This is a genomic window from Psychrobacter sp. NPDC078929, from assembly GCF_050267985.1.
Lineage (GTDB): Bacteria > Pseudomonadota > Gammaproteobacteria > Pseudomonadales > Moraxellaceae > Psychrobacter.
Genome location: NZ_JBNNFX010000016.1, coordinates 1 through 57,671, shown reverse-complemented (window position 1 = coordinate 57,671; position 57,671 = coordinate 1). Strand labels below are relative to the sequence as shown.

The 57,671-nt window shown below is 41.7% G+C and carries 46 protein-coding genes and 1 tRNA gene (1 of these 47 running past the window's edge); 20 read left to right on the top strand and 27 right to left on the bottom strand.

The features are described from left to right. A protein-coding gene (locus ACQKCG_RS09860) for a hypothetical protein (RefSeq protein ID WP_134292672.1) crosses the window boundary here: on the top strand, positions 1-355 show its 3' portion. The gene continues 68 nt to the left of window position 1, outside the view; 355 of the gene's 423 nt are visible here — the last part of the coding sequence; the start codon falls outside the window, past its left edge; its stop codon occupies positions 353-355. Positions 356-477: 122 nt separating this feature from the next. After that, positions 478-553, top strand: a tRNA-Phe gene (locus ACQKCG_RS09855). A gap of 124 nt (positions 554-677) precedes the next feature. Here ACQKCG_RS09855 and ACQKCG_RS09850 read toward each other — a convergent pair. Continuing rightward, positions 678-1,160, bottom strand: coding sequence for a hypothetical protein (locus tag ACQKCG_RS09850; protein WP_134292673.1), 483 nt, complete (start codon positions 1,158-1,160; stop codon positions 678-680). 79 nt (positions 1,161-1,239) lie between these two features. Here ACQKCG_RS09850 and ACQKCG_RS09845 point away from each other — a divergent pair, with 79 nt between their 5' ends. Further along, positions 1,240-1,740, top strand: a complete 501-nt coding sequence (locus ACQKCG_RS09845; protein WP_134292674.1) for a DUF4385 domain-containing protein — start codon at positions 1,240-1,242, stop codon at positions 1,738-1,740. A gap of 117 nt (positions 1,741-1,857) precedes the next feature. After that, entirely contained in the window at positions 1,858-2,541 is a 684-nt protein-coding gene (locus ACQKCG_RS09840; protein ID WP_134292675.1) for a phosphoglycolate phosphatase, read from the top strand. A 50-nt stretch (positions 2,542-2,591) separates the two neighbouring features. Here the strand turns inward: ACQKCG_RS09840 and ACQKCG_RS09835 are convergent, their stop codons facing one another. Beyond that, positions 2,592-4,172: a YifB family Mg chelatase-like AAA ATPase gene (locus ACQKCG_RS09835; protein WP_134292676.1), complete on the bottom strand. Its 1,581-nt coding sequence runs from the start codon at positions 4,170-4,172 to the stop codon at positions 2,592-2,594. Between the two features lie 431 nt (positions 4,173-4,603). On the opposite strand from ACQKCG_RS09835, the gene hemN reads away from it, so the two are divergent. Further along, positions 4,604-6,082 (top strand): oxygen-independent coproporphyrinogen III oxidase, encoded by a 1,479-nt coding sequence (hemN, locus tag ACQKCG_RS09830; protein WP_413775349.1) that lies wholly within the window; start codon positions 4,604-4,606, stop codon positions 6,080-6,082. Between the two features lie 78 nt (positions 6,083-6,160). Here hemN and ACQKCG_RS09825 read toward each other — a convergent pair whose 3' ends face one another. The 3 genes from ACQKCG_RS09825 to ACQKCG_RS09815 all read right to left on the bottom strand — a co-directional run bounded on the left by ACQKCG_RS09825 (position 6,161) and on the right by ACQKCG_RS09815 (position 8,284). Beyond that, on the bottom strand, positions 6,161-7,021 hold the full coding sequence (locus ACQKCG_RS09825; RefSeq protein WP_057762202.1) for an SPFH domain-containing protein: 861 nt from the start codon (positions 7,019-7,021) through the stop codon (positions 6,161-6,163). Between the two features lie 16 nt (positions 7,022-7,037). Next, positions 7,038-7,517: an NfeD family protein gene (locus ACQKCG_RS09820; RefSeq protein WP_102091084.1), complete on the bottom strand. Its 480-nt coding sequence runs from the start codon at positions 7,515-7,517 to the stop codon at positions 7,038-7,040. A gap of 230 nt (positions 7,518-7,747) precedes the next feature. Then, the gene (locus ACQKCG_RS09815; protein WP_057762208.1) at positions 7,748-8,284 is read right to left on the bottom strand and encodes a porin family protein; all 537 of its coding nucleotides are present in this window, start codon (positions 8,282-8,284) and stop codon (positions 7,748-7,750) included. A 304-nt stretch (positions 8,285-8,588) separates the two neighbouring features. On the opposite strand from ACQKCG_RS09815, the gene ACQKCG_RS09810 reads away from it, so the two are divergent. Together ACQKCG_RS09810 and ACQKCG_RS09805 are read left to right on the top strand one after the other, a co-directional pair. After that, complete coding sequence (locus ACQKCG_RS09810) at positions 8,589-9,821, top strand: 8-amino-7-oxononanoate synthase (protein ID WP_134292678.1); 1,233 nt, start codon at positions 8,589-8,591, stop codon at positions 9,819-9,821. A gap of 71 nt (positions 9,822-9,892) precedes the next feature. Then, on the top strand, positions 9,893-10,702 hold the full coding sequence (locus tag ACQKCG_RS09805) for a methyltransferase domain-containing protein (RefSeq protein WP_134292679.1): 810 nt from the start codon (positions 9,893-9,895) through the stop codon (positions 10,700-10,702). Positions 10,703-10,820: 118 nt separating this feature from the next. Here the strand turns inward: ACQKCG_RS09805 and dnaK are convergent, their stop codons facing one another. Both dnaK and grpE read right to left on the bottom strand, forming a co-directional pair. Further along, on the bottom strand, positions 10,821-12,761 hold the full coding sequence (dnaK, locus tag ACQKCG_RS09800; protein WP_057762214.1) for a molecular chaperone DnaK: 1,941 nt from the start codon (positions 12,759-12,761) through the stop codon (positions 10,821-10,823). Between the two features lie 183 nt (positions 12,762-12,944). Beyond that, positions 12,945-13,544 carry a nucleotide exchange factor GrpE gene (grpE, locus tag ACQKCG_RS09795; protein WP_134292680.1) on the bottom strand — a complete coding sequence of 200 codons (600 nt, stop codon included), beginning with the start codon at positions 13,542-13,544 and terminating at the stop codon, positions 12,945-12,947. A gap of 433 nt (positions 13,545-13,977) precedes the next feature. Between grpE and ACQKCG_RS09790 the strand changes: the two genes are divergently transcribed. Beyond that, a complete protein-coding gene (locus ACQKCG_RS09790; protein ID WP_134292681.1) occupies positions 13,978-15,390 on the top strand; it encodes an alpha/beta hydrolase in 1,413 nt (470 codons plus the stop codon). Between the two features lie 40 nt (positions 15,391-15,430). On the opposite strand, the gene ACQKCG_RS09785 is transcribed toward ACQKCG_RS09790, so the two are convergent. From ACQKCG_RS09785 to fmt, 9 genes are all read right to left on the bottom strand, one after another. Beyond that, positions 15,431-16,564 (bottom strand): metallophosphoesterase, encoded by a 1,134-nt coding sequence (locus ACQKCG_RS09785; protein ID WP_134292682.1) that lies wholly within the window; start codon positions 16,562-16,564, stop codon positions 15,431-15,433. An 86-nt stretch (positions 16,565-16,650) separates the two neighbouring features. Continuing rightward, positions 16,651-17,661: a TIGR01777 family oxidoreductase gene (locus tag ACQKCG_RS09780; protein WP_134292683.1), complete on the bottom strand. Its 1,011-nt coding sequence runs from the start codon at positions 17,659-17,661 to the stop codon at positions 16,651-16,653. A 941-nt stretch (positions 17,662-18,602) separates the two neighbouring features. Further along, a complete protein-coding gene (locus tag ACQKCG_RS09775; RefSeq protein ID WP_134292684.1) occupies positions 18,603-19,064 on the bottom strand; it encodes a hypothetical protein in 462 nt (153 codons plus the stop codon). 150 nt (positions 19,065-19,214) lie between these two features. Continuing rightward, a complete protein-coding gene (locus ACQKCG_RS09770) occupies positions 19,215-19,844 on the bottom strand; it encodes an L-threonylcarbamoyladenylate synthase (RefSeq protein WP_134292685.1) in 630 nt (209 codons plus the stop codon). Positions 19,845-19,961: 117 nt separating this feature from the next. Next, positions 19,962-21,212 carry a DNA-processing protein DprA gene (dprA, locus tag ACQKCG_RS09765; RefSeq protein WP_134292695.1) on the bottom strand — a complete coding sequence of 417 codons (1,251 nt, stop codon included), beginning with the start codon at positions 21,210-21,212 and terminating at the stop codon, positions 19,962-19,964. Positions 21,213-21,287: 75 nt separating this feature from the next. Then, positions 21,288-22,397, bottom strand: coding sequence for a LysM peptidoglycan-binding domain-containing protein (locus tag ACQKCG_RS09760; RefSeq protein ID WP_413775350.1), 1,110 nt, complete (start codon positions 22,395-22,397; stop codon positions 21,288-21,290). 325 nt (positions 22,398-22,722) lie between these two features. After that, on the bottom strand, positions 22,723-24,144 hold the full coding sequence (thrC, locus tag ACQKCG_RS09755; protein WP_134292687.1) for a threonine synthase: 1,422 nt from the start codon (positions 24,142-24,144) through the stop codon (positions 22,723-22,725). Between the two features lie 46 nt (positions 24,145-24,190). Further along, complete coding sequence (locus ACQKCG_RS09750) at positions 24,191-25,762, bottom strand: transcription antitermination factor NusB (RefSeq protein WP_134292688.1); 1,572 nt, start codon at positions 25,760-25,762, stop codon at positions 24,191-24,193. 65 nt (positions 25,763-25,827) lie between these two features. Beyond that, entirely contained in the window at positions 25,828-26,898 is a 1,071-nt protein-coding gene (gene fmt / locus ACQKCG_RS09745; protein WP_134292689.1) for a methionyl-tRNA formyltransferase, read from the bottom strand. Between the two features lie 327 nt (positions 26,899-27,225). On the opposite strand from fmt, the gene ACQKCG_RS09740 reads away from it, so the two are divergent. Next, complete coding sequence (locus ACQKCG_RS09740) at positions 27,226-29,976, top strand: response regulator (protein WP_134292690.1); 2,751 nt, start codon at positions 27,226-27,228, stop codon at positions 29,974-29,976. A gap of 105 nt (positions 29,977-30,081) precedes the next feature. Here the strand turns inward: ACQKCG_RS09740 and ACQKCG_RS09735 are convergent, their stop codons facing one another. The 8 genes from ACQKCG_RS09735 to rpmH form a co-directional block, all read right to left on the bottom strand. Beyond that, the gene (locus ACQKCG_RS09735; protein ID WP_134292691.1) at positions 30,082-30,756 is read right to left on the bottom strand and encodes a riboflavin synthase; all 675 of its coding nucleotides are present in this window, start codon (positions 30,754-30,756) and stop codon (positions 30,082-30,084) included. A gap of 431 nt (positions 30,757-31,187) precedes the next feature. Beyond that, positions 31,188-32,243, bottom strand: coding sequence for a bifunctional diaminohydroxyphosphoribosylaminopyrimidine deaminase/5-amino-6-(5-phosphoribosylamino)uracil reductase RibD (gene ribD, locus ACQKCG_RS09730; RefSeq protein WP_134292692.1), 1,056 nt, complete (start codon positions 32,241-32,243; stop codon positions 31,188-31,190). Between the two features lie 81 nt (positions 32,244-32,324). Then, a complete protein-coding gene (gene nrdR / locus ACQKCG_RS09725) occupies positions 32,325-32,786 on the bottom strand; it encodes a transcriptional regulator NrdR (RefSeq protein ID WP_134292693.1) in 462 nt (153 codons plus the stop codon). A gap of 86 nt (positions 32,787-32,872) precedes the next feature. Beyond that, entirely contained in the window at positions 32,873-34,261 is a 1,389-nt protein-coding gene (gene mnmE, locus ACQKCG_RS09720) for a tRNA uridine-5-carboxymethylaminomethyl(34) synthesis GTPase MnmE (RefSeq protein WP_134292696.1), read from the bottom strand. A 280-nt stretch (positions 34,262-34,541) separates the two neighbouring features. Further along, positions 34,542-36,224 (bottom strand): membrane protein insertase YidC, encoded by a 1,683-nt coding sequence (gene yidC, locus ACQKCG_RS09715; RefSeq protein WP_134292694.1) that lies wholly within the window; start codon positions 36,222-36,224, stop codon positions 34,542-34,544. A 215-nt stretch (positions 36,225-36,439) separates the two neighbouring features. Continuing rightward, a complete protein-coding gene (gene yidD, locus ACQKCG_RS09710) occupies positions 36,440-36,820 on the bottom strand; it encodes a membrane protein insertion efficiency factor YidD (RefSeq protein WP_201556108.1) in 381 nt (126 codons plus the stop codon). 1 nt (position 36,821) lies between these two features. Further along, a complete protein-coding gene (gene rnpA, locus ACQKCG_RS09705) occupies positions 36,822-37,193 on the bottom strand; it encodes a ribonuclease P protein component (RefSeq protein WP_201556106.1) in 372 nt (123 codons plus the stop codon). Between the two features lie 179 nt (positions 37,194-37,372). Continuing rightward, positions 37,373-37,507: a 50S ribosomal protein L34 gene (gene rpmH / locus ACQKCG_RS09700; protein ID WP_007394757.1), complete on the bottom strand. Its 135-nt coding sequence runs from the start codon at positions 37,505-37,507 to the stop codon at positions 37,373-37,375. 591 nt (positions 37,508-38,098) lie between these two features. On the opposite strand from rpmH, the gene dnaA reads away from it, so the two are divergent. From dnaA to ACQKCG_RS09675, 5 genes are all read left to right on the top strand, one after another. Then, positions 38,099-39,538: a chromosomal replication initiator protein DnaA gene (dnaA, locus tag ACQKCG_RS09695; protein WP_134292777.1), complete on the top strand. Its 1,440-nt coding sequence runs from the start codon at positions 38,099-38,101 to the stop codon at positions 39,536-39,538. Between the two features lie 160 nt (positions 39,539-39,698). Next, positions 39,699-40,874, top strand: coding sequence for a DNA polymerase III subunit beta (gene dnaN, locus ACQKCG_RS09690; RefSeq protein ID WP_134292778.1), 1,176 nt, complete (start codon positions 39,699-39,701; stop codon positions 40,872-40,874). Positions 40,875-41,011: 137 nt separating this feature from the next. Continuing rightward, positions 41,012-42,223, top strand: a complete 1,212-nt coding sequence (recF, locus tag ACQKCG_RS09685; protein WP_134292779.1) for a DNA replication/repair protein RecF — start codon at positions 41,012-41,014, stop codon at positions 42,221-42,223. 525 nt (positions 42,224-42,748) lie between these two features. Further along, positions 42,749-45,364 (top strand): DNA topoisomerase (ATP-hydrolyzing) subunit B, encoded by a 2,616-nt coding sequence (gene gyrB / locus ACQKCG_RS09680; RefSeq protein ID WP_134292780.1) that lies wholly within the window; start codon positions 42,749-42,751, stop codon positions 45,362-45,364. A gap of 126 nt (positions 45,365-45,490) precedes the next feature. Further along, positions 45,491-46,117 carry a manganese efflux pump MntP family protein gene (locus ACQKCG_RS09675; RefSeq protein ID WP_134292781.1) on the top strand — a complete coding sequence of 209 codons (627 nt, stop codon included), beginning with the start codon at positions 45,491-45,493 and terminating at the stop codon, positions 46,115-46,117. 106 nt (positions 46,118-46,223) lie between these two features. On the opposite strand, the gene rlmF is transcribed toward ACQKCG_RS09675, so the two are convergent. Together rlmF and ACQKCG_RS09665 are read right to left on the bottom strand one after the other, a co-directional pair. Continuing rightward, positions 46,224-47,261, bottom strand: coding sequence for a 23S rRNA (adenine(1618)-N(6))-methyltransferase RlmF (gene rlmF, locus ACQKCG_RS09670; protein WP_134292782.1), 1,038 nt, complete (start codon positions 47,259-47,261; stop codon positions 46,224-46,226). Between the two features lie 87 nt (positions 47,262-47,348). Beyond that, entirely contained in the window at positions 47,349-48,086 is a 738-nt protein-coding gene (locus ACQKCG_RS09665; RefSeq protein WP_134292783.1) for a LysE family translocator, read from the bottom strand. A 238-nt stretch (positions 48,087-48,324) separates the two neighbouring features. Here ACQKCG_RS09665 and ACQKCG_RS09660 point away from each other — a divergent pair, with 238 nt between their 5' ends. Genes ACQKCG_RS09660 through ACQKCG_RS09650 form a run of 3 tightly spaced genes read left to right on the top strand, consistent with a single transcriptional unit; the run spans position 48,325 to position 52,677 of the window. Then, on the top strand, positions 48,325-49,125 hold the full coding sequence (locus ACQKCG_RS09660) for a crotonase/enoyl-CoA hydratase family protein (protein WP_134292784.1): 801 nt from the start codon (positions 48,325-48,327) through the stop codon (positions 49,123-49,125). 44 nt (positions 49,126-49,169) lie between these two features. After that, positions 49,170-51,326 (top strand): McrB family protein, encoded by a 2,157-nt coding sequence (locus ACQKCG_RS09655; protein ID WP_134292785.1) that lies wholly within the window; start codon positions 49,170-49,172, stop codon positions 51,324-51,326. Then, a complete protein-coding gene (locus tag ACQKCG_RS09650; protein WP_134292786.1) occupies positions 51,304-52,677 on the top strand; it encodes an McrC family protein in 1,374 nt (457 codons plus the stop codon). The genes ACQKCG_RS09655 and ACQKCG_RS09650 overlap by 23 nt, the downstream gene beginning before the upstream one ends. A gap of 264 nt (positions 52,678-52,941) precedes the next feature. Here ACQKCG_RS09650 and ACQKCG_RS09645 read toward each other — a convergent pair whose 3' ends face one another. Further along, entirely contained in the window at positions 52,942-53,760 is an 819-nt protein-coding gene (locus ACQKCG_RS09645) for a hypothetical protein (protein WP_134292787.1), read from the bottom strand. 366 nt (positions 53,761-54,126) lie between these two features. Between ACQKCG_RS09645 and ACQKCG_RS09640 the strand changes: the two genes are divergently transcribed. From ACQKCG_RS09640 to ACQKCG_RS09630, 3 genes are all read left to right on the top strand, one after another. Beyond that, positions 54,127-55,284, top strand: a complete 1,158-nt coding sequence (locus ACQKCG_RS09640; RefSeq protein WP_134292788.1) for a MalY/PatB family protein — start codon at positions 54,127-54,129, stop codon at positions 55,282-55,284. A gap of 221 nt (positions 55,285-55,505) precedes the next feature. Continuing rightward, positions 55,506-57,104: a glutamine-hydrolyzing GMP synthase gene (gene guaA / locus ACQKCG_RS09635; RefSeq protein ID WP_134292789.1), complete on the top strand. Its 1,599-nt coding sequence runs from the start codon at positions 55,506-55,508 to the stop codon at positions 57,102-57,104. 226 nt (positions 57,105-57,330) lie between these two features. Continuing rightward, positions 57,331-57,477 (top strand): hypothetical protein, encoded by a 147-nt coding sequence (locus ACQKCG_RS09630; protein ID WP_166739253.1) that lies wholly within the window; start codon positions 57,331-57,333, stop codon positions 57,475-57,477. The last annotated feature ends 194 nt before the right edge of the window (positions 57,478-57,671 follow it).

Here is a 57,671-nt window from a genome sequence, read left to right as displayed (position 1 = left end):
TGAGCTAGCAGAGCGCTTGCAAGCGTTGTACGATAGTGATGATGCACAGCCTGACGGTCTCGAGGTATTAAATATCGTTGAGCAAGGGTTTAAACGTGGACAGTACCTCTATGTCGGGATGTTCAATGATAAGCCTATCGCTGCGGTCGCCTGCTTCGATGATGGGCAGACCAATGCTAAACGCCTACAATATCTCACGGTGCATCCAGAGAACCGTAAACGTGCTATCGATGCCAAGTTTATTAAACTGGTCTATGATTGCGAAGTTAGAAAAGGCGTACGTGAATTTGTCCCTGCTGACGCTGATATTCACCGTATCATGAGTGAGTACGAACTGTTACGTGTAAAAGACTAAACTGAGCGATAAAACGGTTAATTTTGCCAATATCTAATTATTTATCGCCTTTTATTCGATAAAATGCAAAAATTGCTTGACAGCTGAGCCTATATTTAGTTTAATAGCGCCTCAACGAAGACGGCTCGATAGCTCAGTAGGTAGAGCAACGGATTGAAAATCCGTGTGTCGGCAGTTCGATCCTGCCTCGAGCCACCATTCGTTAATAGAATTCTAAAAAGCCCTGAACAGCAATGTTCGGGGCTTTTTTTATGTTTGAATTTTACCGTATTCTTTAGCGTTTATTCTATTCATGCATTGTTCTTATTCGTAGAGCCGACCACTATTCGTACAACCGACCACGTAAGAGTAAATTACAGCGCTCACGCGAATCCAAGTCGTATATAGTTGCGCGGTAATCAATACCGTGACGCCCTTCAAAAAATATCACTCGGTCGCCTACTGCCAAAAAACAAGACGTGCGTGCATCATAGATAAAGCCATCTATCACAAATGCCAAATCGCGATCTATCTCGCGTACCGTATAAGTCTCCCCTTGCGGAATCAAACGTTCAAACCACGCGCTATGGGCAGTCGTATTGGCTAGCACACTTGTCGTTAGCAATAGCCATGCCACCAGTATATTTTTGGGTAATCGCAAACGGCTGAGCTCATTTACACTTATCTTATTTCTCAACATAACATCTCTCGTAGCATTGTATTTATCATACTCATAGTCTTCATACCTCTCACAGCTAACCTTACCATAACCATTTTCGCTCATCGCTTCTGATGCTAAATACCTACTGTCACGGTTGCATAACATTTTTGTGCTTTTTTCTAAACAGCTTGGCTAAGTATACTCAATAACCATCTACGCTAGATAAAAATAATAGGTCATACATATGAGAGAGTTTGATTACGACTTGGATTATAAGAGTTTGGATTTGCGCGCTCAGCCTGAGTTGTACCGTGTCGGTCGCGGTGAACAAGGCGTATTACTGATAGAGCCTTATAAGTCTGAGATTTTACCTCATTGGCGTTTTGCGACTCCCGATATCGCCCGCGAGAGTAGTGAAGCTATCTATCAGATGTTTTTAGATTACTTGGCTGACGATGACTTCGTCGGCGCAGATATGGCGCGCAAGTTTATCCAAATGGGCTATACCCGTGCTCGTCGCTATGCCAATCACAAAGGTGGCAAAAAATATAAAGGTGCAGTACCTGATGATAAAAAAGGTCAAAGCGGCGCTCATGGTCGCGAAGAATTGCCACGACAAGAGGAAGACCCAGTCAAGGCGGAGTCCGCACGGATCTTTAAAGTTAAATGGGATGAATGCCGTGAGAATGAAGAGTATTTAAGGATGAAGAAAGAGCATCGTGAACGCTATAAAGATGTCGAATAGTTGCTAATACTCAAGACATTAAGTACAACAGATAACTAAATTGACTGGCCTCAAAATGCTACTGTGCTAAGGTATGGCCAATATAATAAATATAACGATTTCCAATAGTGAGGAACAATGAATAAGCAGCTTTTAATTTTTGATTTTGATGGAACGCTCATTGATAGCGTACCCGATTTGGCCGACGCCACCAACGCCATGCTAACCACATTGGGCAAAGACACTTACCATATCGAGACGATACGTAACTGGATAGGAAATGGTTCACGACTGCTCGTAGAACGCGCTTTGGTTGGTAAAGTGGAAGTAGCAGAAGGTGAGCTAACGGTTGAAGAGGCCGATCACGCAGAGCAAATATTCTTTGAGGCTTATAAAAACCTCAGTGGTAGCAAAACGGTTGCCTATCCAGATGTCGATGACGGACTCAAAAAGTTGCACGCAGCTGGCTATACGCTTGCTTTGGTCACCAACAAGCCCATTCGATTTGTACCAAAAATATTGCAATCGTTTGGCTGGCAAGACTTATTTAGTGAAGTGATGGGCGGTGACAGTTTGCCGGTCAAAAAACCAGATCCAGCGCCCCTACTGCATGTCTGTGAAACTCTCAATATCAGTGTCGAGCAAGCAGTGATGATTGGAGACTCTAGAAACGATATGTTGGCTGGACAGAACGCCAATATGGACACGCTCGGTCTGTCTTATGGCTATAACTACGGGCAAGATATTCGAGAGCTAAACCCAACCGAAGCATTTGATCATTTCGCTGACTTGATTGCTTGGGTTATGAAAGATATATTTTAGTCTATAAAGAACCTATCGAATCATTATAGTGTAACTTGCTCAAACAGAGGTTACGCTTTGTTGCGATAACTGAGCGCCTCTGACACATGGGCGCTGTTAATATCTGTACTGTTGGCCAAGTCCGCGATAGTACGCGCGACTCGTAATACTCGATGGTAGCCGCGTGCGGATAAATTCAAGCGCTGCTGAGCAAGTTGCAATAGTTGCTTTTCGCTATCGCCTAATTTGATATATTCGTCGATTTCGCTCGGACTTAGCTCATTATTGACTTTTTGTTGTCGTTTTAATTGATGCTGATGCGCGGCTGCTACTCGCTCGCGTACTTGTTTGGATGTTTCCCCTGCCTGCGCGCTTTGCAAATCAGCAATCGGCAATGCTGGTACGGTAATATGCAAATCAATACGATCTAATAGTGGCCCTGAGAGTTTGTCTTGATAGCGTTTGATTTGCTCAGGTCGACAGCGGCAGCGACCTGAAGTATCACCATCATAACCACACGGGCACGGATTCATAGCAGCGACTAATTGAAAGTTGGCTGGAAAGGTCATTTGAGAGTTAGCACGGCTAATAGTAATTTGTTTGGCTTCTAACGGCTGGCGTAATACTTCAAGCACGCTCCGATCAAATTCTGGTAACTCATCAAGGAACAATACCCCTTTATTAGCAAGCGTAATCTCGCCTGGTTTTGGCCGTGAACCACCACCGACTAATGCCACAGCTGATATCGTATGATGCACTTGTCTGAACGGCCGCGTCCCATAGTCATAATCGCTGTCCGCCACCGAATAGGTACTGGCAACCTCTAGCGCATCCTCATCACTCAAATCTGGCAATATCGTTGGCAATCGTGATGCCATAAGCGTCTTGCCAGAACCTGGGGGCCCTGTAAATAACAATGAATGGCCACCAGCGGCGGCAATCTCTAACGCGCGCCGAGCATGATGCTGTCCTTTGACATCAGCTAAATCCACTTGATAGCCAACATGCTGCTGTGTGGGACTAGGCTGTACTACTGCTAAACTCTCATAGCTTGCACTTGGGTCAACGAGCGACTGCAGATGGTCGCAAACTGCTTTTAGACTCTGAGCAGCTAGTATCGTTACGCCATCAACGCGGCTGGCTTCACGACCATTATCAATCGGCACGATCAGTTGCGGTGTTGTCGGCGACGTGGTATCTGGATTATTTTGCCCTTGTTCATCCGCTGCTACTTGCGACAACGTTATTGCTAGTTTTTCAGCTTTAATCGCCCGTGCGACTGCCAAACTACCGGTTACTTGTCGCAATTGACCATTGAGCGCTAATTCGCCGATAAATTCAAATCCTGATAGCACCTCTGGCTCAAGCTGTCCGCTTGCTGCCAGTATGCCGATAGCAATTGGTAAGTCTAAACGCGCGCCATCTTTAGGTAAATCAGCAGGGGCTAAATTGATTGTGAGACGGCGGTTAGGAAACTGGAAACCTGAATTTAGAATAGCAGAGCGTACCCTGTCTTTACTCTCACGCACAGCGGCCTCAGGCAGCCCAACGATGGTCAATGCAGGCAGTCCTTGCGATAGATGCACCTCAATGATGACCTTGGGAGCATGCAGACCAACCACCGAACGGGTATAGACTTGGGCAAACGACATCAGCATCTTCCTAATACAGAGTATCATTGATAATAAAGTATTATTTATCAACGCGCAAATGTCGTGTTTTATTGCTGGTGTGGAGAGAATCACCACAACCTCAGCGTCGTTCTGAGGTTTTTTATGTGTAAATGATAGCTCTATTTTAATATTTAAGAATACTCACCGACCACCCCACTGCTAACAAGGATTTGCTATACTAACTACTATACATTTAGCGATACATACTGCTGCCGATGATATATTCAAGCCGTGTTATCAATCAATCTTAAAAGCAAAAAATAAACGCCAAATCCGAAATCATTGATAATATAAAAACCAGCAGTATCTAGAGTAAAAACGAGGAATATCGCATGACAGACTATTCAGAACAGAACACTCAGCAGCCCTACAACCGTGCGGACGAGCCGCCCACGACTGTGCGCCCTGTTATGCAGACTGACAACCCTTATGCTAGTACACGTGGCAGTATTACTAGCAAGCAGCTACCAGCATTTGATGAGGCAATCATCAATAAGTACAATCGCTCGGGACCGCGTTATACCTCTTATCCGACTGCTTTAGAATTTACTCCAATACCGGATAGCTTTGAGGCTATCGGTCTTGAGACAAAAATCCTGCAGAATCGTGAAGCGCGCGCTCCTTTATCGCTATATTTTCATATTCCGTTCTGTCGCCACCTTTGCTACTACTGCGCTTGTAATAAGATTATTACCAAAAAAAATAGCGACTCTGGCGATTACTTGCAGTATTTAATCGCTGAAATTACGCATAAGCGCCGCCTGTTATCTACGCCAGAAGGCAGCGACAAACCATTGGTCAAACAGCTACATTTAGGCGGTGGTACACCAACGTTTTTACGTGACGAAGAGATGGTGCAATTATGGGAGTTTTTACAGACTCAGTTTGAGTTTTTGCCAGAAGACGAAGGTGACTACTCTATCGAAATTGACCCTCGTGAGCTGAGTGAAAACACTCTAAAGATACTGCGTAATCTCGGTTTCAACCGTATTAGCTTAGGTGTGCAAGATTTAGATGAAACGGTGCAAATTGCCGTTAATCGTGTGCATTCCGCAGAGCTTATTGAAAGCGTGCTAACAGAAGCACGTGAGCTTGGTTTTCGCTCTATCAATATTGATTTGATTTATGGTTTACCGCATCAAACGCCTGATACTTTGGACAAAACCGTAAATCGTATCATCGAGATGTCGCCAGATCGCCTGTCGGTCTTTAACTATGCGCATTTGCCTGAGCGATTTAAAGCTCAGCGTCAGATAAAAGATGAAGACTTGCCAAGCCCAGCTACCAAACTGACGATGCTCGGCAGTACTGTCAATACATTGACCGAAGCCGGCTATCAATATATCGGTATCGATCATTTTGCCAAACCTGATGACGAGTTGGCTATCGCCCAGCGCGAAGGTAAATTACATCGTAACTTTCAGGGTTACACCATCATGGGTGATTGTGACTTATTAGGCTTTGGTGTCTCATCAATCAGTCAGATTTCTAATGCCAATACGCGCTATATTTTGCAAAACGATACTGATCTACAGAACTATCAAGCCAAGATTGATATGGCGAAAATCAATCCGACTGTCATGCCTGCGGTAAAGTATATAAAAACCTCTATCAAAGACCGCTTGCGTGAATATGTCATCATGAACCTACTGTGTCATGATTACCTCGATTTTAAAGATGTGAATCAAAAGTTTGGTATCGATGCCATCACCTACTTTATTAATGAGATACAGCAGTTAGGCGCTATGCAAGACGACAGGCTGATAGATATGGATGCAGCAGGTATTCGCGTCTTACCCAGAGGTCGCTTGCTTGGCCGTAACGTCGCTATGGTATTTGATGAATACTTGGACAAGAAACATCAAAACCGCTTTTCAAAAGTTATCTAAGCTAGCGAAACTTTAGTCCAATTAATACACATAAAAAAGACCTCAAGCGAGGTCTTTTTTTAATATTGCTATGACTTTTTACACTTTTAATTTATCACCGACCATACCTTTTACAGTGCTTAAGATATCTGCTGGTAATACCACCATTTTAGAGTTGTCAGATTCAGCCAACTCTCGTATCGCTTTGATATACTGTTCACCCAGCAAGTATACGATCGGCATCTCTTCCTCGCCCATCGCACTAGTAATCAAACGAATCGACTCTTCAGAACCTCTGGCTAGTACCACCTGCGCTTCAGCATCACGGCGTGAAGCTTCCAAGCGACCATCCGCTTCTAAGATAGCAGCTTGCTTTTGACCATCAGCACGGGTCACGGTCGCACGGCGCAAACGTTCTGCCGCTGCCTGCTCTTCCATGGATGCTTGCATGGTCTGCGAAGGATTAATATCTTGAATCTCTACTGTCTTAAGGGTAATACCCCAATCCGCAATATCTTCTGAAATTGCATGTTTTAGCTTGGTTTTGATCTCGTCACGACTGGACAATGCACTATCAAGATCCATCTCACCAATGATCGAACGCAATGACGTCTGTACTAGATTACGGATACCGTACTCATAATCTTCGATACCATAGACCGCCTTGTCAGGACGCACGATATTAATATAAGCGACAGCATTTGCAATAATAACGACGTTGTCACGAGTAATGACTTCTTGTGACGGGATATCGAGTACGATGTCCTTGGTCGTTACTTTATAAGCCACATCATCTACATAAGGGATGATGAGGTTGAGTCCAGGCTCTAACGTTTGGCTATATTTGCCCAGTCTCTGCACTACCCATTTATAACCTTGCGGTACAATACGTACGCCTTTAAACACGGTGAATACCACCAGTGCAATCAATACCACCATGACAATACTAAAGCTTTCCATAACTCATCCCTTATTATTATACCTGCATACTTTTATGCATCGCTGCCTGCGCTTTTGTACTGCTCACAATCAGCTCGTTACCCACGATATCCGTCACGACCACTCTATCGCCGATTGCCACCTGCTCCCCTCTCGTACGGCACATCCATTCAGCCGCACCAACGATAGGAACGCTAAATCTAACTGTGCCAGCTTTATCTAGTTGCGGTGATACGATAATCATCCCCACCTCACCGACTATGATACTACCGCCTAGCCCAGCTTTGGTACGATCTACTGACAACGGTTTGATAAACTTGAACCAAGCCAACAAAAACACAGCAGAGAGCACTAACCAGACGATAATCTGAACAGAGACAGAAATAGGCAACAACCATGAGAGCGCTGCAACGATGATGGCAGCGGCACCAAACCACAAACTGGCAAACGTCGGTACAAACATCTCGACTATTAGTAATAAGAAGCCTAATACTAACCAATGCCAAGGTTCAATCATCCAAAGTATCTCCATCCTTGCCACCATTCCTATCTTTATCATTCCAGTTTTTAATGTAGCACATTTTTAAGGATAACAACGCTTTAACGGTAATGATATATTACTTGTTAAGTACTTATAGATTACTGTCCTAAAAACTTATACATAAATTTTAAGCAAAAAAAAACGACCACTTAAAGTGATCATTTCTTTATTATAGCTGTTTAGCTAAAAGCTTATTTTCTAAGTAATTAGAATTTTAGCTGTGCGCCAACAGTCATAAGGTCTGTATCATCGCCTAGCATATCGTATTCAGCTTCAACACTGAAGTCAGAGTTTACTGCATAACCAAGACCTACGCCGCCAGCAAGATTAGTATCGTCTTTTGAACCGTCGTATAAACCTAAAGTAGTATTAGATGCTTCTACTTCAGTTTTTGCAACACCTAGCTTACCTTTTGCGTATAAGCCGCTATTTGGGAATGCATAACGGTAAGTACCATAAGCGCCGTATGTTTTAGCATCGATGTCACCGCCTCTATAGTCGGCATCATCTGAACCTACATATTCTGCTTCTACACCGAAATTAGGATCAAAGTTATAACCAGCAGTTACACCATATGCAGTTGGGTCATCTGCACCATCAATATCTAAATCAAACTGACCAACTTTAGCAGCAACATATGGCTGACCTGTATAGCCGTTGCCATAGTTAACAGCAGCTTGTGCACCTACAGAAAGTAAAGAACCAGTTGCTAGTGCAAGTATTGTTTTTTGTAGAGTTTTCATTATTAGCTCCTTGAAAGAAATTTGGACAAACAAGTTATTTATTTATATTGGCCTTGTGGCCCTATCGCCTTGTCTGCTAACGATGAATACATAGTAACAAACTATTTCAGACACTCTGTCAGTGTTTAATGGTATGAGAGTTAAGAATTGAAAGCGTTTATCAGTGGTTGGGTTACAAAGGCCTAGATATGAAACTTTTTGTTACATCCACCCAGTTTATGCAATAATCCGTACTCATTTCACAGTTTTCTTGCTATACAAATCAGCTAACTATGGCTGATATAACAATAATTAGAGAGAGAAAATGCAAAATCCAATCACTGAGCGCTTGCAAACTGCACTTGCAGACTTAAAAGCAAAGCAGCAGTACCGTCAATTACCAAATCTAAAGCATGATGGACGATATGTGATTAGCAATGGTAAGGCTTTACTCAATATTGCGAGTAATGATTATCTGGGTTTAGGTGGCGATACCGAGATGCAAGCTGAATTTCTAGCTCAAGTGGGACAGCTATCTACTACACACACTCCTAAAATGAGTACCACCTCCTCACGCCTACTGACAGGCAACGACATACAGTTAGAAGCCCTAGAAGAAGAACTGCAAAATTGGTATCAAAGCGCCATAGAAAAACAGAGTTTGACCAAATCCAAGTCGGTGCTGGTGTTCAACAGTGGCTACCACGCCAACCTAGGTATCTTGCCAGCATTAACAACTTTGCCAGTCAAAACACTCATTTTGGCTGACAAGCTAGTACATGCCAGCATTATCGATGGGATGCGCTTGAGCCAAAGCAAACTTGTCACCTATCGTCGTTACCGTCATAACGATTACGAACATTTGGCCAAGTTTATTGAACAAGCAGACGAGACGGTCGAACGCATCATTATTGTCACCGAGAGTATATTTAGTATGGATGGTGACCGTGCTGACTTACTTCAACTAGTACAACTAAAATCCAAAGATGCTCGTATTGAGCTATATATCGATGAAGCACATGCTGTTGGAGTGCTTGGCGATACAGGTCTAGGGTTGGCGGAAGAAACGCATACCTTGGCGGATATTGATTATTTGGTGGGTACCTTTGGTAAAGCATTTGCTTCAATGGGTGCTTATATCATGTGTGATGCATTCGTCAAACAATGGCTGATCAATACCATGCGTCCACTGATTTTTAGTACTGCACTCCCTCCTATCAATCACGCATGGACACGATTTATTTTAGCAAAGATGCCAACCTTAACTGACCAACGTGCGCATCTAGCACAGTTGTCTACCACGCTTAGCCAAGCCATTGACCCACGGCACCGTGTATCGCCAACTGTAGAAGATATGGATTATCAATCCCCTATCGTTCCTTATATATTGGGCGATAACGCGAGTACCCTTGCCAAAGCACAACAGTTACAAGCCGCTGGATTTTACGCGCTGCCTATCAGGCCTCCTACTGTGCCTACAAATACTGCTCGCATTCGCTTAGTTATGAATGCCAAACTAACTAACGAAGACTGCGAGCGATTGATACAGCAATTGTAATTTTATCGTTTAACACAAACTTTATTTCTACTATCGATAGATAACTGGCGCACTTGGACATAATAAAGCCTATGACAACATTCGACACAGCTGACGACCTCAGTGTTAGAAAACAAACCATCGCTCGCCACTTTGCCAATGCAAGCGATTATGACCAGCATGCCAGTATCCAGCAAACCGTTTGTCAGTACTTATTAGACAGTATTGCTCATACCAAGCAAAGCAGTGTGTTGGAAGTGGGTGCCGGTACAGGTCAAATGACGCGCCTACTCGCTGAGCATATACAGAGCGAGCACTGGCTCATTAATGAGTTATGTACTGAGCAGACTGCTACATTACAATCAATACTGCCAACTGCTGAGATCATTATCGGTGATGCTGAAACCGTAGATTTAGCAGAAAATCATAGCTTGATAGTTAGTGCCAATGCCGTGCAATGGTTTGATAGTCCGTTGAGTTTCATCACACAATCAGCGCAGCGGTTAAAATCAGGAGGTCAGCTGCTCTTTAGCACATTTACGCCAAATAATTTTTTGCAAATTAAAACTCTTACTGGCCAAGGACTTCACTACCCAGATATTGACGAATGGCAATTGGCATTAGATAGTGATGGCTTTGAGAATATCAAACTCTCAATTCAGCGCTTTGATTTACCATTTCCTACCCCCTACGCTATCTTAAAGCATATGAAACTCACTGGTGTATCGACCAATCAAACGCAAGTTAAATCAGAAGATACTCAAACCTTTATATGGACCAAATCGCGTCTACAGCAATTTGAGTCAGACTATTGGCAACATTTTTCAAGAAAGGATGAAACAGGACAGCTCATGGTTAATTTAACCTATGAAGTGCTCATAGTAAGCGCGTTTAAACTATAAGCACGCATCTTATTAAGAAAAACAATAGCTAGCAGAAATAGTAACCGATAGGAAAAATAGCCATAAAAAAACGCACCCCGAAGGATGCGTTTTTTAATTTAACTAGTTAATAGCCGTATTATTTTTTGTCTTCGTCTACTTCAGTGAACTCAGCATCAACGACGTCGTCATCAGCTTTGTTGCTACCAGCATCGTCAGCACCTTGTTGGAACTGGCTTGGATCCATACCTTCTGCGCCAGCGCCGCTATCAGCGTAGATTTTTTGGCTGATTGGCAAGAATGCATTGTCTAATGCTTCAAGCTTAGCTTTGATTTCGTCATGATCGTCTTCTTTCGCCGCCGCTTCAAGCTCAGTGATGGCAGATTCTACTGTTGATTTTTCTTCATCAGTGACTTTGTCTTCTGCTTCTTTTAGCGCTTTTTGTACGGCATGAATACGACCATCTGCTTCGTTACGAACTTGCGCTAGGTTAGCGAACTTCTCATCTTCAGCAGCATTGGCTTCTGCATCGCGAACCATTTGTTCGACTTCTTCATCCGACAAACCAGAATCCGCTTTGATCTGGATGCTTTGTGCTTTACCAGTACCTTTATCGGTTGCTGAGATATTCATGATACCATCAGCATTGATGTCAAAAGACACTTCGATTTGTGGTAAGCCACGTGGTGCTGGTGGAATATCCGTCAAGTCAAAACGACCAAGCATTTTGTTTTGGTTAGCAATTTTACGCTCACCTTGATATACCTGAATCGTTACTGCTGGTTGGTTGTCTTCAGCCGTTGAGAATACCTGTGATTTCTTAGTAGGAATCATGGTGTTTTTCTCGATAACTGGCGTCATGACACCGCCCATCGTTTCGATACCTAGAGTCAATGGCGTTACATCAAGTAGCAATACGTCAGTTTTGTCACCAGACAATACAGCACCTTGAATCGCTGCACCAGCTGCAACTGCTTCATCAGGGTTCACGTCTTTACGTGGCTCTTGACCGAAGAAGTCTTGTACTTTTTGCTGTACTAGTGGCATACGAGTCTGACCACCAACCAAGATTACATCGTTGATGTCGCCAATTTTTAGGCCAGCATCTTCAAGTGCAGTCTTACAAGGACCCATTGTACGTTGTACTAATTCTTCAGTTAGGCTCTCTAGTTTCGAGCGGCTGATAGTTACAACCAAATGCTTAGGACCACTGCTATCAGCAGTGATGTATGGCAAGTTTACTTCAGTGCTTTGTGCACTTGATAGCTCAATCTTCGCTTTTTCAGCGGCTTCTTTTAGACGCTGCATCGCAAGAGAGTCACCTTTTAGGTTAACGTCTTGCTCTTTTTTGAATTCAGCCACTAAGAAATCAATCAATGCTGAGTCAAAGTCTTCACCACCTAGGAAAGTATCACCGTTGGTCGCTAGTACTTCGAACTGTTGCTCGCCGTCTACGTCTGCGATTTCGATGATTGAGATATCAAAAGTACCACCGCCCAAGTCATATACAGCAACAGTGCTATCGCCTTGCTTCTTGTCCATACCATAAGCAAGTGCAGCAGCAGTTGGCTCATTGATGATACGTTTTACATCAAGACCAGCGATTTTACCCGCATCTTTAGTTGCTTGACGCTGTGAGTCATTGAAGTAAGCAGGTACAGTTACAACTGCTTCTGTCACGCTCTCACCAAGATAATCTTCTGCTGTTTTTTTCATTTTTTTCAAGATTTCAGCAGAAACCTGTGGTGGCGCAAGCTTTTTACCGTTGATTTCTACCCATGCATCGCCGTTGTCTGCTTTAGCGATTTTGTAAGGAACCATGCCGATATCTTTTTGCACCACTTTGTCATCAAAACGACGACCGATCAAACGCTTGATCGCAAACAAAGTGTTACTTGGGTTGGTTACTGCTTGACGCTTGGCTGACTGACCAACAAGCGTTTCGTCATCTTTATAAGCGACGATTGATGGTGTTGTACGAGTACCTTCAGCATTTTCGATGACTTTAACTTTGTCACCTTCCATTACTGCTACACACGAGTTAGTAGTACCTAAATCAATACCAATTACTTTACCCATAATCAATTGCTCCTAATTTGTTTTTAACTATAAATACTTATTTATCCAGACCGTAGTCGGTCACTTGTTGCTATATATCGGTTTACCCGTCGTATTTTTCAAGGTGATAATCACGCAAAAACTGTGTTTCATGTCATTTTTTGTGAAAAACCTTCATATTAGTAGGGTTTAGCCCTAAAAATATTACTGACCAACACGAACCATGGCCGGACGTAATAGACGACCGTTTAGGCTATAGCCTTTTTGTAAAACCGTACCCACTGTATCTGCCGCTGCTTCTGGGTCAATACCCACTGCTTCATGGAAGTCAGCGTTGAACTTTTCGCCTTGTGGATCGACCACTTCTACGCCGTTTTTGGTCAATACCGCAACCAATGCTTTGTACGTTAATTGCACACCTTCAGCGACTGGATCATTGGCATCGGCATTTTCGATAGCGCGCTCTAAGTTGTCAACGATGTCTAACAATTCTTTGGCAAATTTCTGTAATGCAAACTTTTTGCTCTTATCCGCTTCTTGCTCCATGCGTTTTTGCGCATTGTAAGCTTCAGCGTTAGCGCGTGCAGTACCTTCTTTAGCTTGTTTTACTTCGCCTTCTAGCTCAGCAATACGTGCTTTGAAAGTATCAAGGTTGATTTCGTTTTCGATAGTCGTTTCTTCACCTGAATTATTCTGTGGATCAAACTCTTTCATGGTTTCTTCTAAGATACTGTCATTGTGATCAATATTCTCATGTGCCACATTTTGGTCAAGATTTTCGTGGTTCGGGTTTTGCTCGCTCATGATAGCTCCTTGGAATTTCAATAATGAAGATTAAGAGACGGCACAGTAGACCAAATCATTACTGGTCCTACTATGCCATTATTAAATGCTCGATGTTTCTAACTCATTGTTTTTTTAATACGCTTCAATAGCTGCTTGATAAAGGTGATAAGGACAAATTTCAAGCCTAGAGCAAAGGAATTTTTACCATTTATGACAAATATTCGTGAAGTCTGGTTAAAGAGATGCATCTAACGTTTTTACTCCATGTCAATAAATCTCAATATTTGCTCACAAAAAGAACAAAAAACCACTATTTATTCCAATTGCTTTACGCTTATTAATCAAGCTATTACCAAACGATACGCTATTATTCTGCTAGCTATTTTATCATTGCTATAAATATTATCGCCCACACTCAAATGCACGCTAAAAATCATTTATGAGAGCTGTTATGTCTAATTCAAAAAATTTATCTATCAATACTTTGCTTAATAAAGCATTGATGACATTGCACTTAGCGTCAAAAGAAAATCCAGCGTCAAGAGAGTCATCGAACCAAGATGCACAAACGTATGACTCATTAGAAAAACGTCTGAGCGTTAAAGAAAAAATACTCGCTTATAACCCTGTAGCAAACTACCAGCCGCATACATTGCACTATGCAATGAAAAGTCTCGGTTACTTACCAGACCCTATTTTAGAAGGGGTGATTGGTTACCTAAAAGGTCCTAATTCAAAACAGTATCTGCATGCAAACGCTCATCTACGTCTCATCCTTGCAGTAAATAGTTACCTCAAAACACCGTTAGAACTAACTCCAATGCCGGAGTTGCGTGAGAGATTTACTGCTGATGCGGTAGCCATGCAGTCACCTAGAGTATGGCAGCAAGCCAATACGACTATGCTAAGCAATATAAAGCCCTTCACTAAAAAAAATGATTCACCTGTTAGTTGGAAAGATGAAACGATTGCCAATGCAGATGATGGCGACATGACTGTCCGTTGTTATAAAGCCGGTGGCAAAAAATCTGGTTTTAGAAGAAAACGTATCCATAATCCCGACGAAACAGTCATGCTGTTTTTTCATGGTGGCGGGTTCTGCATTGGTGATGTCGATACACATCACGAGTTCTGTCATGCGGTCTGTGAGCAGACTGGCTGGTCTGTGGTTAGTGTCGATTATCGCTTAGCGCCTGAATGTCCTGCTCCCGCAGCATTGAAAGACTGTATCACTGCATATGCTTGGTTGGTTGAGCACTGTCACACGTTGGGCGCACTACCCTCTCGTATCGTCTTGGCAGGTGATAGCGCAGGTGGTGGTCTATCAACTTTAATTGCGCAGCAGCTGACCGCACCGAGTAAAAGCGCATGGGCAGACCTAGGGATAGATGGACAGAGAATGTTTAATCTATTAGAAAAACTACCTAAACCCTTAGCGCAGATGCCTTTGTATCCAGTCACTGATATTGAAACAGATTATCCTAGTTGGGAGCTATATGGCGAGGGTCTATTATTAGATCATGCTGATGTAGCAGTATTTGATGCTGCTTGCCTAGAGAATAGCCCACTGCCTCGCCTACATATACTGAACTCACCTATGCTGGGTGATAATAGTAAAGTTTGCCCAACTTACATTGTAGCTTCCGAGCTCGATGTATTACGTGATGAGGCATTTGCTTATGCAAAGCAGCTGAAAGGTTACGGCGTTGCTGTAGAGACCTATACTGTGCTTGGTGCACCGCATGGCTTTATTCACTTTATGAGTGTTCACCAAGGTCTTGGACAAGAGACAAACAATATCATTCATGGTTTTAGCAGCTTTGTACGTGAGGTCATCAGTACGCAATCGCGGTTAGCTGCATAGACCGTTAGTTAGCCAGCCAATTATTGATTTGTATAATTAACTAATTTGTATTGCCAGATAGTGTAATCAACCAAATCTCTGAGCGCGATCCCAATCGAAAGGGAATGCCCCAAAAACCATAACCAGAGGACACGACGAAGTGTCCTTTACCAATCTGCTCATAGCCATAACCTACTCGATTAATAGCATTGACGATGAAATTAGCGGGGAATACTTGACCGTTGTGGGTATGTCCCGAGACTTGTAAATCTATAGGTAATTGACTGTGATTATCTATATCACTCGGTCTATGATCTAACAATATAACTGGCTGCGACGTATCTACTTGCGCAAGCAGATCGGTAGTTGCTACACGTTGACGTTTATGATTATCAAAACGTCCAACTAACCATACTGGTTGACCCTCATGCTCGATACAGAGCACCTCATCGTTCAATAGTTGTATACCTGCATTTTGCAGCGCTTCGCTTATAGGTCGCTCATGACCATACAAATCATGATTACCCAATGTTGCATAGACACCACGTGGCAGAATGCTGCACAGTTCTGCTAGATTTTGTTCCATATGATATTCATTAAAGGCATCTGTATTATCATCCATAATATCTCCTGGCATTAGCAGCATATCTACACCAGAGCGAATCATAAGTTGATGCAATCTATCTATGGCTTTTACACCAAATAATCGCCCTATATGCAAGTCACTAGCGACTGCAATGCGTAACGGCTTGGTTAAAGGTTTATCTATATTAATAGACAGCTTGCGTATGACAGGCGCATAGGCACTATATAATGAATGAATAAATAGTCCGACAAATAGGAATAGCGCTAGTACTCTTAGCCCTATAGCCATTTCATTCGATTGGTGCAACGTACTGTCTGATAAAGAAATGACCAGTAGATACCCTGCGTAAAGTAGACTCACTGCCAACGCCGTCAGTATCATAAAATGCATGACTAGCATCCACCCACTAATCCAACGATAACTGTTAGCAAAAGCTCTTTTTACGCTCAATACTAATAGGCCATTAGTAATAATAAATACACTGGCCCATATCGTCGTCTGTAATGTTGGCGTTATCCAAGGCTGGAGCCACCACTGTATACTTAATACTGTACCTAAGCTAAATAACTGCAATAACAGAAAGATGGTGAAGAAAAATGCGTAACGCATGGACTGGCCTTAAACATAAATACGGTTCAGTAATTGATTATCAGAAGATAGTTATTAATGTTTCACATGAAACAACTGCTATATAACTATTTTTGGTTTTCTAATGCTTGCTGGAGTGTCGAGTGTTTGAACGAATAACCTGCATCCAATAGCACTTGTGGCAGCACCTTTTGACCATCAATAAGTAACGTGGACATTTCACCAAACATTAGTTTAAGTAAAAATTCCGGTAAGGTGAAAAAAGTGGGACGATGTAGCCATGAGCCAAGCGCTTTCGTGAAGGTGTGATTGGTCACAGGATTTGGAGCAGTAAGGTTATATACGATTGCATTTCTATTACTTGCGGTACTGTTTGCAGTCTTGATAGTGCTGTCACTAATAGGTGCATTGTCTTGGGCTAAGCTATTGGGGTAATTGACATCTGATTCGTTAGTAAATTTAAGCTGCTGCTCAATAATAAAGATGACCGCACTAACCCAATCTTCACGGCTGATCCAGCTCATGATTTGTTGTCCATTACCCAACTGTCCACCGACACCAAATTTAAAGGGTAGCAACAATTTAGCCACCATTCCGCCCTCAGGGTGAATAACCACACCTGTTCTGACAATAGCTACTGGAACATCATGATCGGTCGCTTTAAGCGCTAATTGCTCCCATTCATCACATAATGTATGAGCAAAATCCGTCTCATAATCGCTGTTTTCAGTCAGTGGCTTGTCGCCCTGCGTGCCATACCAGCCAATCGCTGATCCGCTCACCAGTAACTTGGGTTTGGTACTAGCACGTGCGATAAAATCCAATATCGACTGAGTAGGTTTGATACGGCTCGCCATCAACTGCTCTTTACGATCATCGCTCCAACGAGAGTCAGCAATCCCAGCACCTGCCAAATTCAAGATGACATCAAAGCTCATATCAGACATCGCAAGCTCGTCATAAGTCATCATATTGATATCATCGGGATGTGGTTGACTGCTATCACGAGTTAACCAAGTAATCGTCACGTCTTTATTCTGCGCGCGATATCGTGCCATTAGCTCTCGACTAAAAGCACTTCCCAAAAACCCTGAACCACCACTAATCAAAACATTCATACCCTACTCCCTATATGCCTCAAATATCACCACTATGACTTATCTTTGAGTTACTTATTACTGAAGTACTTATCGTTCAATAAAAACTAGACTGTTATAACCATCGTCTACTTTTTTGTGGTTTTTATCAAAACGACTTTTACATGCTTTTGGTAAAGGAAGGTGAGGAATGAAAGGTTTACGAGGTCAAACATTGCACTTTGATAATTACTGTCAAAGATAGAAGTTTTTTTATTAAAAAAGTATCTTAATTTTTTGGCTAATATTGCAGACTTTGTTTAGGTTTAGGTAATGCGGACATACCCACAATCAAAGCACTTATACCTCCTACTAAGCTAATCGCCAACCATGTACGAGCATCTTGACCAATAAAAAATGTGGCATTAATAGAAAAACCAACAAGAAAAACTCTTACCCACCATCTTTTGGACTTATATGTTTGTTTGGAAGCAAGCCATATACCGCACAATAGTGTAGGCATTCCAATAAGAAATACACCTGCAATAAGGTAAAAAGGTATGGCTACAGCGTATGCCAGACCTATATCCTTATTCCACATTATCAGTGATACTAAAATAGGGAATAAGATCAACTGATATAGCGTACCTAAAGTTAAAAATAAGGTGGTGTATCAAAAAGTATGCTAGCGATAAAAGTCAATAAGAAATCTATGCTAAGTTCCCTGATTCTATAGGGCTTTAAAGGCTTCAAAAATTGTTCGAATTTTAATCAGCATACTTTTTGATACACCACCAAAAATAAAAATATCACCATTTTTTTTGGATAGTGGCTGTTGTTATCTAACATTAGTTTTAACTCATAAGTTGGTCAATTTGTGAATGGAAATAATATAGCTGTTATAACCCATTTCGAACTTTCTTGACCATCCAAACGCATCATAATATTTCAGAAATAGTTTGATCAGCTCTTTATTTAATGGCTCAGCCTACGTCTTCAATATTTTCTTTCAATACTGGTAAAGCTGACATACCTGCTAATACGGCACTTACTCCTCCAGTTAAACTGATAGAGAACCATATCACTAAACCAAATTTAGAAAATATAAACCAAACAAAAAATAAAGCATTAATAAGAACTCCCATAAAAAAAGTTCTTATCCACCACCCATCTTGTATGTATATTTCTTTATACGAATGCCACTTTCCCATCATTAATGTAGTTGGCATCGCAAACAAGCCACCTGCAATAAGATAAACTGGAAAAAACAGTATGAACAATAGACCTATGCTGTTATCTGAGCTAAGAAGTGTCGCTATCCATGGAAAGATAATGAGCTCATACAGCGCACCTACGAATAAAAATAACTTAGTAACCTTCATTTTTGGATATTCAGCCAAACTTTCGTTCAAACTATGACTTGGCTGATTTAATTTATTTTTCATATGACTGCCTAAATCCTATTCAGGGCTACCGTCAGTATGTGATAAACAGTATTTGTGCCAGCATTATTGTAAAAATGTAGCTCATATAATAGAAAACATGTTGAGTAAGGCAAACAGGTAGCAAAAAAAAGTCTACATCTTTCTTGTCCACTAACGAATAACCAAGCCTGTCGTTGTGTCACGAATCTGGCTAGGTAAGGTATAACCCAATGTATCACCCTGCAAATAACCAATTTGCTCTTCGAAATAAGCATAGGCGGCATCAAAAGTGCTAGCAGGCGTTTGTCCTGATCGGTTGCAGCTTGTAGAAACCAATAGACCAAATGGATTCTGCTCACTGACCAGCTGTTGGCAAAGCTGGCGAACTGTAGGATGCGAGATAACTCGGACTGCAATAGTCTGATGCTGACCCGTAATCCACATGGGCACAGTGCTCGCAAGCGGCTGAGGAATCGGTAATAACCAAGTATGTGCTTGGCGATTGTGCTGTTCATCTCTACTATCGTCTGTCTGCCAACTATCAATAACCTGCTGGCGCTGCACTTCGTCTAAAGAGGCTAGCAAAGGTGCTAAGCGAGACACACTATCAGTAACGACTATCATGCCTTTGGCTTGTGGACGTTGTTTGATATCCAAGATACGCTGAACAGCTGCTTGGTCATAAGGGTCGCAACCAATACCCCAAACGCTTTCTGTGGGGTACGCGAGCAGTTGTCCTTCTTTTAGCCACTTAGCAGCTTGGATAGCAGAATTAGTAATAAGAGGTGTAGGTTGGCTCATGACTTAAACGGTTCGTAGAAGTAAATTCTAATAATACCATAAGAGAGATATTGTCTAGGAGAGTCTATAACTAAGGGCTATCTATGCCAGTGTCTAATAAGGAATATTTGCAATATTTTAAATGCGTAAATATCTTCCACCTTGTTCGCTGATAAGACCCATTAACTCAAGCTCCATTAGCTGACCAATCAACTGCGGCGGTGCAAGCTTAGTTGCACTAATAAGCGCATCTAAATCTTGCCCATGCCAGTCAAGCTGCTCATAGATTGCAGTTAAATGCTCAGGCACAATGACTGTGCTGCACGCAGGCTTTATCTCAGAGGATGGTTGCTGGCTAGTAGATTTGATTGAGTTTTTCTCTATATCAAACGCATCGGAAGTCTGAGTAACATTCGAGTGATTACTATTGAAAGTAGTAGCGTTCGCTGTTCTATAAGCGCTTTCATCATAGTCAAGCTGACCATTGACGTCTTCTAGTACTTGATGCGGATGATAAATCAAGGTCGCACCTTCACGTATCAAATGATGGCAACCCTCTGCATTACTATTATCAATATGACTGGGAATAGCAAAGACCTGTTTACCTTGTTCAGACGTGAGTCGTGCTGTGATAAGCGAGCCGCTTTTGATTGTCGCTTCCGTCACAATGGTCGCGAGACTCAGCCCAGCTACCAAACGATTGCGACGCGGAAAAGTATGTTTATGAGGCTGCGTATGCGGTAGTAGCTCACTGATAATGCAGCCACCTTGCTCAACAATTTGAGTAAATAACTGATCTCGATGATTGGGATAGTTCACATCGATCCCTGTACCCATTACACCAACCGTCCGTCCCTGATAGTCAGGGTCTGCCTGTGCTAATGCGCCTAAATGTGCGCGTTTATCCACACCCATAGCCAGACCGCTAGTAATAATATAGCCTGCTTGCGCTAAGTACTGCGCCATATCAAACGTGATTTTTTGCGCATGCGCGGTGGGTTTTCGGCTACCTACTATAGCGATTTGTGCTTGATGCAGGCGTGCGCTATTCCCACGATAAAATAATAATGGCGGCGGGTCGTAGATTTGTGAGAGTTGGGCAGGATAATCGGCGTCATCAGCGAATAGTAAACCATAACGCCCATCTATCAATGCTTGCTGAATCTTATCGATATTGGCGAGTGTTTGCTCTGGCTGTTCATGACGTTTGAGATGGGTATGATGAATACCGAGCTGCTTCCATGCCTCTACTTTGGCTTGCCAAGCAAGCTGCGGATAACCAAAAGAAGTGATCAGTTTGTGATAAGCAGATAACGACGCATTCACCTCATACCACAGCGCTAAGATAGCGCGCTGATCGTCGGATAAAGAAGAGGTGACTGCCGTCATTGTCATCTGTCTCGTATAGGCAAGCTTAGATTAGTATTTAGTTTAATATATTGCTTAATACAGCCTTATAGCTATTTATAGATAAGGAGGTGGTAATAACTGATCGCCAATATTAAGTGGCAGCTCAGAATCAAGTACATAGGCATAGCTGATGTGGTCAAAGGTATTAAAAATCATCACCATACCGCTAGGCTCGTTTGGTAGACGTACAGGTGTGTCATTGTCCTTAGTATCACGTACCAAAGGCCCTTTTTGATAAACCGTTAGCACATCACCTGGCTTAGCACCTTGCAAGCTACCCAAGTTAATAGCGACCACACTACCCTTTGCAGCCGAGCTGATAGAGTCCATCACACGTACGATCATACCGCCGCGACTGACACTTGCAGGCGTTGGATAAAAGACAGGAGGAATAGCGTTGTCTAACTCTACAAAGACGCGATCCCCTTCACGCACTTCTTTGCCATAGCTATCGATAAGCTGCAAGCTAGTCACACCATTACTTTCTGTAGAAGTAACAAGACCAGTCGCTACCTGCGTAACTTCTAAACCGATCACTTCTTGCGTTTTGGGGTCTACATATAGCTCACCCTCACGGTAGACGCCGTAACGTTGGCCCACGATAAGCGGTACGCCTTTAGCATAGACCTTATCACCACGCGCAGTAATTAAGTTACGGTTTTTAGAAGCTAAAATATAAGGCGTGGTATTAAAGTCTTGGGGATTTACGATAAGCATTTTATCAAGCCAATGCTGAATAGCTGACCACGGAATAGGAGGAATGCTATTGGCCGTCGAGGTAATCGCGACCGTACTTGTACTTACACTTCCAGTAAGCTGCTTTTCAACGCCAGCACAGCCTTCACCAGTATCAACGCCAATCAGCGTTTTTCCTTGAATCACACAAAGGATAAGAACATCATTGGGGTAGATAAGGTTTGGATTTTTGATTTGCTTATTGGTGGCCCAAATTTCTTTCCAGCGCCAAGGACTGTCTAGATAGCGACCTGAAATATCCCATAAGGTATCGCCTTTTTTGACGATATAACGATTGGGCGCATCAGCTTTGATAGTTGGCGGCGGATTGTTAGCTTGAGCCGTGCTCATCAACATGGCACTACTAAATGTCGTAACTAATAATCCTTTTGCCAGTGCTTTTGCTGTCTTTTTTAAGCTCATCTTCATCGTTATATCCACAATATGTACCACTGTGTTCGACATAAAGAACTGTACTTAACTTATCACTGCAAAAACCTCTAAAATTAATAAAAGTTTAATTATATCAGCAATTTACAAGTAAAATTCTCATGGCAATTATAGGGTAACTGTTCAGTGTAATTGGCTAGAATAATTCCTAAAAAAGCGCCTAGCACGATGATGACTTGCTGACGCCGTTTCTAATATTACAATTATATCTACCATAACACAATCATAAACACTTTATTACAATGGTGTAACTTTTACGCGGATATTTTTCCTTGCTGATGATAAGCCTAAAGACCGTTATTACTTAAGCAGAATTCGGCGTGACATGTTGGCGGATTTGTTCAGCAACCAGCTCAGCCTTATTATCCAGTACCACTACGTGCTGTGATAAATCTTCTAACCCTTCAGTATGCGCTGGACGAGCGATATCTATTTGACCTACTGCTTCCACAATAGTATCCGCAAACTTAACGGGTAATGCTGTCTCTGCACAAACAATAAGTTCACCATCTAACTGTAGCTCTTTAGCGACCTTGATACCATCAGCAGTATGTGGATCAACCAATTCACCATGCTGCTCATAAAGCGCTTTGATAGTCTGCAAGCGGTCGCTATGAGTAGATTTACCAGCAGCAAAACCGTAGCGGTTATTAACTGCTTCCATTAATTCAGACAAGTCAAACCCTCGACCTGATTTTACGCCGTCAAACAATTCATGAACGCGTGCGCTATCTTTTTCTAATAGCAAATAAACAAAACGCTCAAAGTTAGATGCTTTTGAGATATCCATTGACGGACTAGAGGTTACATAGGTTTTTTCAGTCGGACGCGGCTGATAAGCACCTTGATTAAAGAAGTCATTTAAAACGTCGTTTTCATTGGTTGCGACAATCAGACGGTCAATTGGCAGTCCCATTTCGCGAGCGATGTGACCGGCACAAATATTACCGAAATTACCTGATGGTACGCTAAAGCTGACTTTTTCATCGTTGCTCGTCGTAACCGCAAAGTAAGCTTTAAAATAGTAAACAATCTGCGCTAGGATACGACCCCAGTTGATAGAGTTTACCGTGCCTAAATTATAAGCGGCTTTAAACTCAGCATCTTGCTGTAGCGCTTTGACTATGTCTTGGCAATCATCAAACATACCATCGATCGCAATGTTATGAATATTGTTGTCGGTCAAACTATACATCTGCGCACGTTGGAACTCACTCATTTTGCCGTATGGTGACAGCATAAAGACTTCGATGTTCTCTTTACCTCGCAATGCATATTCTGCTGCACTACCGGTGTCACCACTGGTCGCACCAATGATCGTAATACGTGCGTCTTTTTTCTTAAGCACATATTCAAAGGCATTGCCCAAAAACTGCATGGCAACATCTTTAAATGCCAATGTCGGACCGTTTGATAATCCTAGAATATATAAATTGTCTTCGAGCTTGCGGACAGGAACAATCTCGTCAGAGCCAAATACATCAGCAGTATAAGTGCGCTCAATGATATCTTGCAAATCAGCCACAGGAATATCAGTGGCAAAACGCTGCATAATCGCCATCGCAAGCTTTGGATAGCTGAGCGTACGCCATTCATCAAGGGTTGCACTATCGATATTTGGATAATGCTCAGGCAACATCAAACCACCATCTGGGGCAAGACCCATCAAAAGCACATCACTAAAATCCATCGGCGCTGTCTGACCACGGGTACTGATATATTTCATTAGATTGTCCTGTCTACAATAATGTTATTCAATATTTAAAAACGGTTTATTCAGCAGTTTTTTGTAGCAATGCATAATAAAAACCATCGCCACTCGCGCTATCAATTGGTAAGCACTGACGACCGATTGCTTGTTCGATACCCCAACTGCAATCGTCAGTAAACTCAATCACTACTGCATCATTGTGATGAGTGATAAAGTCCTGCATTTGCTCGACGTTCTCTTGCTTTAAGATAGAACATGTCACGTACAGCAGATAACCACCAGCTTTGAGTTGTGGCCATAGATTATGCAAGATGTCTGCTTGTAGCAGCGCTGTTTGCTCGATGTCTTCTTCGGTACGCAAGATACTGATATCTGGATGACGGCGAATCACGCCAGTCGCAGTACAAGGAGAGTCCAATAATATCGCATCAAATACGGGTTCATTTGTCGCCGCTTTTTTATTTTTGCCATGCTGCCATCTGGTTGCATCTGCACAGACGATATTAAGTGCGACGCTTTTCTCTGCTTGCTGCAAATCATGCTGACTCAGATTTAAGCGCTGTAAATTCTCGCGAATACGCTCGATACGCGGTGCTTCATTATCGATAGCTGTTACTTTGATGTTGGTAGTCACAGGCGACGTTTTATTATCGTCTTGTTTCACGTGAAACAACGATGATTCGTCATTAGCGCTTATGAGCTCTAACCAGTGAGCAAGCTTGCCACCAGGTGCCGCACAAGCATCTAAAATGTGTATCTCATTATTCGTATTTTCCGTATCAGATTTTTCAGCACTAAGCTTAGCCATTAATGCTTTATTGATAATCGGTGCAGCTAACTGAGCATGCATATCTTGAACGCTAGCTGTTCCTAAAGCAAAATCAGGCAAAGCGTTAACGGCAGTGCTTTGATGTAGTCTAAGACCTTTGGTTAATAGCGTAGCAGTGGCAGACTCTGATGAGTTCGCTACCTTAAAGCCAGTCGTTAGCTCAACGATATCTGCATCAATTTCTGCACCATCCAATGCATGCTGATAATCTTCTACCGAAGTAACCGCAGAATTCACTCGTAAAAACATTGGAGCTGGTTGGCGCAAGCCTTGTGTCAGCTCATCATACTGCTCGCTCCAATCTTGCTTAAGCTGGTAAGCAAGCCAATTCGGTAGACTATGCTTTTTATCACATTTCTTACGGAATTTGCTTGGATTCTTGGCGACTTTACGCAAAATAGCATTTACTAAACCAGTCGAGTGAGCAAACTCAATTTCTTTGGCTGCTTCAACGGTTTCATGAATTGCAGCATGGTCAGCCACTTCTAAATATAGCAACTGTACTAAGCCGACTTGAATGGTGGTACGCACTTCAACTTCGTCGATAGGGTTGTCTGCTAAGCTATCGAGCAAACGTGCCAGCGCATGCCATTGACGCAATGTCGTGAGCAGTAATGCATGAGCAAAGCCTTTATCGCCATCGTGCAAACTATTCAATAATGGATCAAGGACGCTTGAGAGCGACTGACCATTTTGAATAGCCAGTAAGGTGCGAATCACACGCACGCGTACGCTGCCATTCATAATAAGATTGCTTGATGGTTTGAGCTTATTGTTTCTAGGCGCAGTACTGTTTTGTCTCATTAAATTTCATTTCCTTGACGTATGATCGATAGCGTCTTGTGCAAGTAGGTTAAATATAAGTAACGTTATTTTGTTTCTGACGTAAATTGATCGCCGTCATTTAATTGGTTGCCATGGCAAATTTGTTCAGCTGTCATTGGCTTACCACCTGCAAACTGCAAGTGAGTAATAGCTAAAGTGGTGGCTGATGATTCAGCGTCACTCTCTTTGCCACAAGCGACTAAGATCGCTTTTCGTCCGACACTGATAACCGTTCCAGCAGGTTCATTGGTTTGCTGCGATGTATTTACAGGTAAGCTAGCCAACACTTTGACGCGCTGCCCTGCTAGGAAAGTATAAGCACCTGGCCATGGTGTCAGCCCACGAATTTGGCGTTCAATAGTGGCAGCAGGCTGCGACCAATCAACTTCGCCTTCGGTTTTGACCAGTTTTTCAGCGTAGTTGGCTTGACTATCATTTTGAGCAATAGCTTGAGCTTGATAAGCAGCTAAATCTTTTAGCACCGTACTAATGGCTGTCGCACCAAGTGCAGCCATCTTATCATGTAGGCTAGCAGCGGTATCATCAGAGGCAATACTTTCGCTAACTTTATAAAGCATGTCACCTGTATCAAGACCTTTGTCCATCTGCATAATGGTAATTCCTGTCTCATCGTCTCCGGCCAAGAGTGCTCGATGGATAGGTGCAGCACCGCGCCAGCGTGGTAACAGTGAAGCGTGAATATTCAAGCAACCATGAGTAGGCGTCTCTAATACACCGATAGGTAGGATCAACCCGTAAGCGGCGACAATCATCACATCTGGTTGGTAGGTGCGCAGAGTTTGCCTAGCAGCCAGCCCTTCTGCACTAGACTTTTTAAAAGTGACTGGCTGCTCTACAGCGATATCATGTGCCAATGCAACTTCTTTTACCGCGGAGGCTGACAGTTTTTGACCACGACCTGCTTTACGATCAGGCTGCGTGTAAACAGCGACTATCTCTATATTCAGCGCTTCTTGCTGCTTAATTAATGACTCAAGGCTAATAGCAGCAAATTCAGGCGTACCCGCAAATACTACCCTTAATCGGTTAGTAGTTGGGTTATCATGGTCAGTAAGCGAGTTGGATGTATCAAAGGTAGGAGCAGTTGTAGTCATAATCATGCATTATATAAGGTTTATTTGTTCATTATAGGTGAGTTTACGGCGCAGTGCCATGATTGTAATGACCTCACTTCATGATAACCAATGACATTATTTGCCTTTATAATATCAAGAACATCGAACGTTCTGCTTATAGTTTTTACAAAACAATTTGGTGTTAATAGCCACTCTTTATAAACAGTAAGCCGTTATTCTGCTATAAATAGAAGGTAACACTAGAAATGTTAGACAATTCAACTGTCGTATAATTCACCTACTATATGTAGAAACTTCGTTTTTATTTCACTATATTTTTTCGTGTCGAGATAGGGCCACGCTTTCATGCAACAGTTTCAGTCCTTACAGCGCTTATTGATTTTCTATACCTTGTCTCTCACGGTTATGTTACTGCTGTACTATGTCACACTGTTTGATGGGATGAAAAAACATAGTGAGCAACATAGCATAGACACTTTTTATGCCCTACAGCACAGTATTATTGAGCATGCAGCGCCTGTAGATAGTGAAATAAAAAAAATCTTAGAACAGCCTACTTTTGATCAACTGAGTTATCAGCTGATTTTAATGATGCCTTCTGGGCAGACCTATATTCATCATAATACTCGTCCTAATGAATCTGCTTTTTCTACCGTTGCTTTCCCTACCATCGGTACATCAGCTTCTAGCAGCGACCATAGCTCTTATACCGTCAATAGTAATGAACTAACAGGAATCATTAATCTAAAAAGCGGACATCAGATTTATATCGTATTACGCCACGAACCTTTTGTTATCGATTGGATATCTTACCGTTACTGGCTTCCTTTGATGGTCGCCATCGTACTATTTTTCATGGCATTGCTCTATATGCTCAATCGTCGAACCAACTGGGAGCAATTACTGGTTTATACCGATAATTTGAGTAGCCGCGCAAAAGAATCTTATACGCCGCCGCCATTTCTACAAAAGAAATCTACTACCGAGTTCATGCTGTTAGGTCATGCGCTAAGTCGCGTCAGCTACCAACTACATAATGACTATCGGCGTATAAAAACATTGACTCATCGGTTAGAACGCTTGGTTGATCAAGCACCTTTACCAATGTTGATGAGTATACGACATGGTCAAATTAGTTTCTATAATCAGCGCTTTGAGCAAGTATTTACCCCTTCTACCCAGAGAGAGCAGGGCTATGAGCTGACTGATTTTGTTGAAGGGAAAGATGAGGCCACTCAAATACTGTTAAAAACCATCTCAAGTTTGCGCGTTACTCGCACACTGATAGTTTATGGCTTGGAAAATAAACAAGCCTACCAACTACACGTAACACCATGGTTCGGTGAACATGGGCAAGTTCACGGTTTTACTGTGATTTTTAATAATGTTGATGAAATTTTCCATCAATCTGAACAACTACAGCTGCACAACCAACAACTGCAATTACAAATTGATGAATCAAACGAAGCCCAAGCATTTATAGGTCGTAAGTTAAGGTTACCACTAGAGAAGATAATTGATTCGTTGGAACCCATCGACCCTTCAACATTGACGGCTCAGGGCAAAAAAACTCTAAATACATTGATTACAACCAGTCAAAGCATGTTGACTGTGCTCAATGAGTCGCTAGCAACAGAGGAGATTGAAGTCCGAAAAACACGTCTAAGTATCGAAACGGTTGATATTTATAAGGTAAGCAAAGAGGTTAGCAATTTAGTCACAAAAGAAATAAGACAACAAGGGTTAGAATTGATCTATTTCTTTGCACCGGACTGTCCTCGTTACATCGAAACTGATTACATTCGACTGCACCATATCCTATTAAACCTATTGAAAAACGCTATTAGTTTTACAACATCAGGCTATGTCGCGCTCACTGTTGATCGTGTACCTGAAGATAAAGTAACGCGAATAAGTAATCAGCATTTAACTCCTAACAATGACACGACAATGCCTGCGCAGACATCTTATTGGATTCGGTTTAGCGTAAAAGACACTGGAGCAACTATTACTCCTGAGAGAAAAAATCAACTAGTCAATATCTTGAATCAAAGCAATCATAACTTAGTTGAAGACAGTAATATTGGCTTGAGTGATGCCAATAGCTTTGCTCAGTTACTCGGCGGTTTTATCGAACTAAGTAATACGGTGGATAAAGAGACGATATTTAGCCTCTACCTTCCTTATCCTCATACCACTTATCAATCGGTATATCATCGTTGTTCGCAGCTGCCCCATATTCACCTTATCGCTATCATCAATCAGCCTCTAGTTGCTGAACATTTACAACGTTTGTGCGAGTACTTAACGATATCCGTGACTATCTACAGCACTTTAGATAGAGCCACTGTACAGCAGCTAAAAAATAAATTAAAACAAGATGAGCAAACCATCATTCCTGTCTTGTTATTAGATTATGAATACAGCGAATCCATCACCTTATCAGCTCATGCGAGCAACAAGTATAGCGAGCAACAAGAAGTGTTAAACGACCTAGTCGCTACGCCTTCACTACCAAAGATATTACTTAGCATGAAACTTGAAAGGCATATACCCTCTATTTTACTAGGCCAATATGATGGATTTTTGACCAAACCCTTGGACGCAAGTTTATTACTTTCTGAACTGCTACGCTTAACCTTGTTTGCAAGGAAAACATTAAACATACTGGTCAAACATCAATATGACAGCAGTCTATCTTTTGTAGAAGATACACCTAAGAAAGAAATCTTGTCTCCACTGATTTTGGTCGTAGAAGACAGTCCTACTAACCAAAAGATAGCCTGCAAGATGTTAAGTAAGCTTGGTTATCGTAGTATTGTTGCAGAAGATGGACAGCAAGCACTCGAGAAACTCAAAAGCCAACGTGAAGAAATTTCTTTGATTTTGATGGACTGCCGAATGCCCATTATGGATGGCTTACAAGCCACACAAGTGATTCGCTCGCAAGGTGATAAAATACCAATTGTGGCGCTAACTGCGAATAATACAGAAGAAGATCGCGAGGCTTGTATACAAGTAGGTATGGACGAGTTTTTATCCAAACCCATTAGTAAGAAAGACTTAGAATCCGTTTTGCAGAGTTTTATACAATAAATCTATAGTGCAGATAAAAAATACCCTATCGATATCACTTAATCAAAGTAATATCGATAGGGTCAAAAACTTGGTACGAGGATAATATTTCAGTAAGCTTAATTGTTATTTCATAAACCCATTATCGGCCAAAAATGTTTCTGTGATTTGGCTTTGCGGGCTTGACGCGTTCATACCGCCAGATTGAAATTTATTTAATAGACGCTCTAGATAACGGGCAACGATATCTACTTCAATATTAACTTTATTACCTACTAACCAATGCTTAGCGATATTTGTCACTTGAGCAGTATGCGGAATGATATTTAGAGAAACAATATTGTCACGCACTAAATTGGTCGTCAGACTAATACCATCTACTGTAATAGAGCCTTTGGTCGCTGTATAATGCGCTAGCTCTTGCGGTATCTCAATCTCAATATAGATAGAACGAGCATCTTGTTGTAATTTACTAACGACCCCTACGCCATCTACATGACCAGCGACAATATGACCACCAAAACGAGTCGTCGGTAGCATGGCCTTTTCTAGATTGACGGTATGTCCTGCTTTTAACCCTTCTAATGCTGTTCTAGCAATCGTTTCACGTGAGACGTCGACAGAATAGTAATTACTTCCGAGCTCCACCACGGTTAAACAAATACCATTTGATGCAATAGAATCGCCTAGCTTCACGTCACTGAAATCTAAGTCATCAGACTCTACTGTCAAACGTATGTCACCGCCTGTAGCCTGCATCGATTTAACTTTTCCAACGCTTTCTATAATTCCAGTAAACATATTATCCTCATCTCATTACTGTATTGCCTTCATAGGCGAATATTTTAGTTTATCAAATCAGCTATCAATTCTTTATCACAATTTGTTCAAATAGCTGACAGTGAAACATCAATAGATTTGACCTTTAATAGGATAGATTGTGGATAAGTAGGGATAAATCAATAGAGGTATAGCTAGAATTCGCTATAAATACATAGTTATCCACAATAAATAAAAATTTCACATGAAACCTATTTATTTATGAATAGACTGTTAAGATATTGATTTATATAAATATTTATTAAAATAATCGAGATATAAACATCTTTTGTGTTTCATGTGAAACAAAGTTATACACAGTTCCATGTGAAACACGTAAGTTAATAATTGATTTATCCATATTCTAAGCTTTTTTTTATAATTTGTGGACAACCTACTTATACGAAGAATATTTATAAAGGTAATAGGGTTAATTTGAGATCTGGACCAAGCTGCTGATAATCTTCTATATCAAACCGTAACTGCTGAGCAAGAGACATAGGGTTGAAATCAACCATTGAACGTGCCTGTCCACCAAGTAAACAAGGTGCTTGATATACGATTAACTCATCTACCAACTGCTGACTCAAAAAGCTACCTGCAACGCTAGCACCTGCTTCTACCAACACGTCATAGCATTGATGCTCATTAACCAGTTTCGCCAACAACGTCGACAAATCGTCTTCATACCAATAAATAGTATCTGGATGCCGGCACAGCTGATAATCAGACTCTAGGCTGTGCTTTAAACGCTGACGCCTATCAAGTATGACTATTTTAGGGTTAGGTATCTTCTCAGGTGGCACGTCCAGTTGTCTTGAGCGCACATTGAGCTGCGGGTTATCAGTTATTATAGTTTCACTGCCTGTGATAATCGCGCCACTTTGTGCTCGTAATTTTTGTACGTCTTCACGAGCAGCTGTCGAGGTAATCCACTTTGATTCACCAGATGCCATCGCTGTACGGCCGTCTAGACTCGTCGCTATTTTCAATCGTACATAGGGCATCTGAGTGCGCATAGCTTTTAGAAAACCACGGTTTAGTACCTCTGCCTGTTCTGTCAGGACACCGACTGTTACCTCAATACCAGCTTGCTCTAATAGTTTCACACCGCGACCTGCGACCTGCGGATTTGGGTCCAGACCTGCAATCACAACGCGCTTTACCTTAGCAGCAACCAGCGCCAACGCACATGGCGGCGTACGTCCCGTATGACTACATGGCTCTAATGTAACGTAAGCAGTTGCCCCTGCTGCCTGTGTACCAGCCTCGTTAAGCGCAAACACTTCTGCATGTGGTTCACCAGCTTTTGGGTGAAACCCTTGACCAACAATCTGCTCTGCCTGAACAATAACGCAGCCTACTGCAGGATTGGGTCGAGTAGTATATAAACCGCGCTTCGCTTGTTCGATAGCAAGCATCATAAAGTAGCGGTCTTGTGCATCTTGAGCATGGCTTTGAATAGACATAAGGCTAAGCTTAATAAATGATTGAGGGTTCTATATAAGAAAATAAGGTTTGAGAGCTGATTGGTAATTAGGAATCACTTATCAACTATTTTCATTTGGACGAATATTGGCAATTTCTTGATGGAATGCATCGATATCTTGAAAGTCTCGATACACGCTAGCAAAGCGTACATAGGCGACATCATCTAAAGTTTTTAGTTCACTCATGATGATTTCACCCAAGACCTTACTACTGATTTCTCGCTCACCCATCTGCCTAACACGCTTTTCAATACGACTAATCATCGCCTCTTGTTCATCGATAGTGATAGGACGCTTTTGTAAAGGTAGTAAAATAGAACGGCGCAGCTTTTCATTGTCGTAAGGTTCAATCTTGTTGCTCGATTTGATAATCCTTGGCATGACAACTTCTACCATCTCAAAAGTCGTAAAACGTTCTTGGCAGCTGTTACACGAACGGCGTCGACGCACTTGTGCCCCTTCCGCAGCAAGACGTGAGTCAATAACCTTGGTCTCTGACGCATTACAGTACGGACAGTGCATAACATTTCCTTATTTTACGATTGAGAATAAGAGTAGTGTTTTCAAGATAGCTAATTTATCAAATAATAAAGAACACCGTTTATCCGTTATTTACCAATACAAAAGCTACCAAATATTTTACCCAATAAGTCATCGGCACTGAACTCACCTGTTATTTCACCCAAGCTCTGCTGTGCCTGACGTAAGCTATCAGCAACCAACTCACCTGCTTCAAATACGGTTAATTGTTCATGAGCTTCTGCCAAGAAATTAGCAGTTCGTCTAAGCGCGTCGAGATGTCTGGTACGAGCAATTAAGCTATTCTCTGGTGGATGGAAGCCTACTTTCTCACATAGCGCTTCAACCAAATTATCGATACCAATGCCTGTTTCACATGAAACATTAACTTGCTGATAGCCTCTATTCTTGATTTCAGCTTGGGTCATAGCAGCACTTTTTTCTTTATCATTATCGCTTAATAAGTCGCTTTTATTAGCAATGATTAATAAGCGTTTAGCTTCTGGCAGTTCACCAAATAACTGTTCAGCAAGCTGTAACGGTGTGCTTTCTTCTTCAACATCGCGAGTCACATCGTAGACCATCAGTAGCATATCAGCCTGCGTGATAGCAGTACGGGCACGCTCAATTCCGATACGTTCCACAGTGTCTTCTGTCTCACGTAGGCCTGCTGTGTCAGTCAGGTGTAGCGTCAAACCATTGAGCACAACGGTCTCTTGCAGCGTATCACGTGTAGTACCGGCGACATCAGTCACGATAGCACGCTCTTGCCCTGCAAGGCGGTTGAGCAAGCTAGATTTACCTGCGTTTGGCCTACCTGCTAGCACGACATGGATACCATCGCGCAAAAGCTGACCTTGCTTTGCCGTTGCTAAAACTTGCTGTATCTTATCTTGCGTCTGCTCAAGCTTACTTTGTATGACGCCATCAGACAAAAAATCAACGTCTTCTTCGTCGGGGAAATCAATCGCTGCTTCAACATGTAAACGAAGATGAATGAGTTGTTCTAATAACTGGTTAATCTTTTGTGAAAACTCACCGCTCAGAGAGCGAATCGCACTACTGGCCGCAGCAGCACTGGTGGCATCAATTGCATCAGCGATCGCTTCGGCCTGCACTAAGTCCAATTTATCATTATCAAAGGCACGGTAAGAGAACTCTCCTGCACTTGCTTGCTTGGCACCTAGCTCAAAAACTCGCGCGAGCAACTGGTTTTGTAAAATAACACCACCATGCCCTTGCAGCTCAATAACGTCCTCACCTGTGAATGAATGCGGACCTTTGAAAAACAAGACCAATCCCTCATCAATGACAGTGCCATCAGCTTGATAAAAACGACAAAAGCTGGCCATCCGCGGCGTAAAAGTAGACTTACCTGTTAGAGCGCATGCCATGTCGTAAGCTCGACTACCTGATAGACGTATGACACCCACACCCCCTCGCCCGAGTGGCGTTGCAATCGCAGCAATTGTGGCCAATCCAGATGTATTAGACTTTTCAGAAGAATTAGGTACGGCTAATGCTGTCTCTAAGGAATCCACAATGACTCTCAATGTTTAAAAGCTCCATTATAGACGTCTGGACTCATACTGACAAAGCAAACTTTGAAAGGTAGCCGCATCAGACATATTTTCGTGTCAATGTTTGTAAGCTGTGGATGATGTTGATAAGCTGTGGATAACATTTACCACTTATCCACCACCTATAAAAAAACCACCGCTTGCGCGATGGTTTTTGGTATTTCTGAAAAAGATCTAGTTAATCGACCACTTTTACCGTACGACGCTTCTGCTCTTCATCAACTTTTTTATTGACGATATATTGCTGAGTCATACTAAACAGGTTGTTGACTGTCCAATATAGAACCAAACCTGCTGGGAAGAATAGCATGAACGCAGTAAAGATAATCGGCAAGAACTTCATTACTTTTGCCTGCATAGGATCTGCTGGCTGCGGGTTCAACTGCTGCTGCACAAACATCGACGCACCCATTAGCAACGGCAAGATAAACCATGGATCCATCGCTGATAGATCTTGAATCCACAAAATCCATGGTGCATGACGCAGCTCAACACTCTCTACTAATACCCAATATAAGGCTAAGAAAATAGGCATCTGCATCAAGATTGGTAGACAACCTGCCATCGGATTGACTTTTTCTTCTTTATATATCGCCATCATTTCTTGCGACATTTTCATCCGATCATCGCCATGCTCTTCTTTGAGCACTTTGAGTCTCGGGGCAATGGCACGCATTTTTGCCATCGAGTAATAGCTCTTATTAGAGAACCACATCAAGGCAATTTTTACTAAGATAGTCAGTAAAATAATTGACCAACCCCAGTTACCAACAACCTTATGCACACCTTCCAAGATAGCAAACAAGACCTTTGATATTGGCCATAGCAGACCATAATCAACTGTTTTGTTAAGGCCTACCGCAACGTCTTTTAGCTCAGACTGAACTTTTGGACCTGCATATAGTGTTGCATTTAAAGTAACTTGTTTGTTTGGTGCTACGTTCACCGGTTGGCTATTAAAGCCGATAAAGTAATCACTACCTGTTTCACGTGTAAAGAACTTACCAGTGAAGTTTTTAGGCGTCCAAGCAGATACAAAGTAATGTTGTACGATACCAACCCAGCCTTTATCGCTAGTCGTCGTCAACTCACCATCACTAAAGTCGCCAAATTTTAGCTTATTATAAGGATCATCTGGTGTACCCCAAGCACCGCCTAGATAAGTCGCCATGCTCAGCGCGCCTTTATCAGACATACCAGGGTCTTTACTATCATCACGCTTTAATTGCGCAAACATCTGACCTTGCCAAGCATTGGTAGACGCGTTTTGGATCTGATAACTAATATCGATTGGATATTTATTTTCAGTGAAAGTGAAAGTCTTGGTGATCGTCACGCCGTCTTTTTTGTAAGTAAGCGGCACTGACAACGTTTGCTGTCCATCTTCCATCACATAATTGTTAGCAGTATGGCTATAAGTCGCTCTACCTTCTGCTGTATCAATACCGTTCTGACCAATAAGTCCAGATTGAGCCACATACACACGGTTACTATTGTTTTCTAACAATACGAAAGGCTTATCGCTATCGAGCGTTGCGTCATACTGCTTGAGCGCAGCATAAACAATATCGCCACCTTCTGGATTGATTTTTATATCATAGCGATCAGTTGTTACCGTGATTAGACCAGCGTTTTTCGCAGGAGTCGCTGTCACAGCACTATTATCCACAGGTAATGTCTGTACCGGGATATCACCTGCTGCACCAGTAGTAGAAGGAATGTCAGCACCTACCGAACTTGTAGTTTCTGGCACCGCATCTACAGCTGGAGCATCGGCATAATCATCTCGCCATGCCAAAATCAGCAGATAAGCGGTAATTAGCATCGCAATGATGATCATCACCCGAAATATCTTTTGCATAAACCTTTCCTAGATTAAAAAATTAGGGAATGAAAAATTAGGGCATGTGTCATGACTGACCTACACAGCTGTCCTGTAACATTGCAACTGTATCAGTAGTCATTTACATAAAATGTGCATCATTTTACTAAAAATCTGTCTCAAATGATACCAAGAGTGTGGATAACTTGTGGGTAACTCAACAGAGTGTCTATCTGAGACTAAAGAAGTCGACTTTATGTTGATTTCATCAAATAATTAAGCTGTGAGACATAGCTAGTAATGTCTCGATAGACACCCAAACCCTGATTATCAGTATTTGGTACATTAGTAAAATACATATATTGATAACTATAGGAAGCTAAGGGTAAAGGTACAAAGTCTATACCATGCCCACCTAAAGGATGACACCTGCTAAGACGTTTTAACAACAACCAACCACCCTTACGAGCGCCATACCATGTTAAAGCTTGTTTGCCATAATTTGAGCATGTCGGATAATAGCGACAACGAGCAGGTATTATAGGACTAACTATTTTTTGATAGAAAATAATTAAATTGAATAACATTTTATAAAAAATTTTATTTATAAATTTTATTTTAAATAAAAATCTCATTTTATTTTTTTTCTATTTTTTTAAAAATATTAATTATTTGATTTTTTAATTCTTTATTGTCTATATCTTTAATAGGTTTTTTTACAATAAAAACAATATCTTTATTTTCCATTTTAAAAGCTTTGGTACGGAATTCTTCACGCACATACCTTTTGATCAGATTACGAGCGACAGCAGTAGGTACTTTACGCTTGGTAATAGCCATACCGACTCGCGGCTGTGCATGCTCGTTAGCACGTACAAAAGCCATTAAATGACTCTGATGAATCTTGCGCTCAGGTGCGTCAAATACCTCACGAAAGGCTGCAGGAGTAAGCAGACGTTGCTGTTTAGTGAAACTAGCTGCAGATGTATCTGAAAGTGTATTGGACATAGTACAACCTAGTAGAATAACGATAAAAGAAATAATAACAAATTATAGAGACAAAAAAAGCGCCGATGTGGGCGCTTTTAATATATGGCTAAGTGTCAGTTGTGATGATTGACTATCGCAATCTATAAACAATAAGAACACAACAAGCACTATTAGCCATGCTTATCGCAATCTACTGATTATACAGTAAGGCGATGACGTCCTTTAGCGCGGCGACGAGCTAAGACCTGACGGCCTTTTTTAGTTGCCATACGAGCACGGAAACCGTGAGTACGTTTACGCTTGATCACGCTTGGTTGGAATGTACGTTTCATAACTCACCTATCAAAATAATGGACTAAATTCGTAATAACGGAGGATTATACCATTCAGTATGGTTTTGGTCAATAAACTAATTTGCTTTGTCCCCAAATGATAAATAACTCATACGAACCTAGTAGGAATATCTTCCTAAAAACCTATTTTTAGTTAACCAAATTTTATAGTTATATATTATATGAATTACAAAGTTATCCACAGTTAGACTCAAACACTATAATAATAATTAATTAATATAAATATAGTATTGTTATTATTGGGACCATGATTATCTGTGGTTAAGTCTGGTTTCCTTTTTATTATCAATTTACTAGGCTATGGGTAAGCCTGTGGATAAACTGTGGGTTAAATATGGATAACTAGCTCGTGAAAGTTATACACAAAATTGTCCACAGTCTTATCCACAAAAAACAAGGTTTTATCCACAGGGTATCTGTGTTAAATTAGGCGCTACTTGATATATACCTTCGTATAGGGTGTTAGTACGAACTCTTTGGTTAGTTGTTACGTGTAATATCGAGGCTTAGATAGCAAGTTATATTGCTAAAAAATAACTATTATTTCAGATTACAAGGTCAGTACTTTTCATGATAGACACAGCAAATATTTGGGATAAATGTCTAAACGATTTGCGTTATAACGTCAAAGACAACGTGTTTACTATGTGGCTGAGACCTCTATCAGCTCATCAAGAAGCGCAAACTTTGATTATTCTTGCTCCCAACGATTATTTTGTGACGTATATCAAGAAGAATCATCTTCAAGATATTCATCAATTGGTGACCAAACACAGCCAAGGTAGTATTGAAGAGGTCGTCGTACGTGTTGATAATGCTGGCCGCAATGTAGAAGATAACAGTCAATCAGGTTCTTTGTTTGTAGAAGACGAGGTCTCCCCTACCCCATCCGAACATAAATTTGAATCTATTCATCATAACAACGCCAAAGCAGATATAGATGCGAACATGCGTCATAATGAGCCAATTGAGTCTGCTGATACAAAATCATTAAGCTATCTGAACCCCGAATTTACTTTTGAAACCTTTGTTACAGGTAAGTCCAATAACTTGGCTTACAAGGCTTGTTATGAGCTTAGTAAGCGCCAATCAAAAAATCGTCACAATCCCTTATTTATATACGGCCCTTCTGGATTGGGAAAAACGCATTTAATGCATTCTGTAGCTCATCGCTATTTAAAAAATAATCAAAGTTTTTATTATTTCACTTCTGAAAAATTTATTAATCAATTAGTTTATTCATTAAGAAATAATAAAATAGAAGATTTTAAAAAGAAAATAAAAAAAGTAGATTTATTAATTGTAGATGATATTCATGTATTGGCAGGAAAGACTAAAAGCAGTAATGAGTTTCTAACATTATTTGCAGATTTTACTAGTGGTGATAAACAGTTGATTTTAGCCTCTGATCGACATCCTTCCCAAATGACGGAATTTGATGAACGATTTAGATCACGGTTTTCTTGGGGATTAACAGTCGCTGTTGATCCTCCTGAGATTGATACTCGAGTACAAATTCTGCAGAAAAAAGCAGCCTCCTACGGAATGGTGTTACCAAAGGAATGTGCGCTATTCATTGCGCAAAATGTGGTGTCTAATGTCAGACGTTTAGAAGGTGCCCTAAATCAGGTGTTTGCCAATGCTAACTTAACAGGGGCACAGATTACTCTTGAAATGGTGCAATATGCGCTTAAAGACATCGTTGCGATGCGTGTGCAAGCAGTGAATATGGATAACATCCGTAAGATAGTTGCTGAGTACTATGATGTCACGGTCAAAGATATTATGGGGCGCAAACGTACGCGTAGTATTGCAAGACCACGTCAAATAGCGATGGCTTTGTCGCGTGAATTAACAGGCGATAGCTTCCCTGAAATTGGTCAGTCATTCGGTGGACGCGACCATACGACGGTGATGCATGCTTGCGATAAAGTAAATGAGTTAAGAGCAGCAGATCCTGCATTTGATAAGGATTATAAAACCCTAGCTCTAATGTTACAGGCAGGATAGAAGCGACAGATATCGTTGTATTCTAGTGGATACAGATGGTTTATAATATTGAAAATACAAGTGCACAGATGCTCTGTAGATTATCGTCAGCAGACAAGGTATTATTGAGTCATTACGACAAATTTTTATAAAAGAATCATTCAAATAAGAGTAACTAAGCATGCAATTATCGATCAATCGAGAATCGTTACTAAAAGCTATCAACTTGATCGCTAAAGCCGCTGATAAACGCCACAATATGGTTATATTGGGTAATATCAAGCTACAGTTATCAGACTCTGAGCTTATCTTAACAGCGTCAGATTTAGAGGTAGAGCTGACATCGACATTGAAATTGCCTGCTGGTGCTTGTGTTGAACCAGGTACAACGACGCTTCCTGCAACCAAGCTAAAAGATATTTGTAAATCGCTACCAGCGCAGGCGCAAGTTAATCTAGCAACTCAGGTAAATGAGCGTTGCTTGTTAACTAGTGGTAAGAGTCGTTTTACATTAGGGACACTACCAAGCGAAGACTATCCTAGCTTGGGTAACCCTGAAAATATCACACCTCTGACCATTAGCCGTAATCGTCTGACAGATTTGATTCATAAAACGCAGTTTGCGATGGCAATTCAAGATGTACGCTATTATTTAACAGGTATGTTGTTTGATGTTTCACAGCAGCAACTGACAACGGTAGCAACAGATGGTCATAGACTGGCATTAGCCCGTAGTGTGATCAATGTAAGTGCAGATATCAATATGCAAGCTATCTTGCCACGTAAGGCAGTGATCGAACTTGAGCGTTTAGCTTCTGAGCTTGGTAAAATGCTGGGTGATCAGGACAACGCAGTTACCCTAAGTTTTGGCCGAGAGTTTTTACAAGTAAGTTTGCCATTTGGTGATGTAGATAGTGCAGGGCAGGTTAGTCAAGATCTAATGGTGACATTTACCGCGCGTTTGATTGATGGCAAGTTCCCTGATTATCGCCGTGTGATGCCGAGCAATACTGATAAATTGGCTTTATTCAGTCAAGAAAAAATGACCGATGTATTACGCCGCGTTGCCATTTTGAGTAATGAGAAATCTCGTGGTGTGGTCTTTAATTTTGCTAGCGATGGCATGGTCGAAGTACGTGCTAATAATGCTGAGCAGGATGAAGCAGTCGAGATGATACAAGCTAAGTATCAAGGCGAGCCGATGGAGCTGTCGTTTAATGCTGCTTATCTGCAAGATGTATTAGGTGTCATCCAAGGCGACTTACAAATGCATATGAGCCAATCGAATGCCTCTGTATTGGTCAATCAACTCAATGATGAGTTCCATCAGTATGTCATTATGCCAATGCGTATATAATGCGTTTTTCTTTAGAAACAAAAAAATTGAATAGAAATAGTACGTTTTAAAGAGCTTTGTTTTTAGTACTAAATATTGATTTTTAATGAACTTTTGCTTGTTAGATTAGCAGGCTTTAATGGGCGGCTATCGATACCATGATTGAACGTCTACAAATATCCCATCTTAGAAACCTTACTCAAATTAGTTTAGAGCCTGCTGCTTGCAACATCATTATCGGTGCAAATGGTAGTGGTAAAACCTCGTTGCTCGAAGCAATATTCTTGTTATCAAGAGGTAAGAGTTTTCGCCATTACCAGCCCAAACGTTATATCCAGCATCATCAGAATAATACAACTGTTCATGCTAAGCTCAATGATAGTCGTACTTTAGCTATTCAAAAGCAAGCAGATGCTACGACCATCTTACGCCTCAATCAAACCACTGTTTACAACCAAAGTGTTTTAACAGAGCAGCTACCCACGTTGCTGATAGATCCATCGACAATGGATATGTTGGAGCAGGGAAGTGCGAGCCGTCGACAGCTGCTAGATTGGTTAGTGTTTCACATGAAACAAGGGTTTCATCCACAATGGATGGCTTATCAACGCCTACTGAAACAGCGCAATAGCTTGCTAAAGAGCACTCGTCATTTAACACAAGTACAGCTTTCTGAGCTGAAATCATGGGATAAAGGGTTGAGTAACCATGCTGCTTTGATTCATCATTATCGCGAGCAAGTATTTACTGAATGGCAGCCTTATTTTGCCAAGAGTATCGTACAGCTATTGCCTTCTTACGCTGAGCAACTGAGCCTGAGCTATAACGCTGGTTATGACACCAGTGTCGCGCTAGATGTGCAGCTTAATGAGCGGTTAGAGCAGGATTTGCAATTGGGGTATACTCGTATAGGCAATCATCGTGCTGATATTCATGTGCATTGGCATTCTAATGAGTCTGTAAACGATCAAACGACAGATGCCAGAAAAGCGGATTCAGCACATGGTGTTCAAACCAAATTACCGACTTTAAAAGAGCAGGCAGCAAACGTATTGTCTCGCGGTGAAAAGAAACTGCTCATTACTGCACTGCGCTTATCGCAACTACCACTGTTGCTAAACGATGGAGAGCGCAGTGACTCAATCAAGGATGATTTATCATCGAGAGCGACACCTGTTGTGCTCTTAGATGATATCACTGCAGAATTGGATGATAGAGCTATAGGAATACTGCTATCGACCCTAGCTAAACTCCCTTGCCAAGTATTCATGACCAGTCTGACAGATGATATTTTACCTTTAGTTAATGAACTTTGGTCACAACCAAATACGTTTCACGTGAAACAGGGTGAGATTCTGTTTACTAACTAATATTTCATTCTTTTGCTTATACTTTTGATGATTATCCATCTACTTTCACATCTCATTACTCATTACTCATTACTCAGTACACTAGCCACTACTATTTGTCCTAACAGTTACTATGTTAAGACGACCTTTCACAGACCCTAAAACTCTCAGTAAACAGTGACTTAGAAGCAAAAAAATGTTAAAATGATCCTTTATTTTTGTCCTGTGCTCAGCAGTTTATTTGATAGCATCATAGAAAAGATTTCTATTTTTCAAATATCTATAAGTGATTGATAATTATGTATTTTATTTATTTCAATAGTTTTAACAATGGTTAGAAAAACAAAGACTATTACTAATAAGCAATTTGCTGATTTTATCTCTGTGCAGCCTTTTTTAAGGCTAACGGTGGTTAGTGGTTTAGCTGCTCATATGCACTCTAGATTATGAATAATAGACGTTAATTTTAAGATGCCATTATGTAGCAGACTTTTTATAAGTGCGCTAATCGTAAATGGCTGATTATGGCTAGATTAAGGAATGTACATGAGTGATTCATTACCTATTGACCACGAGCAATTGATAGACGACAGTGCTACTGAAGCCGCCGTGCCTAATGTAGTTTCAGAAGTATTGCCTTCTGATTATAGTTCTAAAGATATTCGCGTATTGCGTGGGTTAGAGGCCGTACGTGTACGTCCTGGTATGTATATCGGTGATACCGATGATGGCACAGGCTTGCATCATATGGTCTTTGAGGTAGTGGATAACTCTATCGATGAAGCACTTGCCGGTCACTGTGATCAGATTGATATTGTCATCCACGAAGACGAGTCTGTCAGTGTGATGGATAATGGTCGCGGTGTACCAGTCGATATTCATCCAGAAGAAGGTGTATCAGCGGCACAGGTTATTATGACGGTCTTGCATGCAGGTGGTAAGTTCGATGACAATAGCTATAAAGTGTCAGGTGGCTTGCACGGTGTGGGTGTATCAGTAGTTAACGCTCTGTCTCAAAAGCTTGAAATGAATATCTGGCGTGAAGGCTATCATTATCATCAGACTTATACTGATGGCGTACCTGATAGCGATATCCAACAGATGGAAGCCACCGATCAGACAGGTACCCAAATCCGCTTTTATCCTAGTAGTGATGTGTTTACCGGTACGATCTTTGAGTACGATATCTTGGCAAAACGCTTACGTGAGCTGTCATTTTTGAACTCTGGTGTGCGTATTGTTTTGACTGATGAGCGTATTGATAAGCGTCACGAGTTTGAGCATAAAGGTGGCTTGCTAGAGTTTGTTAGCTATATCAATGCTGGTAAAGACGGTATCAATGAAGTATTCCATTTTACCAGTCAGCAAGATGATGGTATCAGCGTAGAAGTCGCGCTACAGTGGACAGATACGTATAACGAAAAAGTATTGTGCTTCACCAACAATATCCCGCAAAAAGATGGTGGTACTCACTTATCTGGTTTCCGTTCAGCATTGACGCGTTGCCTAAACAGTTATATGGATCGCGAAAACTTATTTAAAAAAGAGAAAGTAGCCGCAACGGGTGATGACGCTCGTGAAGGGTTGACTGCAATTGTCTCTGTAAAAGTACCAGATCCAAAATTCTCAAGTCAGACCAAAGACAAGCTAGTATCAAGCGAAGTGAAATCTGCTGTTGAATCAGCGATGCATGACAAGTTCAATGACTATCTGTTAGAGAATCCAAGTGCAGGTAAAGCCATTGCTAACAAGATTATCGATGCAGCGCGTGCACGTGATGCAGCACGTAAAGCACGTGAAATGACACGTCGCAAGACCACTTTGGATATTGCAGGTCTGCCTGGTAAGTTAGCCGATTGCCAAGAAAAAGATCCAGTATTATCTGAGCTATACATTGTGGAGGGTGACTCTGCAGGTGGTTCAGCCAAACAAGGCCGTAGCCGTAAAACCCAAGCTATTTTGCCATTGAAAGGTAAGATTCTAAACGTTGAGCGTGCTCGTTTTGACAAAATGTTATCTTCTGCGGAAGTAGGCAACCTGATTACTGCATTGGGCTGTGGCATTGGCCCTGACGAATATAATCCTGACAAAGTACGCTATCACAAAATCATCATCATGACCGATGCCGATGTTGATGGATCGCACATTCGTACGTTGCTATTGACGTTCTTCTTCCGTCAAACACCTGAGTTGATCGAGCGTGGTTATGTATATATCGCTCAGCCGCCGCTATACAAAGTGAAAAAAGGCCGTCAAGAGTTATACCTAAAAGATGACGAAGCGCTTAAAGCGTATCTATTGTCTTCAACAATTGACAATACTAAGCTGCATATCAGTGCTGATGCGCCTGCGATTACTGGTCAAGCGCTTGAGACACTACTCAATGACTATAACCAAACGCAGTTGATCAAAGCACGTTTACAGATTCGTTTCCCAGCAGTGATTTTGGACGCATTGACGCATACACCAAAACTTAATACTGACATGACTTATGACGAGTCTGCTATGCAAGATTGGAAAGCAGAAATGCAGACTAAGCTGGATCACTTCGGTAGCGATCTAAGCCCTGAGATTGAATTGGTTAATATCCATGCGCCGCAGCCAAAAAATATGGACGCAGCCGCAGCAGATCTATTGGGTATGACGCCAGTATTAGGTACTGAGGAAGGCGAAGCGTCAGATAGTGAGGCTTTATCTACCAAGGCACAGTGGCTGCCACGCGTCACGGTATATGTGCATCAACTGGCACACCATTATCTGTTAGATGCTAGCTTTATCAACTCGGGTGAGTATGGCAAGTTGTTACGTCTATCAAGCGAGTGGAATACGTTGCTTGAGAGCGATGCCTTTATCCGCCGTGAAGCATCTGCTGGTACGACGAAAGACATCCCAGTGCGTGACTTTGATTATCTCTGGCAGCAAATGATGCTTGATGCGCGTCGTGGTCTAGCTATCCAGCGTTACAAAGGTCTAGGCGAGATGAACGCCGACCAGCTATGGGATACAACGATGGACCCTGAAAATCGTCGTATGCTACGCGTTACTATCGAAGATGCTATCGCCGCTGACCATATGTTTACTTGTCTAATGGGTGATCACGTTGAACCGCGTCGTATCTTCATTGAAGAAAATGCACTAACAGTATCGAACTTAGATATCTAAATTTGAAACTGGTTACTGACAATTTATAAAAATACCGCTTTGATATTCAAGGCGGTATTTTTGTTTCACGTGAAACTCATTTGTTAGCGTTTCTATTACCTAATAATTATAATTTGTGGGAATCAAATGGTTGAAGTAATTTTACTCGCTATTGCTTTAGCGATGGATGCGTTTGCAGTGTCGATAGGGTTGGGTGCTAAGGCTCAAAAATACAGTCATCAATATGTACTGCGCTTGGCTATCTATGCTGCGCTTTACTTTGGTATTGCTCAAGGTGTCATGCCGCTTATCGGATATTTATTGGGTGCGGCAATGTTGGGTTGGTTGGCCGCTGCTGCACCTTGGATTGGCGGCACTATTTTGATTGCTCTAGGTGGCAAAATGCTTTACGAAGTGTTTACTGCTGATGAGTCGGATGATGACAGTGATGATCTGGACGTCAATGATGTTGCTATTAACACTGGTAGCGACACAGTAATAGCCACGAGTAAGCATGGACATATTAATCATCACACCATGTTTACGTTAGCGGTTGCAACCAGTATTGATGCAATGGCGGCAGGGTTTACGCTGAATTTATTGGCACTGAACGCGTGGTTAGCCTGCCTTATTATCGCTGTAGTAACCGCTATATTTGGCTGGATCGGGGTCTATTTGGGACGTCGATCAGGCACATGGCTAGAGGATAAAGCTGAAGCATTGGGCGGTATTGTGCTTATTGCCATTGGTCTAAAGGTGATGTTTTTTAGCTAATTTATTTAGATTTTTACTGAGTATTTATACAAAAGCACCGCTTTGAATATCAAAACGGTGCTTTTTTGTTTCACGTGAAACTTAGATTAGTAGTTTTGCTTAGTGATTATTCTTCGTCAGTGTCAAAGCGCCAAGCTAGTACGCGAGTGCTTTTTTGACCTTGGCTCATCTCGATAATGCGCATTTGAGCGACGTTTAGCTGCTTTAATAATAATTGCAATGGCTTAACGTTTTCAGATTTCGACACTAAAGTAGTAAACCAGCCAACGTGTTCTGCAAAGCTCTGACTTTCTTTTGCCATCTTGGTCAGGAAGGCAATCTCGCCACCTTCACTCCATAGCTCTTTATGCTGACCACCGAAGTTTAGGTTTTGCGCAGCGTTGCCTGATTTGGTTGAGCTACGGCTGATTTGCTCGCTTTCATTTTTACCACGATGACGCTGCAAGTTATGTTGCTTTCGGCTATTGGCTTCCATCGCTTCTTCTAATGAAGCATGAAACGGAGGGTTACAAACCACGACATCAAAATAATCTTGACGACCAATGATGTTTTTAAAGATAAACTTAGGCTCAGGCTGCAGCTTTACTTTGACCGCACTCTTTAGTTTTGGATTAGCTTCACAAATCAGCGCTGCGGTGTTGACTGAGATAGGGTCAATGTCACTTGCTGTAAAGCGCCAGCCATAGCTTTGACTACCAACGATAGGGTAGATAGCACTGGCACCAGTACCGATATCAAGGGCGTGAATTTCTTTACCCGTTGGCGGTGTGTTATCGGCGTTTACGTGAGTGGTTTGCGCCAGTAAATCCGCGATATAGTGAATATAGTCGGCACGTCCAGGAATAGGCGGACATAGATAACCTTCAGGAATGTCCCAAAATTTAACCCCGTAATAGTTCGCCAACAGTGCTTTATTTAGCACGCGAACAGCCTGATGATCCGAGAAGTTAATCGTCGACTCACCTTTAGGGTTGGTAATGGTGTGGTCAGCAAGCTCTGGTAAGGCGCGAGTCAGTACTGCAAAGTCATAACGACCTTGGTGCGGGTTGCGTGGGTGCAGCTGACCGAGTTTTTTCGCGGTCGCAGGAGATCTATTTCTGTGTTTACTATTTGCAGGGTTACGGGTCATGGGCTTACTTGTCATAATGTCAGGCTACGATATATGGATATAAGTAACCAGTGTAGCAGATTTCGCAGGTTGCTAATTGTTTATCCGCGCTTTATCGGTCGCTTATCGGTGACGTAATATCAAGTTAAGCCCTAATACGATCATCGCAGTACCCAATACACGGTCGATCCAATGCTCAAATCGTTGGAAGCGTCGATGTACCGCAGGGATAGAGAGTAGCATGACGACCGTACTAAACCACGCCATCTGTAACACCATCATCCATACACCATAAATAGCCAATTGCCAAAGCGGGATATCAGGCGACAATACAAGAGTAAAAATAGCTACAAAATAGATAGGCGCTTTTGGGTTAAAGACATTACAAAGAAATCCGCGACGCAACGTGGCAAAGGTAGATTCGCCATTACTAGACGATTTTTTGATAGTGGCTTCTCTTGTTGTAGGTGTGGTTTGGCTAGTAAGCGCATCTTGCGAAGTGTGAGCGCTTGAACCTACTTGCGAGTCTGTTTTTTCTAAAAGGTGAGCTGTGTCTAAATCTGCTGGTTTTTTAGGCTTAGCTTGGATACCTTGCCAACCTAAGTAAATCAGATAGCCACCACCCAACCATTTAATAGTAGTCAATAATGGCTGCGAATGAGCAATGACAGTCGCCAGTCCTAATACAGAATAAATTATATGGACGGCAAGACCCAAGGTAATACCGAGACTACAAATCAAACCTGTGCGTCGACCTTTTGCTAATGTCTGCTGCGAGACTAAGACAAAATCAGGGCCAGGTGAGGCCGCGGCTAATAGGTGTACGCTAGTGATGAGCAAAAAACCGTGCCAAAATTCCATAAAATACTCTGAACCATACTTAGACCTGCAACATAGTTGCACTTATCGTAAATGAGGTCAACTTTTATCGATTTTTGCACTATGCGAGTCATCTCTATTGCTTGTGTTATAGAACGAGGGTGTCTATATTAAAGGTGACTTATCGCTCAATCTCTACCGATAAATTATTGAGATTCGACTATATAACCACTCATTATATGCAAAATATGCAAATAATTACTTTAACAAGGATGGAACCATGACTACGGATAGTAACGCCACAGAAAACCGCATCACTTATAACACGCAAGGCCATGTTTGCCTTGTCGGGCTAAACCGTGCCAACAAACGCAACGCCTTTGACAGTCATATGATTGCCCAACTGTCTGACGCCATGACTCGCTACGAGGCAGACGATAACTTACGCTGTGCGCTGATATTTGCGCATGGTGATCATTTTACCGCTGGGCTGGATTTGGTAGAGCTGCAAGACAAGCTAAGCGATGGCGTGTTTGAGTTTAATGACGATCAAATCGACCCGTGGGGCATCGGTGGAAAACTGCGCACCAAACCTGTGGTCGTGGCGGTCAAAGGCACTTGCTTCACCGTGGCTATCGAGCTGATGCTCAACAGTGATGTGGTCATCGCCAGTGATAACTGCAATTTTGCACAAATGGAAGTCCAGCGCGGCATCATGCCATTTGGCGGTGCAACGGTACGTTTTGTAGCCGCTGCTGGCTGGCAAAAAGCCATGCCGTATCTACTCACGGGCAAAGCATTTGATGCGCAAACGGCTGATAGACTGAATTTGGTCAGCGAAGTGGTGGCAAATGGGACTGAGTATGAGCGTGCACTGACACTGGCACAAGAGATCTGCAAAGCCGCGCCTTTGGGTGTGAGAGGGGCATTGTCTTCTGCGCAAGATGCTAGCCGTAATGGTGCAGCAACGGCATTGGCCAATATCCATAGCTATCTGCCGCCACTATTTCATTCAGAAGATGCGAAAGAAGGTGTAATGGCAATGGTTGAGAGACGTGAGGCTGAGTTTAAGGGGCGGTAGTTTTAGGAAAAATACTAAAAAATTATTAATTTATAGGAATAAATATGGAGCAGGTCGTCGTTAGAAGTGATGATTATAATTCTAAATCGCAAGTTACTAAGTATGAATGGTTGGAGATATTATCTGACGATAATTTTATGACCAGTAACTATAAATATGTACTGAGTATCTTTTTTTTAGAACCTGAGTACAAGGCAACCTGTAAATATTTAGCAGAAAAATATCATACACATTCTAACTCTCTTACTGCTCTAGTAACACATTTTAGTAGAGTTGTTCAAGAGCGTTTAAATAGGTTTGAAATAACTACTGAGGAGGGAGATAAGACCTACTGGCTAGTTACAATGCTTGGCAAGAAGGTAGCGGGTAACTTATTTGAATGGAAACTACGGGACGAGTTAGTTGAAGCAATGAAGGAACTCGACTATATCAATGCCAATGCTATCAAAATAGATAGCATTGGTCATTTAGTCAGTCTTATAAACAAAGACGTTGGTGATTTAAAAAGAGACTTTCTTATAGCGAGAAAAGAGCTGACAGGCAATCAAAGAATCACTAACTCTAAATTGCTGTTCAAATATGATAGCGAAGACAGAGAATGGGCAATTAACGAAGGGGCTGGTACCGAAGTTCAGTACCATATTTACTTGTCAGACAATAGAATTGGTTATGGACTGGGGTTTAATACGCTGTATGTCAGATTCAAAGAAGAAAAGACTCCGATAGAGTATATCAAGCCTTATATAGATGCTTTCATTGCTTTGAAAGACAGTGACGAGATGATCAAGCTTGCCAATAGAGACTTTGCATTAAATACGGATGAATACGACTTCCAAAATCCTGTTAGAGACGAGCATTACTTATTTGGTCGAATAGTAGCGTTAGATGATGAACAAAAACTGCATTTAGTCGAATACTACAATATTATAAATGATCTAAAAGGCGATCTATTTAATGCCTATAAAAATATTTTTAAACTCGCCAATGAATTAAATATGACTGAAAAATCAAGTAATCAAAATCATCAGCCATTTATCACTAATCCTTTGCTACAAGAAATTAGCGAGCTATTACTTGCTAATAAAAATCTCATACTTACAGGTGCACCAGGAACAGGTAAAACCTATTTAGCTAAAACGTTGGCTGAGGAATGGGATGCAGAATATGAACTCATTCAGTTTCATCCATCTTATGACTATACTGACTTTGTAGAAGGCTTACGACCTATTCAAAATGAAAACGGAGAAGTTGGTTTTGAGCTACGAGATGGAAGCTTTAAAAAGTTCTGTAAAGAAGCACGAAAATATCAAAATAATCAACAGTTAAGCAATTTTGAAGAAGTTTATCAAAGATTTATAGATGATATATCCGAAAGCGCTATAGACTTAGTGACGCCTAGCCAAGGAAGTCCATTCACAATTATTGTGAACACGCGTGAAAATATCACAGCTGTTTTATCAAGTGAAACACAGAGACAAATCACGTTAACTAAATCGTTGATACAAAATTACTTTGAAACAGGCAAAGCGCTCAACTGGAAGCCTTATCTGATTCCAGTATGCGAATACATCAAAAAAAACTATGACTTAACCCTTACCAATACAGATAATCAGAATAAAAAATTCATTATTATCTTGGATGAGATTAATCGTGCTGAAATCTCTAAAGTATTAGGTGAGCTTTTCTTCTCTATTGACCCTGGCTATCGAGGGGAGAGTGGTAGAGTCACTACTCAATATGCCAATTTGCAAACGGACGAAGATGTATTCAAAGAAGGTTTTTATATACCAGATAACGTCTATATCATTGGCACAATGAATGATATCGACCGCAGTGTTGAGTCTTTTGATTTTGCTATGCGCCGTCGTTTTGCATGGAAAGAAATTAAATCAGCAGATCGACTATCTATGTGGGAAGGTCAAATTGATGATTGGGCAGAGGAAGCAGAACAACGCCTAATGGATTTAAACAAGGCTATCGAATCTGTGCAAGGATTGAATTCGGCTTATCACGTTGGCCCATCTTACTTCCTAAAGCTTGCCAACTATGATGGCGATTTTGATAAGTTATGGACATATCATTTAGAGTCGCTACTTTTTGAATATCTGCGTGGTTATCCTAATGCTGAGCAACAGATTCAAGGATTAAAAGATGCCTATAATCTACAGTTAGGGTTTGATGATGATCGTAACGACGGATAATACCTCATTAATTTTAGGCTCTAATGAGCCAAACGTTAATAAAATTATAGATGATTTATCACTACTCGCTAGTAAAAATATTGGCGAGCTAGTGACCGCACACCCCAATTTATTGATTTTCCCCACACATTTTGAAGATAACGAAGATGATATTGCCAGTAAGCCAATCTTTGAATTAAATGTTAGTGAGTCTCAGACCGTTTTAGAGACAGGCAATGTCATGGGCTTTATTGGTGTAAAAGGTACACAGTTGAAAATCCAGTCCCGTTTTGCTCGGGCATCTGTTGTAGGTAGTGATGACCAAGCCAATCAAGAAGAGGCTATTGAAGAAGATTATTTTCTACATTATATGCTGCAAAAAGTATTGTGTATTAACCTGTTTGATTTAAAGCACAGTAGAAATCAAACCAACCTATTTGATTTTTTAGTATATTTATTTCCTCATTTTCTTAAAAAAGCGCTCTCACAAGGCCTGTATAAAGAGTATCAAAAGCAAAGCTATAACGACAGTAGTCTCAAAGGGGCTATCGATGTCAAAGCCCATCTGCGACAGAATCTGCCGTTTCGAGGCAATGTTGCCTACAGTGTGCGTGAGCATAGTTTTGATAATCCAATTTCCCAGCTCATTCGTCACGCCATAGAGTTTATCAAACAAAAACCCAATCTGAGAGATGTGTTGCATAGCGACAGCGAAACACTTGATTTCGTCAATCTGATTGTCCAACATACTCCGTCATATCATGTACGTGACCGGCATACTATTATCAATACTAACCGTAAGCCTTTTGTACATCCTTACTTTACGGAATACAGTGGCCTGCAAAAAATCTGTCTGCAAATTTTACGTTATGAAGGTTTGAAATACGCTAACAATGATGATAAGGCTCACGGCATTTTGTTTGATGGAGCGTGGTTATGGGAGGAGTACCTCAACACACTACTACGTCCTATCGGATATGACCATCCTACTAATAATAACCGACAAGGTGGTATCAAGGTCTATGCTCAAAAATTTTCAGGTAATAACGTCCGTCGTTATCCTGACTTTGTGAAAGACAGTCGTATTATTTTAGACGCTAAATATAAGCGTATGAAAGATAACAAAATCGATAGAGATGACCTTAATCAAGTCCTGTCATACTTGTTTTTGTATAAAGCAGATATCGAAGGTTATGTTGCCCCTACAGAAGAGGATGACTTGGCGCTAAATATGGGATTGCTTAATGGTTTTGGTGGCAGTATCCACAAATTTAAGCTCTCCATTCCGCAAAAAGTCACAAGCTATCAAGTGTTTAAAAGAGCTATTGCTGAGAATGAAGTGAGGTTGATAGAGAATATTGGTGGATTATAAGGTACTCAGAGTAATAAGGAACTGTTTGTGACTGCTTAAAGCTTGCCATTATATAACATGAGCTTTAAAGCACGTTTTAGCCCTGAGGTAATGTCTAATGGCAGGATTAGCTCCAATTTTATAACAACTCTGATAACCACGAAATCTAACACAGCACTCCAAAACACCACCAAGCAAACCAAAAAAACCTCGCAATCGCGAGGTTTTTTGTTTTATCTAGTATGACTGACTACAACAGCATCAGTGTTGACCACTCAACTATAATTATTTAGCTTTTTGGTAGTAATCAACCATCATCGTACCTAAGGTGCCATTGTCATCGATTGTGACGATTCTGACCGTACCTGATTGTGCTGCGGTACTCGACTGAACTTGTCCGGCGTTACCTAAGACGACTTGGTTGTCTTTAGATGCTTTTGCCTCATTACCGATAGCGATACTGTTCATGCCGCCTGCCATAGATTTATTACCAACCGCGACGGAAGTTGCGCCTTGTGCCATAGCCGCTTCACCGACAGCGGTAGAGCGCATACCGCTTGCATTGGCTAGATGACCAAATGCTTGTGCGCGTTCAGCAGTGGCTTTTGACTGCCAACCGATAGAGGTTGAGCCTAGACCAGCGGCATTAGCTTCACCGCCAACGGCAGTGGCTGAGTTTAGACCTGCATTGGCTTTATTACCGACAGCAACCGTATCGTTATTTCCACCTGCCATAGCTGCTTCACCGACAGCGGTAGAGCGCACACCACTTGCATTGGCTAGATGACCAAAAGCTTGCGCACGTTCGGCAGTGGCTTTTGATTGCCAACCGATAGAGGTTGAGCCTAGACCAGCAGCGTTAGCTTGACCGCCAACGGCAGTAGCTGAGTTTAATCCTGCATTGGCCTGACTACCGATGGCAACGGTATCATTGGTGCCGCTAGTCGTGGCAGCATTGCCGAGAGTGATAGCAGTGCTGCTAGTTGCGTTTGCAGTCTGATGGTCAGTTCCTGTTGCCATAGCAGTGCAAGAAGCGGTTGTGGCAATGGCAAAGGTAAGGGCACTAATCTTTAGTACTGATTTCGGTAAAAAGTCCATTTTCATTCTTCATTCCTTTTTGTTAGCCTTGATGGCTTATTAGATAGTTTGGGTAGATGTTGATAGATTATAATTATGGCAACATCAGCGCACTTTGGCATAAATAACTTTATCATAGATAGAGTCCGAAACCTTAATGTAGCATTAATTTTTAATCATTATTGAAATAAAGTTTACTTTATATCTTTGACGGTTATTTAAGCCGATAAATGGATATTTAGGGTCTAAAATCACTTTAATTCTTTGTGAAAAATTGAATGCGCCTTAATCTACTAGAGCAGATAGCGTAGCGTATATTGATAATACAATGCATATATTGCGCTGTATTTTTGACGTTCCAAACCATTATTATTCCAAATAAGAAGAGTACCAATGCAATATAACTTTGATGAAATAATCGACAGACGCGATACCGGCTCACTCAAGTGGCACTATAGCGATGACACGATTGCGCTATGGGTAGCAGATATGGATTTTAAGGCTGCCGCACCGATACTAAGCGCGGTTGAGCAAGTCATGCAGCATGGCATTTTGGGTTATACCAAGCCTACTGATGCCTTATACGATTCGATTATTAACTGGCATGGTAGTCGTTATGACTTGCGGTTAGAGAAGCAGAATATCTTGTTTTCTCCTGGTGTCGTGCCAAGCCTAGCGCTGATGATGAATGTCTTTACCAAGGTAGGCGAAGCGGTAATGGTCAACGATCCTATTTATACGCCTTTTATGAGTAAGGTTGAGCAAAATGGTCGTAAGCTCGTAACCTCTGCACTAAAGGAAGCTGAAGGTAAATATCATTTGGATTTGGCTGATATCGAAGCCAAAATCATCGAGCATGAGGTTAAGCTTTATCTACTATGTAATCCGCACAATCCGGGCGGGCGCGTATGGACGACTGCTGAGCTTGAAGCATTGCTTGCGATTTGCAAAAAGCACAATGTGGCAATTGTGAGTGATGAAATTCATCAAGATTTAACCTTGACTGTTCATACGTTTACGCCATTTCTGACGCTGCCAAAAGGCTATGAGCACAACGTCGTCAGCCTGACTTCGATGACCAAAACCTTTAATATTGCAGGTATCAAAGGCTCTATGATATTTGCAACAGATAAAGCGCTAATCAAAAAAATCAGTCAGCAGCAGCAATTAAATGATGAGTACGAGCTGAACCTATTTGCGTATACAGCCATGCGTAGTGCTTACGAGCACGGCGGTGAGTGGCTAGAGCAGGCGCTTAGTTATATTGAGGCCAATATTGAATTGACCGTGCAGTTTTTAAATGAGCATTTGCCTGATATTAAAATCATGCGCCCAGAAGCATCGTACCTAATTTGGCTAGATTGCTCAGCATATAGTCAAGACGATCAGGCGCTGTATGACGCGCTTAGAGCTGCTAAAGTTGAGCTAAACGCCGGTATTAAATATGGCGAGGAAGGACATTTAAAGATGCGTTTAAATGTGGCCTGTCCTAAAGCAATATTGATAGAAGGGTTGAATCGTATGCACTCAGCTTTGAGTGATATTACGTAGTAAACCTAGCAAATGGCTGATGAATAGAGAGGAAGATAGTTTGCTCATAATTGGGTTTGCTGTCTACTCTTTGCTTATTTTTATCATTACTTAGGGAGTAATTATTCAAATTGAGGGTATGCGCGAATAATAATCGTGAATAATTAACCATCTAATAGCCAATAGAGGGCGTAAACTTGTTAAAATAGGGCACCAATTTATCTATTGATGGATATCGATTTATGACCACTCCTGCAATCAAAGAAGATCGCATCTTAATCCTCGATTTTGGCTCGCAATATAGCCAGTTAATCGCCCGCCGTGTGCGCGATTCTGGGGTGTTTTGTGAGATGTTCCCTTATGATATCGACACTCAGCGCATCATCGATTTTGGCGCAAAAGGCGTCATCTTGTCAGGTGGCCCTGAGAGCGTCCACGCAGAAAACAGCCCACGTATCAACGATGCGGTATTTGACCTAGGCGTGCCAGTATTAGGTATCTGCTACGGTATGCAAGCAATGGCAGATCGCTTTGGCGGGCAAGTTCATGCCAGTGACATTCATGAGTTTGGTGCGGCGACTATCGAAGTAAATGGTCACTCGCAGCTGACTGATGGTATCGAAGACAGCAAGACTGACGGCGCGGCTGCGAAGCTAAACGTTTGGATGAGTCATGGTGACAAGGTCATCGAAGTACCTGAAGGCTTTGACATCATCGCTAGCACGCCAAGCTGTCCAATCGCGATTATGGCCAATGATGATAAGCAATACTACGGCCTACAGTTCCACCCAGAAGTGACGCATACGCTACAAGGTCAAGAGCTGCTTGGCCGTTTCGTGCATCAAATCTGCGAGTGTGCAGGTGAGTGGACGCCAGACAATATCGCTGATATGCGTATCGCACAGCTAAAAGAGCAAATCGGTGATAAGCAAGTATTGCTAGGTCTATCGGGCGGTGTGGATAGCTCAGTCGTTGCCGCGCTATTGCACAAAGCAATCGGCGATCAGCTGACTTGTGTGTTCGTTGATAACGGTCTCTTGCGTCTGCACGAAGGCGACCAAGTCATGCAAATCTTTGCAGAAAATATGGGTGTAAAAGTCATCCGTGTTGATGCTGAAGACTTGTTCTTAGATGCGCTAGCAGGCGAGTCTGATCCAGAGAAGAAACGTAAAATCATCGGTAAAACGTTCATCGACGTATTCGCTGATAGTGCGCGTCAAGTGAGTGAGCAGAGCGATGGTAAAGTCGTTGAGTTCTTGGCACAGGGTACGATTTACCCAGACGTTATCGAATCTGCTAAGTCGCATCAAGGCAAAGCACACGTCATTAAGAGCCACCATAACGTAGGCGGTTTGCCAGATGACTTGGCATTTAAGCTGATTGAGCCATTACGCGATTTGTTCAAAGATGAAGTGCGTAAGCTTGGTATTACTTTGGGCCTACCAGCCAAAATGATCTATCGTCATCCGTTCCCAGGTCCAGGTTTGGGCGTACGTATCCTTGGCGAAGTCAAAAAAGAATATGCGGATATCTTGCGTTTGGCTGATGCGATATTTATGGCAGAGTTAGAAAAATCAGGCTGGTATGACAAGACTGCACAAGCATTTGCGGTATTCCAACCAATCAAATCTGTCGGCGTGGTCGGTGATGGCCGCCGCTATGCGTGGGTAATCGCGCTACGTGCGGTTGAGACGGTAGACTTTATGACGGCACGCTTTGCGCATCTGCCGTATGATTTGATCGAGACTGTATCGAACCGTATCATGAATGAAATCGCTGAAGTATCACGCGTGACTTATGATGTTTCGAGCAAGCCACCTGCGACGATTGAGTGGGAATAACATCAAACTAAAGATCTGATTAGTTTGATATAGTAATAAAAAAACACTCAACTTGGTTGGGTGTTTTTTTGGTTTAGGGTCTAAGTTAGAAGGGTTAAAAAACATAGTAAATTTACGTCGCCAGAATTATTGGTTATTTTGCATACGACTATTTATAGTTAACTTACTCACAGAGTAGTGAGTAGTAAGCCTAAATTTTCTAATAAAACTTTTAAAGGAATTCTATATGAGCGCGAAGAAAACTACTGTAGCAGACAACAATTCTAACGTGAGAAACCCAAATAAAGGAACGAGTGGTACTAATAAAGCTTATGACCAAGCCCAAGGAAATCGAGGTAAGCAAATGAATCCTAATCGAAAAAGTAAGGGCTAGCTTTAACACTATATAGTCAGACGTTAAGTCTTCTATAACCAGAAGACTTAACTATTTATTTTTGGGATAATATATTAACTGAGGAATTATTATGTCTGAGTTATAGTCACTGCACTACAAAAGAGTTATGTTTTGGATGAATATCATAAAACAATTTAGATAAGTCATTTTCCATCCAACCTTGGCGTAAAAAC

Excerpts from the sequence above, each read along its gene's own strand:
- ACQKCG_RS09850 (WP_134292673.1), bottom strand. The coding sequence starts at position 1,160 with ATGTTATGCAACCGTGACAGTAGGTATTTAGCATCAGAAGCGATGAGC.
- ACQKCG_RS09845 (WP_134292674.1), top strand. The coding sequence starts at position 1,240 with ATGAGAGAGTTTGATTACGACTTGGATTATAAGAGTTTGGATTTGCGC.
- ACQKCG_RS09840 (WP_134292675.1), top strand. The coding sequence starts at position 1,858 with ATGAATAAGCAGCTTTTAATTTTTGATTTTGATGGAACGCTCATTGAT.
- ACQKCG_RS09835 (WP_134292676.1), bottom strand. The coding sequence starts at position 4,172 with ATGTCGTTTGCCCAAGTCTATACCCGTTCGGTGGTTGGTCTGCATGCT.
- hemN (WP_413775349.1), top strand. The coding sequence starts at position 4,604 with ATGCAGACTGACAACCCTTATGCTAGTACACGTGGCAGTATTACTAGC.
- ACQKCG_RS09825 (WP_057762202.1), bottom strand. The coding sequence starts at position 7,021 with ATGGAAAGCTTTAGTATTGTCATGGTGGTATTGATTGCACTGGTGGTA.
- ACQKCG_RS09820 (WP_102091084.1), bottom strand. The coding sequence starts at position 7,517 with ATGATTGAACCTTGGCATTGGTTAGTATTAGGCTTCTTATTACTAATA.
- ACQKCG_RS09815 (WP_057762208.1), bottom strand. The coding sequence starts at position 8,284 with ATGAAAACTCTACAAAAAACAATACTTGCACTAGCAACTGGTTCTTTA.
- ACQKCG_RS09810 (WP_134292678.1), top strand. The coding sequence starts at position 8,589 with ATGCAAAATCCAATCACTGAGCGCTTGCAAACTGCACTTGCAGACTTA.
- ACQKCG_RS09805 (WP_134292679.1), top strand. The coding sequence starts at position 9,893 with ATGACAACATTCGACACAGCTGACGACCTCAGTGTTAGAAAACAAACC.
- dnaK (WP_057762214.1), bottom strand. The coding sequence starts at position 12,761 with ATGGGTAAAGTAATTGGTATTGATTTAGGTACTACTAACTCGTGTGTA.
- grpE (WP_134292680.1), bottom strand. The coding sequence starts at position 13,544 with ATGAGCGAGCAAAACCCGAACCACGAAAATCTTGACCAAAATGTGGCA.
- ACQKCG_RS09790 (WP_134292681.1), top strand. The coding sequence starts at position 13,978 with ATGTCTAATTCAAAAAATTTATCTATCAATACTTTGCTTAATAAAGCA.
- ACQKCG_RS09785 (WP_134292682.1), bottom strand. The coding sequence starts at position 16,564 with ATGCGTTACGCATTTTTCTTCACCATCTTTCTGTTATTGCAGTTATTT.
- ACQKCG_RS09780 (WP_134292683.1), bottom strand. The coding sequence starts at position 17,661 with ATGAATGTTTTGATTAGTGGTGGTTCAGGGTTTTTGGGAAGTGCTTTT.
- ACQKCG_RS09775 (WP_134292684.1), bottom strand. The coding sequence starts at position 19,064 with ATGAAAAATAAATTAAATCAGCCAAGTCATAGTTTGAACGAAAGTTTG.
- ACQKCG_RS09770 (WP_134292685.1), bottom strand. The coding sequence starts at position 19,844 with ATGAGCCAACCTACACCTCTTATTACTAATTCTGCTATCCAAGCTGCT.
- dprA (WP_134292695.1), bottom strand. The coding sequence starts at position 21,212 with ATGACGGCAGTCACCTCTTCTTTATCCGACGATCAGCGCGCTATCTTA.
- ACQKCG_RS09760 (WP_413775350.1), bottom strand. The coding sequence starts at position 22,397 with ATGAAGATGAGCTTAAAAAAGACAGCAAAAGCACTGGCAAAAGGATTA.
- thrC (WP_134292687.1), bottom strand. The coding sequence starts at position 24,144 with ATGAAATATATCAGTACCCGTGGTCAGACAGCGCCGATGGATTTTAGT.
- ACQKCG_RS09750 (WP_134292688.1), bottom strand. The coding sequence starts at position 25,762 with ATGAGACAAAACAGTACTGCGCCTAGAAACAATAAGCTCAAACCATCA.
- fmt (WP_134292689.1), bottom strand. The coding sequence starts at position 26,898 with ATGACTACAACTGCTCCTACCTTTGATACATCCAACTCGCTTACTGAC.
- ACQKCG_RS09740 (WP_134292690.1), top strand. The coding sequence starts at position 27,226 with ATGCAACAGTTTCAGTCCTTACAGCGCTTATTGATTTTCTATACCTTG.
- ACQKCG_RS09735 (WP_134292691.1), bottom strand. The coding sequence starts at position 30,756 with ATGTTTACTGGAATTATAGAAAGCGTTGGAAAAGTTAAATCGATGCAG.
- ribD (WP_134292692.1), bottom strand. The coding sequence starts at position 32,243 with ATGTCTATTCAAAGCCATGCTCAAGATGCACAAGACCGCTACTTTATG.
- nrdR (WP_134292693.1), bottom strand. The coding sequence starts at position 32,786 with ATGCACTGTCCGTACTGTAATGCGTCAGAGACCAAGGTTATTGACTCA.
- yidC (WP_134292694.1), bottom strand. The coding sequence starts at position 36,224 with ATGCAAAAGATATTTCGGGTGATGATCATCATTGCGATGCTAATTACC.
- yidD (WP_201556108.1), bottom strand. The coding sequence starts at position 36,820 with ATGAGATTTTTATTTAAAATAAAATTTATAAATAAAATTTTTTATAAA.
- rnpA (WP_201556106.1), bottom strand. The coding sequence starts at position 37,193 with ATGTCCAATACACTTTCAGATACATCTGCAGCTAGTTTCACTAAACAG.
- rpmH (WP_007394757.1), bottom strand. The coding sequence starts at position 37,507 with ATGAAACGTACATTCCAACCAAGCGTGATCAAGCGTAAACGTACTCAC.
- dnaA (WP_134292777.1), top strand. The coding sequence starts at position 38,099 with ATGATAGACACAGCAAATATTTGGGATAAATGTCTAAACGATTTGCGT.
- dnaN (WP_134292778.1), top strand. The coding sequence starts at position 39,699 with ATGCAATTATCGATCAATCGAGAATCGTTACTAAAAGCTATCAACTTG.
- recF (WP_134292779.1), top strand. The coding sequence starts at position 41,012 with ATGATTGAACGTCTACAAATATCCCATCTTAGAAACCTTACTCAAATT.
- gyrB (WP_134292780.1), top strand. The coding sequence starts at position 42,749 with ATGAGTGATTCATTACCTATTGACCACGAGCAATTGATAGACGACAGT.
- ACQKCG_RS09675 (WP_134292781.1), top strand. The coding sequence starts at position 45,491 with ATGGTTGAAGTAATTTTACTCGCTATTGCTTTAGCGATGGATGCGTTT.
- rlmF (WP_134292782.1), bottom strand. The coding sequence starts at position 47,261 with ATGACAAGTAAGCCCATGACCCGTAACCCTGCAAATAGTAAACACAGA.
- ACQKCG_RS09665 (WP_134292783.1), bottom strand. The coding sequence starts at position 48,086 with ATGGAATTTTGGCACGGTTTTTTGCTCATCACTAGCGTACACCTATTA.
- ACQKCG_RS09660 (WP_134292784.1), top strand. The coding sequence starts at position 48,325 with ATGACTACGGATAGTAACGCCACAGAAAACCGCATCACTTATAACACG.
- ACQKCG_RS09655 (WP_134292785.1), top strand. The coding sequence starts at position 49,170 with ATGGAGCAGGTCGTCGTTAGAAGTGATGATTATAATTCTAAATCGCAA.
- ACQKCG_RS09650 (WP_134292786.1), top strand. The coding sequence starts at position 51,304 with ATGATGATCGTAACGACGGATAATACCTCATTAATTTTAGGCTCTAAT.
- ACQKCG_RS09645 (WP_134292787.1), bottom strand. The coding sequence starts at position 53,760 with ATGAAAATGGACTTTTTACCGAAATCAGTACTAAAGATTAGTGCCCTT.
- ACQKCG_RS09640 (WP_134292788.1), top strand. The coding sequence starts at position 54,127 with ATGCAATATAACTTTGATGAAATAATCGACAGACGCGATACCGGCTCA.
- guaA (WP_134292789.1), top strand. The coding sequence starts at position 55,506 with ATGACCACTCCTGCAATCAAAGAAGATCGCATCTTAATCCTCGATTTT.
- ACQKCG_RS09630 (WP_166739253.1), top strand. The coding sequence starts at position 57,331 with ATGAGCGCGAAGAAAACTACTGTAGCAGACAACAATTCTAACGTGAGA.